Raw genomic sequence first — 57,203 nt, 5'->3', positions numbered from 1 at the left:
CGGGGCGGGGACGAAGTGAGGCCCTTCGGCGTGGGCGAATGCTGGGACGACGCGCGCACCATCGCGGACTGGCTGGACGACGCAAACGCCTTCAGCGACAACCCGGTCTGCGCCTTCGACTTTCCCCTGCGCTGGGAGCTGAAGGCCCTCTGCGACAGCTTCGGGCACGACCTGCGCGGGCTGTGCAAACCCGAGTTCCTCTACCGCTCGCACCCGGCCAAGGCAGTGACCTTCGTGGACAACCACGACTTCCGGGGCGGCTCCGCCCCGGACCAGATCGTCAACGACAAGCTCCTGGCCTACGCCTTCATCCTGGCCCACGAGGGCTACCCCTGCGTGTTCTGGAAGGACTACTTCAACTACGGGCTGGCCATGCCGGGCAGCCCCAACGGGCTGGACGCGCTGGTTGCGCTGAACGCCAGCCACGCCAACGGGCGCACGCGCGTGCACCAGGCGGACCAGTCGCTCTACGTGATGGAGAGGATGGGCCTGGAGGGCAGGCCCGGGCTCGTTTTCTTGCTGAACAACGACGGCCGCTGGCGCGGCTGCGAGGTGGATACGGGTAGGCCCGGCGGCAGGTATGCGGCGCAGGCCTGGTGGAGCGCCCTGGACATGGCTTCCCCGCGCGACCAGTGGACCGGCGATTCCGGCAGGGCCGTGTTCTACGCGCCCCCGCGCGGCTTCGCGGTCTACGTGCGGCAGTGAGGGGAGGCGGCGGCGCGCCTCACGGCTGGCGCACGCAGGCCACGTGGAGCTCGCCTTCCACGGCCATGGGGCTCACGCCCCAGAGGCTGACCCTGTTCTCGCGCCTGCAGGCGAGCTCAACCCCGGCGACGGCCCGGCGCGAGTTGTACGCCGCGGAGAAGGCCCGCATCGCGGGGCATGCAGGGCACGACGGGCTGGTGCCGCATCCGCTCAGGGATTCCACGGCCGAGGGGCAACACAGCAGGTCGCCTATGCGCAGGCCGAGAACCTCGCCCAGGGTTCTTGAAAAACGCGAGAGGAAAGCGTCGTTGACGTAGACGGTCTGCAGGAATCTGTTGACGACCATCACGGGGCTCGGAACGATGGAAAAAAGGGCGCCCAGGCACTCGTGAACCCTGCCGCTTTCGGCCAAGAGCGCATCCCAGGGGAGCCTCGCTCCCCCACGGCTCAAGTCGCATTCGACCATGACAGTCTCCATGCTTCATTCTCGGCAACCCGCCGGGGGTGTGCATGCCGGAACGAGTCGAACAACTTGATGCGGAACGGGCTGCATCGATGCGAAATGCTCGCCTGCGGAAAAACACGTAGTGAACGCCCTATCCCATTCATCTCCGAATTAATCAAGATTGCGCTTTCATGATTCCCTCCGCCCGCGCGCCTCGTCCTTTCCGCCGGAAACACCGTCGGGCGCGCCGCCCCGAACGGGAAAACAAAAAGGCGCGGCCGAAGCCGCGCCTTAAGCGTCCGAACGGGTCCGCGCCCCTCTAGATGGAGAGGCGCGTCTCGGCCTTCCTGCCGTTCATCCACAGGTCCATGAGCGTGTGGCTGACGAAGATGGCCGTGAACATGGAGGCCACGATGCCGAGCAGCAGCGTGACGGCGAAGCCCCTGATGGGGCCGGTGCCGAACTCGTAGAGCACCACGGCGGCGATGGCCGTGGTCACGTTGGCGTCCAGGATGGTCAGGGTGCCGCGCGAGAAGCCCTCCTTGATGGAAGCTCGCGAAGGCAGGCCCAGGCGTATCTCCTCGCGGATGCGCTCGAAGATGATGATGTTCGCGTCCACCGAGAGGGCCATGGTCAGGATGATGCCCGCGATGCCGGGCAGCGTGAGCGTGGCCCCGAACATGGCCAGGCCGGCCATGATCAGCACGATGTTGAACATCAGGGCGATGTTGGCCACCACGCCCGAGACCCCGTAGTAGACCAGCATGAACAGCGCGATGGCCGCGCAGGCCACGCCCACGCTCACCACGCCGTTGTCGATGGACTCCTGGCCCAGGGAGGGGCCCACGGTGCGCTGCTCGAGCACGTTCACCGGGGCGGGCAGCGCGCCGGCGCGCAGCACGACGGCCAGGTCGCGGGCTTCGGTCTCGGAGTAGCGGCCGGTGATCTGGGCCCTGCCGCCCGCGATCTTGTCCTGGATCACCGGGGCCGAGTAGGCCTTGCCGTCCAGGATGATGGCCATGCGCTTCTTGATGTTCTCGCCGGTGATGCGCTCGAACACCTTGGCCCCGCGCGAGGTGAAGGTCAGGCCCACGTAGGGCTGGTTGTTGTTGTTGTCGAAGCTCACCCGGGCGTCGGCGATGTGTTCGCCGGTCATCACCGCCTGGGACATGACCACCAGGGGCTTTTCGGTGACGTCGGTGGGCTTGGGCCCGGTGGAGACGCGCTCCATTATCAGCTCGCGGCCCGGGGGCAGCACGCCCTTGGCGGCCTTGAGCGGGTCGGCCGACTCGTCCACGATCTTGAACTCGAGGTGCGCGGTCTTGCCCACCAGGGCGATGGCGCGGTCGGGGTCCTGCATGCCGGGCAGCTGGATCTGGATGCGGTCCGAGGACTGCTTGCGGATGTCGGGCTCGGCCACGCCGAACTGGTCGATGCGGTTGCGGATGGTCTTCACGGCCTGGTCCACCGTGAGGTTTTCCAGGTTCTTCAGGTATTCCGGGCTGAAGGACAGCACGTACTTGACCTTGCCGTCGTCCACGGTCTCGGTCTTGTCCACGCGCGTGCCGGTGAACTGCTTCTTGAGGATGTCGTCGAATTCGGCCTTCTTCTCCGGGTTGGCCAGCACGAACTCGATGTGGCGCGAATCCAGCAGGTTCTGCCGGATCACGGCCATGTCCTTCTCCTGGGCGGCCGCCTTGATGTCGATCCCGGTCTGGGAGAGGGAGTTGCTGAGCGCCTTCTCCACGTCGACGCCCAAGGTCAGGTGAATGCCGCCCTTGAGGTCGAGGCCGAGGCTGACCTGTTTGGCGGGCAGTATCCTGCCCAGAGGCGACTCCCGGACGGAATCCACGGACGGCAAGGTGAACATGAGGCCCAGGACGAGGGCCACGGCAACGATGATGAGACGCCAGGACAGGCTGGACATGCACGCTCCTTCACGCGCGAAAAGGGGAAACCCCAGGTTCCCCCTTCGCAAATGGTCAAAAGGTGAGGCAGAACCGGCTTACTTGTTTTCTTCCGGCTTGTCTTCCTTCTTCTCTTCGGGCTTTTCGGCCGCCTCGGGCTTCTTGTCGGCCTTCTTGGCGTCCTTCTTGGGCTGTTGGGCCTGGACCAGGTCGGCCAGTCCGGCCACGTAGCTGCGCATCACGGTGATGACCACCCCGGGGGCGATCTCGACATTCACCTTGTCGTCGGTGATGGATTCGATACGCCCGTAGATGCCCCCGCCGGTGACGATGCGGTCGCCGCGCTTGAGGTTTTTCAGCATCTCGCGCATTTCCTTCTGCTTCTTCTGCTGCGGACGGATGAGCAGGAAGTAGAAGATCACGAACATCAGGATGAGAGGCAGGAAAGACATCAGTCCGCCCTGCGCGCCATCCGCTCCCGCGGGCGGCTGGCCCATGGCGTAGGCCACGCTGGTCAGCAACATTGAATCCTCCAGTGGGTAGGTTACGTGTTTCCCAGGCCCTAGCAGGCGACGTACAGGTTGCCGTAGGGGCGATGGGAGAACGGCTTCACGCGCTGGAAGGGTTCAGCCAAAACGGCCTTCAAGTCAACCCCGAATTCCCCGCAGTACTGTTCGAGGTTGGGGACGATGACCTTCATGTCCTCCTCGTCGCAGGGTTCGGCCTTCAGGTGGGGGCCGAGCTGCTCCAGGGGAACCTCGCCGCGCACGTAGATCGCCCCTCCGTGCATGCCGGTGCCCATGGAGCGCCCGCAGATGGGCGCGTCGGGCTTGCCGGTGGTCATGCCCAGGAGGATGATCGCGCCCCCGGCCATGTATTCGCCCAGGAAGTCGCCGGCCTTGCCGCCGACGACCAGGACCGGGAACTTCTCCTTGTAGGCCTTCATGTGGATGCCCACGCGGTAGCCCACGTCCCCCTTGATGAACACCTTGCCGCCGCGCATGGCGTAGCCGACCACGTCGCCGGCCATGCCGTTTATCACCACCAGGCCGTCGTCCATGGTGTTGGCCACGCCGTCCTGGGCGTTGCCCTCCACGCGGATGTAGGGCCCGCGCATGAAGGCGGCCATGTCCTGGCCGGGCACGCCGTGGATGAGGAACCTGAACTCCCCGTCCAGGCCGTCGGCGATGTAGCGCTGGCCGCGCACGTTGACGATCTCGAACTCGGTCTCGCCCTTGGCCACCAGTTCGCGGATCTGCTTGTTCAATTCACGGTAGTAGATGTTGTCGGCATCGAGCAGCATGTCGCGTCCTCTTAGTCTTCCAGCTTCACGATGACGGGTTCGCCCGCCTTGGGGGCCCAGACGGTGTCCAGTTCGCGGCAGACGTCGCGGATGGAGGACTCCTCGCTGGACATGAACACGTTGGCTCCACGCTCGGCGATGATCAGCGGGCGCAGCTTGATGCGGTCGTTCAGGCCCATCAGGCAGGTGCCGTCGGAAACCAGGATGGCGAAGGGGCCGTTGAGCAGGGCCGAGCCGTAGACCATGCGCAGGGCCTCGAAGGCCTTGCGCTGCTCCTCGGGCATCCGGGCGATCTCGTCCCAGAACGGGGGGGCGAAGACCCAGGAGGCCATGCGCAGCGACAGCCCGTGCTTGCGCACCAGAAGGTCCAGCTCGTAGGCCACCACCTCGGTGTCGGTCATGAGCGTGCACTCGTAGTCGTGCTCGCAGAGGTAGCGGCGGTTGATGCCGTAGGAGCTGATCTCGCCGTTGTGCACGATGGACCAGTCCAGCAGCGTGAACGGGTGCGCCCCGCCCCACCAGCCCGGGGTGTTGGTGGGGAAGCGGTTGTGCCCGGTCCAGATGTAGGCGTTGTATTCGTCCAGGCGGAAGAACTCGGCGATGTCCTCGGGGAAGCCCACGCCCTTGAAGGCGCCCATGTTCTTGCCCGAGGAGAAGACGAAGGCCGGGGTCTTCTTGTTGATGTGCATGATGACGTTGACGATGTAGTCCTTCTCGTCGTTGGAACGCCACATGGGCCTGTCCATGCCCTGCTTGGGAGTCAAAAAGAAGCGCCAGACGATGGGCGGGTTCTTGATGACCGGGGTGGGCCGGGTGGGGATGGGCTGGGACTCGTGGATGGTGAAGAACTGCTTCACCAGCTCCTCGGCGCGGTCGAGCCCTTCCTGGGTGTCGGCCATGATGTGGAAGGCGTACTTGTCGGCGTGCTCGGGGTAGATGCCGTACGCCGCGAAGCCGCCGCCCAGGCCGTTGCCCCGGTCGTGCATGGTGCACATGGCCTGGATGGGCATGGAGCCGTTGATGAGCTCGCGCTTGGTGTTGATGACACCGAAGACGCCGCACCCGGAGATGTCCTTTTCGAAGTCGTAATATCTTTCTGGAGCCTTCATGGCTGTAGCGTCTCCTTAAACGATCTCTTGCGCGCCGACGGGGTTGAACTGCTCGTCGAAGAAGCCTTCCGGCCACTGGAGGATGGAGGGCTGTCCCTTCACGAGCTTGTCCTTGGTAGGCGCGTCCAGGGGGAATTTGAAGCGGATGAAGCCGGTGTAGAGCCCGGCGATGTCGATCTCGCCCAGCAGCACGTAGCCCACCAGCCTGTCGTCCTTGAAGACCAGCTTGCGGTAGGTGCCGTGCTCCTCGTCCAGGTCGTCGGAGACGGTGATCCCGGCCTCGCCCGGGGCGGGATTGACCACGCCCACCGAGACGGTGGGCAGCCCGTAGAACGAGATGGAGTTCATGGCCAGGCCGCCCGTGTAGGGGCTCTGCGCCCCGGCCATGTTCTTGCCCGCGTAGAAGCCCTGGTTGAAGGCGTTGGGCCAGATGGGCACCACGCGGTTCTCGTCCAGGATCAGGTCGCGGGCCTGGGCCACGTCGCCGGCCGCGAAGATGTCCGGGTCGGAGGAGGCCAGCATGTCGTCCACCAGGATGCCCCGGTCCACCTTCACGCCCGCGTCCTTGGCCAGGGCCGAGGCGGGCACCACGCCGATGGCGATGACCACGGCCTGGCAGGGGATGAACGTGCCGTTTTTGAGCATCACGCCCTTGACCTGGCCGTCCTCGCCGCGGGTGATCTCGGTGGCCTGGGTGGAGCAGTGCACGCTGATGCCCACTTCCTCCAGGCGCTTGGCCACCAGGTTCCCGGCCTTGTCGTCGAACGCGGCCGAGAGCACGCGGGGGGCGAGCTCCACTATGGAGATCTTCACGCCCCGGTCATGCAGGGACTCGGCGGCCTTGAGGCCGATGAGGCCTCCGCCGATCACCACCACGTCCTTGCAGTTCTTGGCCACGTCCATGAGCGTCTCGGCGTGGGCCAGGGTGGTGAAGGTGTAGACCCCGGGGCCGTCCTTGCCCGGCAGGGGCGGCACGAAGGGCACGCCGCCGGTGGCCACCAGGAGCTTGTCGTAGAGGTAGTTGTGGCCGTCGGCCGTGGCCACCGTTTTGGCCTTGGCGTCGATGCCGGTCACCTTGGTGCCCAGGATCATCTTCACCTTGTTCTTGTCGTAGAAGGTCACGGGGCGCAGCTGCATGCGCTCGGGCCCGATCTTTCCGGCCAGCAGGTAGGAGATCAGCGGGCGGCCGTAGGTGGGGGTGCTCTCCTCGGAGATGACCATGACCTCGCCGTCGGGGTCCACCCTGCGGATGCCCTCGATGGCGCCCACGCTGGAGACGCCGTTGCCCACGATAACGTATTTCATCGCGCTTCTCCCTTTAGTCCTTGCCGCGGTCTTCGAAGACCAGGGCCGCGTTGGGGCAGGCTTCCACGCAGGCGGGCATGTCGCGTCCGGCGCACATGTCGCACTTGACGATCTTTTCCTTGAAGGGGTGCCTGCGGATGGAGCCGAACGGGCAGGCCATCAGGCAGGACCAGCAGCCCACGCACTGCTCTTCGTTGTACTCGCAGCGTCCGGTCTCGCGGTTTTTCGTCAGCGCGCCGGAGATGCAGGCGGCCACGCACATGGGCTCCTGGCAGTGGCGGCAGGAGAGGGCCACGCACACGGGGCCCTCCTGGGCCACGCTGCGCCGCGCGGACAGGCCGTCCTGGGCCTTCTCCACGGTGTGGGCCAGGATGGTGTCCTTGGTCTTGGAATGGGCGGTGAGGCAGGCCACCTCGCACAGGTGGCAGCCGATGCACACTTCCTTGTTGGGATAGATCTTCTTCATGGCTCGTTACCTCCCGGCGGCCTTGACGCCCAGGGTGTCCAGCTCGACCTGGTTCAGGCCCACGGCGCGCAGCTTGTCGCGGTTGCCGCGCAGGCTCTCGATGGAGTTGAGGCCCATGCCGCCAAGCATCTCCTCGATCTCGTGCGCCCAGGCCTTCATCAGGTTGGCCATCTTCTTGGCGGCGATATCGGGGTTCTGGCGCTTGGCCAGGTAGGGGTCGTTGGTGGCGATGCCCCAGGGGCACTTGCCGGTGTAGCAGCGCGCGCAGAGCGTGCAGCCCACGGAGAGAAGCGCCGCCGTGGCGATGTAGACCGCGTCCGCGCCCAGGGCGATGGCCTTGACCACGTCGGCCGAGCAGCGGGTGCCGCCGGCCACCACCACGGAGGCCTGGCTGCGGATGCCCTCGTCGCGCAGGCGCTGGTCCACGGAGGCCAAGGCCAGCTCGATGGGGATGCCCACGTTGTCGCGGATCATGGCCGGGGCCGCGCCCGTGCCGCCGCGCATGCCGTCGATGGTCACGATGTCCGCGCCGGCGCGCACCACGCCCGAGGCGATGGCGGCCACGTTGTGCACGGCCGCGATCTTCACGGACACGGGGGCCTTGTAGTCGCTGGCCTCCTTGAGGGCGTAGATGAGCTGGTGCAGGTCCTCGATGGAGTAGATGTCGTGGTGCGGCGCGGGGGAGATGGCGTCGGAGCCGATGGGCACCATGCGCGTCTCGGAGACCTTGGCGTTGATCTTCTCGCCCGGGAGGTGGCCGCCGATGCCGGGCTTGGCGCCCTGGCCGATCTTGATCTCGATGGCCGCGCCCGCGTTCAGGTAGTCGCGGTGGACGCCGAAGCGGCCGGAAGCCACCTGCACGATGGTGTTGGCCCCGTACTTGTACAGCGAGGGGTGCAGGCCGCCTTCACCGGTGTTGTAGTAGGTGCCCACTTCGGTGGCGGCGCGGGCCATGGCCACGTGCAGGTTGAAGTTGATGGACCCGAAGCTCATGGCCGAGAACATGATCGGGATGTCGAGCTTGATGTTGGGCTTGAGGTCCGTCTTCAGCCTCGGGCCCTCGGGAGTCTCCTCGAACTGGAGCTCCGTGGGCTTGGAGCCCAGGTAAGTGCGCAGCTCCATGGGCTCGCGCAGCGGGTCGATGGAGGGGTTGGTGACCTGGCTGGCGTCCAGGAGCAGCTTGTCCCAGTACACCGGTATGTCCACCGGCGACCCCATGCCCGCCAGAAGCACGCCCCCGGAATCGGCCTGCTTGTAGATGTTCTTGATGAACACCGGCCGCCACAGGGCGTTGGGTTTGAAGTTCGAGGGCTTCTCCTGGATGAGCAGCGCCTGGGTGGGGCACAGGGCCTCGCAGCGGTGGCAGCCGATGCACTTGGTGTTGTCGTGCCGCACGCACTGGCGGGCCTCATCCCAGAAGTGGACGCCGTAGGAGCACTGACGCACGCAGACCTGGCAGTTGATGCAGGCGTCCTTGTCCCGGACGACGTAGAAGTCGTGGTAGTTCTTGTTTATGGGGGCGAAGGCCAAGACGGTCACCTCTTTGGGTCGTTTTGGAGGGGTACGGCGGGCGCCGCTGGTTCGGTGCCCCGGCCCGCTCCCCCTTCGAACTGCGGGCCGAGTGTGCCCACGCGGCATGGGTGGCCTGGGCAATTTTGAAGCGGGAAGGGGAGAATGTGTATAATCGGAGAATTCGTCAAGAGGGGAAAAATGAAGCAAAGTAGCCGCTAAACCAAGGCCAGTCAACGAAATCCGGCGTTTTTCGCGGCTTCGGAGGAATTTACATTATGGAAACTTTTTTTCACGCCGTTCCGCTGTGCGTACCAATGTTGTCGCGTACGGGAAACTCTCGCCGCAAGCGGGACCCCACGCCAATCGGTGGCCCGTGCGGGTTTCCCAAAGCCCGGTGGCGACGTGGCGGAGCGTTTGTTTCTTTTTTGTCACACACGGCACAATACAATACCCCTACAGTATGAAAAATATCTGCCCTCCCTTCCCTCCGCGCCGCTGGGGACGCAAAAAGGCCCCTCCCCGGCTGACCGGAGAGGGGCCTCGAGTATGTTTCCGGCCCGCGAGGGCCTCACGCCACGGACTTGCCGCCCGCCTTGCCAGCCCTGCCGTGGCCCTCGCCGCCCTGGAGCCTGCCCAGGTGGTCGCGCACCTTGAGCAGCACCCTGTGCGCCAGGCGGATGTCCTCCTCCGGCAGATCGCGCAGGATCTCCTTCTCGATGCCCACGGCCGTGCGCACGAGTTCCTCGATCACCGGGGTGGCCATGTCGGTCAGGATCACGTGCTTCATCCTGCGGTCGCCGGGCACCAGCTCGCGCCTGACCCAGCCCGTGGCCTCCAGCTTGTCCAGAAGCCTGACCAGGGTGGGGCCTTCGACGAAGATGGCCTCGGCCAGCTCGCGCTGGGTCAGGGGCCTGGTGTTGCAGGCCAGGGCGCCGATGACCCTGAGCGTGGCGCGAGAGAGCCCGAGCGGCTTGAAGCGTTCGTCCATGCGCGCCCTGAAGGCCTTGGACACCTCGCTCACCGTGAGCGCGAAGCCCTCGGCCCCGTCCCTGACCACGGGCGGGATCGGCCTCTTGGCGGTCATTGCCGTGCCCTGCCGCTACGCTTGATCATCTGTGCGGCCCCCATGATCAGCTTAAAAAACAGCGGGATGAAGAACGGGGCGAGCAGCGTGGCCCCGAGCATGCCCCCGATGACGCCCGTGCCGATGGCGTGGCGGCTGTTGGCGCCCGCGCCCGTGCTGATGGCCAGGGGCACGCAGCCCAGCACGAAGGCCAGGGAGGTCATGACGATGGGCCGGAAGCGCAGCCTGGCCGCCTCGGCCGCGGCCTCGCCCAGGGAGAGGCCCTCCTTGAAGCGCACGGCAGCGAACTCCACGATGAGGATGGCGTTCTTCGCCGCCAGGCCGATCAGGGTCACCAGCGCCACCTGGAAGTAGATGTCGTTGGAGAGCCCCCTGGCCCACGTGGCCAGGATAGCGCCGAACACGGCGAACGGCACGGAGAGCACCACCGCCACGGGCAGCGACCACTTCTCGTACTGCGCGGCCAGGATCAGAAAGACCATGACGATGCCCAGCGAGAACACCAGCCACGAAGAGCCCCCGGCGGCCTTCTCCTGGTAGGAGGAGCCCGACCAGGCCAGGCTGTACTCCTGGGGCAGCACCTCGGCCGCCACCTGCTCCATGGCCGTCATGGCCTGGCCCGAGCTGTAGCCCGGGGCGGGCGAGCCCATGACCTTGGCCGCCGGGAACACGTTGAAGCGCTCCATGACCTCCGGGCCGCTGGACTGGGCGACTTTGACCAGGGCGGGCAGCGGGATCATCTCGCCGTTGTCCGAGCGCACGTACACGTCGCGCAGGGCCTCGGGCCTGTCGCGGTACTCGGCCTCGGACTGAAGCGTGACCCGGAAGGTGCGGCCGTACTTATTGAAGTCGTTGACGTAGTAGGCCCCGAACGTGGACTGCATCACCTCGAAGACGCTGGAGACGCTCACGCCGTGGGCCTTGGCTTTGTCGCGGTCCAGTTCCACGTGCAGCTGGGGCACGTCCGCGCCGAAGGTGGTGGAGACGCGCGTGAGCTCGGGGCGCTTGGCCGCCGCGGCCAGGAGCTTGGAGGTCATGGCCGCCAGGTCCTTGCTGTCGCCCTCGCCCCGGTTCTGCACGTAGGCCTCGAAGCCGCCGGTGGTGCTCATGCCGCTGATGGGCGGCGGGTTGAAGGCCAGCACGAGCCCGGAAGGCAGGGTCATGCCGAAGCCGAAGATGCGCTTGACCAGGTCGAAGGAGCTAAGCCCCGGCGCGTTGCGCTCGTCCCAGGGCTTGAGCGTGATGAAGGACGTGCCGTAGTTGGAGCGCTGCGCGCCGGTGAGGGCGTCGTAGCCCGCGAAGGTCGCCGCGTCGGCCACGGCCGGGTCCTTGAGCGTCATGGCGTCAACGGCGGCCGTGATCTCCCGGCTGCGCGCCAGCGAGGCGCCGTCGGGCAGGATGGTGGCCGCGATGACGAAGCCCTGGTCCTCGTCCGGGAGCATGGAGGCCGGGACCAGCTTGAAGAACCACAGGGTGGCCAGGCACAAGAGCCCGAAGAGCCCAAGGCCAACCAGCGGCTTGGCCATGAGGAAGCGCACGCCCGAGACGTAGCCGTTGGTCACGCCGTCGAACCAGTCGTTGAAGTGGCGGAAGAAGCCGCGCGGGGCGTGGTGCAGTTCGGGCAGCAGGATGGCGCACAGCGAGGGCGTGAGCGTGAGCGCCACGATGCCCGAGATGACCACCGAGACCGCGATGGTGATGGCGAACTGCTTGTAGAGCTCGCCCGTGAGCCCGCCCATGAACGCCACGGGCACGAACACGGCGCAGAGCACCAGCACGATGGCGATGATCGGCCCGGTCACCTCCTCCATTGCCTTGGCCGTGGCCAGGGGCGGAGGCAGGCCCTCGGAGCGCATTATTCGCTCCACGTTCTCGAGCACCACGATGGCGTCGTCCACCACGATGCCGATGGCCAGGACCATGCCGAAGAGCGTGAGCGTGTTGATCGAGAACCCGAGCGCGTACATGCCCGCGAACGTGCCCACGATGGACACGGGCACTGCGAGGAACGGTATGAGCGTGGCCCGGAAGTTCTGCAGGAACAGGTAGACCACCAGAAACACCAGGAGCATGGCCTCGCCCAGGGTCTTGACGACCTCGTGGATGGAGACGCGCACGAACTTGGTGGTGTCGTAGGGGATGGAGTAGCCGATGCCCGCCGGGAAGCGCACGGAGAGCTCGTCCATCTTGGCCTTCACGGCCTCGGCCGTGGCCAGGGCGTTGGCCCCGGGGGCCAGGAACACGCCCATGGGCACGGTGGGCTTGCCGCTGCGCTTTCCGGAGAAGTTGTAGTCGCGCGCGCCGAGCTCCACGCGGGCCACGTCCTTGAGCCTGAGCGAGGACCCGTCCGGCTCGGAGCGCAGGATGATGTTCTCGAACTCCTCCACCGTGGTCAGCCTGCCCTTGGTGGTGACCATGTAGTTGATGTCCACGCGCTGGGCCGTGGGCTCCTGGCCGATGCGCCCGGCCGCGTACTGGGCGTTCTGCTCGCGCACGGACGCGGCCACGTCGCCGGGGGTCAGCTTGAGCTGGGCCAGCTTGTCGGGCCGAAGCCAGATGCGCATGGAGTAGTCCTGGTTGCCGAAGATCACGGCGTCGCCCACTCCGGGCAGGCGGCGCAGCTCGTCGAGCACGTTCACCAGGGCGTAGTTGCTGATGAACACCGTGTCGTAGCGGCCCTCCTGGGAGTCCATGGTCAGGACCTGCAGGAAGTTCGAGGACTTCTTGCTCACGGTCACGCCCTGGCGGCGCACCTCCTCGGGCAGCATGGTCAGGCCGGACTGCACGCGGTTGTTCACGTTGATGGTGGCCTGGTCCGGGTCGGTGCCCACGGCGAAGACCACGGAGATGGAGATGGAGCCGTCGCCCGCGCTGGTGGAGCGCATGTAGAGCATGCGGTCCACGCCGTTGATCTGCTGCTCCAGGGGGGCGGCCACGGTCTGGGCGATGACCTCGGGGCTCGCGCCCGGGTAGGTGGCGCGCACCTGCACCTCGGGCGGGATGATGTTGGGGTACTGCGAGATGGGCAGCGAGTTCATGGCCACGAGCCCCGCCAGGACGATGACCAGCGAGAGCACCGTGGAGAAGATGGGGCGGTTCAGGAAAAAGCGCGCGAGCATGCTTTCACTCCCCGCCTAGCCGGCCTGGCCGGGAGCGGCCTGGGGCTTGGCCGCCGGGGCGGCGGGCTGTCCGGCGTCGCGCGGGTTCACCGTCGCGCCGGGGCGGACCTTGATCACGCCCTCGACCACCACGCGCTCTCCGGGGGCCACGCCGCCCTCGAGCAGGTAGTCGTTGCCGATCGTGGCGCCAAGCGTCACGGGCCTGGGCTCCACCACGTTCTGGGCGTTGACCACCCAGACCATGGGGCCCTGCTGCGTGCGCAGCACCGAGCCCTGGGGCACGGTCATGGCCTTCTTGAGCACCGCGCCCTCCAGCCTGGCGCGCACGAACTGGCCGGGCAAAAGCCCGCCGTTCGGGTTGGGCACCTCGGCGCGCGCCTTGACCACGCCGGTCTGCGTGTCCACCTGGGTGTCCATGAAGTTCACCCGGCCCGGGTGGGGGTAGCGCGTGCCGTCGGAGAGGATCAGCACGACATCGAAGTCGTCGCCCTTCACGAAGGCCACCCTGCCCTCGGCGCGGTCCTTGCGGAACTTCATGGACTCGGCCCCGGGGATGGAGAAGTTGACGTACACCGGGTCGATGCGGTTGATGGTGGTCAGAAGGCTCGAATCGGCCGTGGCGCTGACCAGGCTGCCCTCGGAGCGGGTCTCCTTGCTGGTGACGCCGGAAATGGGGGCCTCCACGCGTGTGTAGCCCAGGTTGATGCCCGCCTCGCGCACCTTGGCCTGGGCCGTGCGCACCTCGGCCGAGGCGGCCTCGAACTCGGTCTGGGCGTCGTCGATGTCCTTCTGGCTGATCACGTCGGCCTGGCGCAGCTTGCGCATGCGCTCAAGGTCGCGCTTGGCCCGCGCGAGCCTGGCCTCGGACTGGCCCTGGGCTCCCTTGGCCTGCTCCAGGGCGGCCTTGAAGGGCTCGGGGTCGATCTCGAAGAGCAGGTCGCCCTGGCGCACGCGCGCGCCCTCCTCGTAGGCCCGGCGCAGCAGGATGCCGCCCACGCGGGCGCGCACCTGCACCTCGCGCGAGCCGGAAACCTGGGCCACGTACTCCAGGTCCAGGGGCAGGTCCGACGGGTTGAGCGTCTTCACCACCACCTCCGCCGGGGGCATGGCCCCGGGCGTCTGGCCGGAGCTTTCCTTGCCGCACCCGGCGGCGAACGAGACGGACAAAAGGGCCACCAGGGGCAAAAACAGTCGGCGTGCCCGCACGCCAGCGAAACGGGCCATGGTTCACATCCTCCGGAAGGGCTGAGGGAAACTAAGAGTTCAAACCGATAGGCGGCATTCAATTAGCTAGCTATCTATTTTCGGGCAAAGGTCAAGGGGATACGTAGGGAGGCGAAACAAAAAGTTCCGCGGCGCGGAAAAGCCGCGCCCGGCGCACGGACCCGGGAGGGACGCCGGGGACGGGGAAGGGCCTATCTGGCCATCATGGCGCGCAGAACGTCCGCCGCGCCCTCGGCCTCGTGGCTCATGACGTGCAGCTGCTCCACGAACTTCACGAACTGGTAGACGTCGCGGAAGCCGGACTCGGCCTCGAAGGCCTCCTTCACCAGCCTGCGCTTGGCCTTGGTGGCCCGGTGGTGCTGGAGGCGCAGCTCGTGGATGGTCTCCTTCACGGCCGCGCGGTCCTCGCCCTCGCCGTAGATGAGGCCCATGGTCGCCTCCAGGCAGACCTTCAGGAGCTCCACCGTGCGGCAGGCCTCGCGGGCCAGGCCGCGCGCGCCCGTGACCAGCTCCGCCGGAAGCTCGGCCGGGCGCATGCCCAGCCAGTTGAGGGCCTCCTGGGCCGCGTCCAGGATGTTGTCCTGGCTGCGCGTGTAGTTGAGGAAAAGGGTCTTGTCGACCTCCATGAACACGTCGCGCGGCAGGTGGTTGCGGATGCGCCGCTTGATCTTGTCCGCCTGGCCCTCGAGGGTGTCTATCTCCACGTGCAAGGCCTGGAAGGCCGCGCCCACGCCCGAGGCGGCGTATTCCTTGAGGGCCGCCTCCACCACCATGACGCCCTTGGCCACGGGGTCGTAGTGTTCGAGCAGGCCCGGCAGGCATTTGCGGCCGGTAAGGCGGATCATCAGCTTGGGAAGCAACATGCGCGGACTCCTTCGGCGGGGACGGCCCCTTCACAGCCATCATTATTGGATAACAACCGCCTTAGCAAGAAGCCCGCCCTCCCCTTGCCACATGATTGTGATTTTTTTAACGTCGCCTTGCCAAGACCAAGCGGAGAATATAGGAGCAATCCACACCGGTCCGGGCTGATTTTTCGTCCACCGCCCAGGGCCGGAAACGGACCCGCCACATGTACGCCACGCTCCCAGAACCCCAGGCATCCGCGCTGGACGCCCTCTACGGCGGCCTGCCCATGGCCGTGGCCGTGGCCGGGCCGGACCACGCCCTGCTCTACGCCAACGGCGTGTTCTTCACCCTCACGGAGTGCACCCCCGCCGACCTGGCCTTCATGAACTTCGAGGACGTGTGCAGCGTCTTCTGCCTGGGCATCTGCGACTCCGTGGCGGAGTTTCTCGGATCCCCGGGCGTCTGGCGCGACGCGGACAAGCCCGTGGCCATGGCCGACGGCAGCCTGGCCTGGGTGCGCGTGCGCGTGGACGGCGTGGACCTGCCGGGCGTGGGGGCCTGCTTCAGGCTGATGGTGGACAACGTCACGCGCTACAAGGTGGCCATGGAAGGGCTCTTGAACCGCAAGAACCTCTACCAGTCCATCGTGGAGACCAGGCCGGACCTCATCTGCTGCTTTTTGCCCGACTGGAGCCTGACCTACGCCAACGCGGCCAGCGCGCGCTTCTTCGGCCTGGAGCGCGACGCCGTGGTGGGCGAGGATTTCCTCTGGATGCTGCCCCCCGAGGTGCGCGACCGCTTCGCCCAGGCCGTGACCTCCATCACCATGGACCACCCCATGGCGGAACTGGAGTACGAGGCCCCGCGCTCGGACCCGGCCGACCCTCCCCTGTGGATGCGCTGGATCGTCCAGGGGTTCTTCTACAAGACCGGCCACATCAAGGATTACCAGGCGACCGGCCTGGACGTGACCGGCCAGAAGGTCACGGAGTCGCAGGTGATGCACGCCGACCGGCTGGTGTCCCTCGGCACGCTGGTCTCGGAAGTGGCCCACGAGATCAGCAACCCGAACAATTTCATCATGCTGAACGCCCCCCTGGTGCTGGACCTCTGGCGGGCGGTGGTCCCGGGGCTCGAGCGTCTGGCGAAGGAGGAGGGCTCCGAAAGCCTGGGCGGCATCCCCCTGGCGGACGTGACCCTGCACGTGCCCCAACTGCTCACCGGGATCATCGAGGGCTCGGTGCGCATCCGCGACTTCGTGCGCGAGCTCAAGAACTTCGCCCGGCACGACCTGGAGGGCGGCTTCGAGATGCTCTCGGTCAACGACGTGGTCCAGTCCGCGGTGCTGCTCATGAGCAAGACCATCGGCCTGCACACCAGCCGCTTCTCCGTGCGCTACGGCGCGGGCCTGCCCCTGGTGCGCGGACGCAGGCAGCGCCTCGAGCAGATAGTGGTCAACCTGGTGCAGAACTCCTGCCACGCGCTCGAAGGCCCGCACCAGGGCATCGAGATCGAGACCCTGCACGACGCCAAGGACGGCAGCGTGCGCATGGTCGTGCGCGACCAGGGCGTGGGCATCCGCCCCGAGGACCTGGAGCGCGTCACCGAGCCCTTCTACTCCACCAAGCGCGAGCAGGGCGGCACGGGGCTCGGGCTTTCCATCTCGCTCTCCATCGCGCGCGAGCACGGCGGGCGGCTCATCATCGAGTCCGAGCCCGGCAAGGGCGCGACGGCCACCGTGGCCCTGCCCGCCGCCGTGCAGGAGGAGGCCCTGCAATGAGCCGGCTCACCCCCCCGGACCCGATCCTTTTGGTGGACGACGAGGAGCAGGCCCTCCAGAGCTACGACCTGAACCTGCGCTACTCGGGGCTCACCAACACCATCCGCTGCTCCGACCCGCGCGAGGTGAAGGACATCCTGCGCCGCGTGCGCGTCTCGCTGGTCATGCTCGACCTGTGCATGCCGCACATGGGCGGCGAGGACGTGCTCGGCTTCATCAAGAGCGAGCACCCGGACGTGCCCGTGATCGTGGTCACCGGGTTCAACGAGGTGGAGACCGCCGTGCGCTGCATGCGCGCGGGCTCGGTGGACTACCTGGTGAAGCCCGTGGACCGCGCGCACCTGCTCTCGGCCGTGCGCCACGCCCTGGAGGCCGGGCGGCCCAAGTCCCCCGCCTCCCAGCCCGCCGAAACGCAGGCCCCGGCGGCGGAGAGCGCCACGGCGCGCATCGTCACGGGCAACGCGGCCATGAAGTCCGTGCTGGCCTACACGCAGGCCGTGGCGGGCTCCGACGAGCCGGTGCTGGTCTTCGGCGAGACGGGCGTGGGCAAGGAGATGATCGCCAGGGCCATCCACGAGGCCAGCGCCCGCCCGGGCAAGTTCGTGGGCGTGAACGTCGCGGGCCTGGACGACGCCATGTTCTCCGACACCCTCTTCGGCCACAAGAAGGGCGCGTTCACCGGGGCCAACATCGGCAGGCGCGGGCTCATCGAGGAGGCCGCCGGAGGAACCCTGTTCCTGGACGAGATCGGGGATTTGGCCAAGGCCTCGCAGCTCAAGCTCCTGCGCCTGATCCAGGAGCGCGAATACTACCCCCTGGGCTCGGACACGCTCAAGCCCATGGAGGCGCGCGTGGTGGTGGCCACCAACCAGCCGCTGGAGGAGTTGATCGAGGAGGGACGCTTCCGGCGCGACCTGTTCTTCCGCCTGCGCACCCACTACGTGTCCATCCCGCCGCTCAGGGAGCGCAAGGACGACCTGCCCCTGCTCACGCGGCACTTCATATCCAAGGCCGCCGAGCGGCTGGGCAAGCCCGTGCCCGAGGAGCCCGCCGAACTGGCCGGGCTCCTGCACGCCCACGCCTACCCGGGCAACGTGCGCGAGCTCGAGGCCATGCTCTTCAACGCCGTGGCCCTGTGCGAGGGCCACGCGCTGCCCCTGGAGCCGGTGCGGGCGTGGATCGGCTCGGTGCTGGCCCAGGCCGGGCCGGAGCTCTTCCCGGCGGTGCTCACGGGAGCCGGGGACGCGGGCGGGATGCCCACGCTCAAGCAGGCCGAGGAGCGCGTGATCGCCGAGGCGCTCCGGCGCGCGAACGGCAGCCAGAGCGCGGCCGCCAGGATGCTCGGCATCACCCGCCAGGCCTTGAACCGCAGGCTCCTCTCCAAGGAGCGCAAGTCGCGCGGCTGAACGGCTCTCTCCCCTCGCCCGTCCCTTTCCCGCTTGACAGCCCTCCCCTGGCGGCGCTAGCCGTCCATGATCGGAAACCTCCCGCGCGCCCGGGTTGCCTCCGCGAGCCTTCGCGCCCAGGCGTGCGAGCCCCCAAGGAGCCCCCTCCATGGTCAAGAACATTTTCGTGAACCTGCCCGTGAAGGACCTGGAGAAGTCGAAAGCGTTCTTCTCGAGCCTCGGCTTCTCCTTCGACCCGCGCTTCACCGACGAGAACGCCGCCTGCCTGGTGCTGGGCGAGAACATCTACGCCATGCTGCTCACGGAACCGTTCTTCAGGACCTTCACCAGGAAGGATCTCTGCGACGCCGCCCGCTGCACCGAGGTGCTCATCGCCATCGACGCCCAAAGCCGGGCCGAGGTGGACGCCCTGGTGCGCAAGGCCCTCGCGGCCGGGGGCACGCTCTACGTGGACAAGCCCCAGGATTACGGCTGGATGTACGGCCACGGCTTCGCCGACCTGGACGGCCACCAGTGGGAGGTGCTGTACATGGACGAATCCGCCATCCCCGAAAAAACTTCAAGCGAGGCGTGAGGAAACCGCCTTGCGGGAGGACGTGAAAATGAGTGGACTTTCCGTGAAGAAATCGGTCCAGATGCGCGCCTCGGCGCGCAGGGTATGGGAGGTGCTGCTGGGCGAGGACTACACCAGCGTCTGGCTTGGGGAGTTCAGCCCGGGCTCGCGCGCGGTGACGGACTGGCAACCAGGCTCCAAGGCGCACTTCGTGGACGCCGAGGGCTGCGGCTTGGTGAGCGAGATCACGGCCAACGAGCCCTTCATGCGCATATCCATGACCCACAAGGGCGTGCTCGCGGATGGCCGCGAGGAATTCGAGAGCGAGGACGCCAAAAGCTGGAACGGGCGCGTCGAGACCTACGTGCTGACCGAAAACGCGGGCGTGACCACCCTGGACATCGAGCAGGAGTTGCCCGAGGCCTACGAGGAGTCGATCTCCTCCATGTGGGACAAGGCCCTGGCGAAAATCAAGGAGCTCGCCGAGCAAGGGAGCTAGCCGCCCTTAGGCGCGGCCCGTCCAAGGCGGGCGCTGCCGCCGGGAGGACACGGCCTGTTCAGGCCAGACAGGCGGACGCTCCGCTCTCCCGCTACTCCCCGCCCCCGGCGCGTTCGCCGGCCACGGGCAGGCGGATGAAGAAGCTCGCGCCGCCGTCCTCGTTGTTCACAACGTTGATGGTGCCGCCGTACTCCTTGACGATGCCGTAGCTGATGGAGAGCCCGAGCCCGGTGCCCTTGCCCACCTGCTTGGTGGTGAAGAACGGCTCGAAGATGCGGTCCATGACGTGGGCCGGGATGCCCGTGCCCGTGTCGGAGATGCGCACGGTGACGAAGTCGCGGTTGTGCATGGTCTTGATGGTGATGCGCCTCGGCGTGCCCTCGCCTTCCTTGGCCGCGCGGTCCTCGATGGCGTCGCGGGCGTTCAGCAGGAAGTTGATGAACACCTGCTCCATGCGGTTGGGCTCGCAGCGCGCCGGGGGCAGCTTGTCGTCGAGCTCCCAGGCCACCTCGATGCCCCGGAGCGACAGCTGCTGGCTGAAGAAATCCGTGGAGCGCGTGATCACTCCGTTCAAGTCCACGGCTTCGGGGTGGAGTTCAGCCATGCGCCCGAACTCGCGCATGTGCCCGATGATCTTGGTGGCGCGCTCCACCTGCTGGGCCACCAGCTCGGTCACGCGCTTGAGCAGCGCCTCGGGGGGCAGCTCGCCCCGCGAGATGCTTCGCTTGATCAGGTCGATGCTGGTCTGGATCACGGAGAGCGGCTGGTTGATCTCGTGGGCCACGCCCGTGGCCATCTCGCCGAGCGTGGCCATCTTGCTGGCCTGGATGAGCTGCTGCTCGGTCTCCAGGCGCTTGGAGATGTCGCTGACGATGACTAGGTAGACCTTGCGGTTGTTGTATTCCGAGGGCGAAGTGTTGATGGAGACGTAGAACTCGCGCCCGGCGCTGTCGATGTGCCGGGCCTGGTCCACGTCGCGGCCCTCCTCGAGGGCCTGGACGTAGGCGTCCTTGTCCACGTCCGCGAAGAGTTCCAGGAAGCTCATGCCCGTGAGGTCCGCCTTGGCCCGGCCGTAGAGGTCGGCCGCGCCCCGGTTGCAGTCGCGGATGGAGAGGTCGGCCTGGTCCAGCACGAAGACGGCGCTCGGGATGTTGTTGAAGATATCCACGTACTTGCGCTCGGAGCGCTTCAGCTCGCCCTCCAGTTCCTTGCGCTCGGTGATGTCCAGGCACATCTCCATGGCCGCCACCAGCCTGCCCTCGGAGTCGTAGATGGGGGCCGTGTTCACGATCCAGTGCGCGCGCGACCCGTCGCGGTAGCAGCCGCTCTCCTCGGTGGTGTGGAAGCGCCCGGTGTTGAAGGTCTTCTCCACGGGGCAGTCCGGGCACTTGGAGTCACGGTTCTTGTAGGCCTTGAAGCAGTACTCGCCCACGCGAGCGTTGAAGCGCTCCTCGAAGGTGCGGTTGAAGCGCAGGAGCCTGAAGTCGCGGTCCTGCACGGTGATGACGCAGGGCACGCCCTCGAAGAGGTCCTGGTAGAGGTTCTTTTGCAGCGTGAGCTGGGTGTTCTTGGCCGTCAGGTCCACGCCCATCTGCTGGATGGCGTCGGAGAGCTGGCCGATCTCGTCGGAGGAGCCCTTGGGCCGGGGCGCGACGGGCCTGCCCTGGGCGATGTCGCGCGCGTCGCGGATGATCCTGTTGATCGGGCGCTTGACCAGCAGGAAGAAGAGCACGGCCAGGGTGGCGAAGGTCACCACGAACTGGATGAAGGCCAGGTAGAGCGTGTGCTGCCTGCTCTCGCTGATGATCTCCTCGGCCCCCTCCAGCGAGAAGGCCAGGTCCAAAACGCCCAGGATCTTCTCGGACGCCGTGTGGAAGTGGCAGCCCGAGGCCGAGGAGCAGCCCTGCTCGTTCAGGATCGGGCTCACGATCCTGAGCACGCGCTCGCCGTTCTCCTGGGCGTCGCGGTAGATGGCCTCGGAGCGCGCGGGCCGGAGCTTGGGCACAAGGTACTGGTGGCAGACCTGGCAGAGCGGGTCCCCGCGCGAGACGAGCTTCAGGGCGTTGTCCGGGTTGCTGGCGAACATCACCTGGCCGTTCTTGTTCAGGATGCGGATGTCCCGTATTTCCTTGAGCTTGCTGTAGTTGTTGACGATCTGCTGGATGTCCTCGCGGGAGTTGAGCATCATGGCGTAGTGCAGCCCGAGCTTCACGGTGCTGCACACGCGGTCCGCGCCGGTGATCAGGCTCTCGGCCGTGGAGTCCTGCTGGTAGCGCAGGTGGTAGAACGACCAGAGGAAGATGCTGGCGAACAGGATGAAGGCCACCGGAAAGATGATCTTGAGGATCAGCCTGCTGCGAAGCGCCTCGATGAATGCCTTCATGCCTTTTTCCGCCCGCCGCCTACTGGCGCTTCCTGGGGATGCTCACGGTTATCACGGTGCCCTCGCCCGGCTCCGAGGCCACGTCGATGGCCCCGCCGTGGCGCTCCACCACCTGGTTGGAGATGAAGAGCCCCAGGCCCGTGCCGCGCGAGCCCTTGGAGGAGAAGAACAGGGTGAACATCTTCTCGCGCGTCTCCTGGTCCATGCCCATGCCGTCGTCGCGCACCTCGAAGCGCACGGTGGAGACGTCGGCCTCCACCTTGAGGGTCACGGCGTGCGCGGGCTTGTCCGTGTCCTCGGCGCAGGCGTCCACGGCGTTCTCCAGGAAGTTCACCAGCGCGGCGGACATGGCCGTCTCGTCCATGCCCATCTCGCCCAGGTCCGCCTGCGCCTCCAGCTTGAAGGACACGCCGCGCTGCGCAGCCTTGGGCTCGATGATGGCCGCCAGGTCCTGGGCGAAGGCGTTCAGGTCCACCTGGGCGAGCTCGGCCTCGCGGGACTTGGCGTAATAGAGGATGTCCAGGACCATCTTGCGGATGCGCGCGATCTTGTCCTTGACGATGGACCAGCCCTCGCGCAGCCGGTCCGGGTCGTCCTTGCGGAAGCCCGCCTCCACCTTGTAGACGCCGCCGTCCAGCGAGGTGAGCAGCCCCTTCACGCCGTGGGACATGGACCCGAGCATGAGCCCAAGCGAGGCCAGGTGGTCCTGGAGCTCGCGGATCTGGGTGATGTCGGTGGAGATCTCCATGACCTGCTCGATGCGGCCCTCTTCGTCGTGCACGGGCGCGGTCTGGATGAGCACCACGCGGCGCTTGCCGTCCTTGGTGGTCACGGCGGTCTCCCACTGGTGGGACTGGCCGTCCTCGAAGGTCAGCGAGATGGGGCACTCCTGGCAGGGGTCCTCGCGGTGGGCGAAGGCGGCGTAGCACTTGCCGCCCCGGCACTCGCCGAAGTCCTGGCGGAAGCGGCGGTTGGCCTCCACGATGGTGTGGTCCGCGTCCACCACCTCGATGTAGCAGGGCACGGCGTCGAAGAGGCGGTGGTACTTCTCGCGCGCCGAGCGCAGCTCCTCCTGGAGCCTCTGCACCTCGGTGACGTCCACGCTCATCTCGATGACCAGCTCCACCTGGCCGTCCTTGGAGAAGATGGGCGCGGTGTGCACGATCACGGGCACCTCGCGGCCGTCCTTGTCCACCAGGGTCTCGCGGCTGCGCTGGCCCTTGCCGTACTCGATGGTCTTGGCCACGGGGCAGGCGTTGCCGCTGCCGTGGCGGCCGGAATAGACCTCCCAGGAGTTCTTGCCCACCATGAGCCCCAGGCGCTCGCCGTAGAGCTGGTTCACGGCCACCACTTCCAGGTAGCGGTTGTGGATGGAGATGAAGCACGGCAGCTCGTTGAAGTAGCCCATGCCCTCGTCGCAGGCCTCGGCCAGGCAGCGCATGGCCGTGGAGAGCCCCTCCACCACCTGGCCCACGGCCAGCTGGCGCTCCAGCTCCACGAGCTTGGCGGACTTCTCCTTGACGATGCGCTCCAGATTCTGGGTGTGCTCGCGCAGTTGGCGGCGCATGGAGACCTTCTCGGCAGCGCGCTTGAGCGCGTTGACCAGAAGCTCGTCGCGGATGGGCTTGGTGATGAAGTCCATGGCCTCGAACTGGAGGCTCTTCACGGCCAGGTCCATGTCCCCGTGGCCGGAGATCATGATCACCTCCACGTCCGGGGCGGCCTGCTTGATGCGCCTGAGCAGTTCGATGCCGTCCATGCCGGGCATCTTGATGTCGGTGAGCACGATGGAGGGTTTGAAGACCTCAAGCGCCTCCAGGGCCTCCTCGCCGTTGGCGGCGGCGTGCACGTCGTAGCCCAGGTCCGCTATGGAAAGCCCGAGGATCTCGCGGATGGCGTCCTCGTCGTCAACCAAAAGCACCTTCTCGGCCATTCGTCGCTCCTTTCACGGACGCGGCCCCCCCGGGCCGCACCCCCCACACGCCCGGACCATACCCCGAGGGGAGCGAAGCGGCAACCATGCTTTCGGAAAGCCGAGCGTGGCGGTCGTGAAAGCGCGAAAACGCGGTTTTCCCGAAGGAAAACCGCGTTTTGGGACGCATTGCCCCGGGTTCGGGACGCCCGGACCGCCTCCGGCGAGCCCGCGCGGCCCACCGAAGAAGCGCGCCCGGCCCCGCCCGGCGGGCCGGAGGGCTCCAGACCACGGCGGCCGCCGTAGAGGTGGCGCAGGCTTTTGATCTCGATGACGTTTTCTTGCATTCGGCGTCCCTTGGGGAGGATAATGAGCGCGCCCGGCGGGCGGCCCAGTGATGCCGACAATCGATTTCAAAAGACTGGGCAACGCGGGTGTGACTGGATGAGAAGGACAGAGTTGAAGTCCAAGAAGAAATTTACAATGCCGAATCAAAATCCAAGCGAAGAAAAACCTTATTCAACGGCCCTTGGCAACAGCACAACGGCCGATGGAAGCGAGACTTCGATCTGGTTGACAATAGCGCCGAGAAAATGGCTCAGTCCTCGCACATCAGCGCCAGACAATATGACCTCGTCACCATCTATGCTTTTTCCCGCACGATGCACAATATCGTTTCTAACTTCTACGTAGCCATCCATAATATTTTTATCGTATTTAACGCAAATATTACAGTATCTTTCAAACTTTTGAAACGCACGATCTGAACGGTGCCAAACTTCTTTACCCAAAATGTCCTGTACAGCCTCGACCTCCTGCTCAAGCGTCACATTCAAATGTGACACATTATTGTGTTCATTTCGCTTAGAAGGTTTTTTCACATATTCAGCAAGGGCAACTCTATCATTAATCACAATATAAGCAAATGACTCGGCAAGATACGCCTCATAAACACTGAATATAAACGCATATAGCATATTATTCAAAACACAACGAGCATTCTCATCAATCTCGAGTGACAGAATCTCATGAACGTCGTTAATTGATGCCGTATAATTCCGAATTTGCCTCATTGGACGAAACAAAGACTTTTCATACCTTGCAGAATAGTCCCCATTGATAATAGAAAAATCACAAAGATGTGACATAGACTCACAAAATGACACTACACAGTTCAAAACATCAGAACCAACACAATTTCCAAACTCTATCTCAATTACATCTCTAATCGAAAACTCCAAACCATCGGGGTCTTCACTTTCACCGCCAGCAGAGAAACCAACTCGAAAGTATCTACTCCCAAACCAGTCCTTTATATATTCAATCTGCTCGTCCTTCCCGAGTCCGTCCAATCTTGGGCACCCATCTGTATTGATTTCCATCGCGCCCTCCGCAGATCAGTGATTCGAGACTTTGCAATAATACCCCAAAACAAACAGCATTAAAAGTCAAACTACGGCCAAAACCCACGACAATAATCGACTTCATATGCCCAATACGCGAAGGCGCGGGCTCCCTTTCGGAAGCCCGCGCCTTGCGTAAACCCCGGCCGGTTTCCCGGCCGGACGTGGAGGGACTTGATCAGCCTTCGATCATTTCCTTGACCATCTTGAGGGTCTTCTCGGTGTCCACGGGCTTGGTCAGCACGGGGACGTTCTTGGTCAGGACCGGCGGGCGGGGGCCGACGCCGGAGATCACGATAACCGGGATCTCGGCCAGCATGGGCTCCTGGCGCAGCTTGACGTAGAACAGGGTGCCGCCGCGGGCGGGCATGTCCATGTCCAGGGTGATGAGGTCCGGCTTGTGGACCTGGGCCATCTCGAGACCTTCGACGCCGTTCTTGGCGCCGACGGTTTCATAGCCCGCCTCTTCAAAGACGTCCTTGAGATACGAGATGATCTCGGGATCGTCGTCGATGATGAGGATCTTCTTGGCCATAATTACCTCGCGTTTTCGCGGCCAGGCCGCATTAGTAGTTACTTAAGCTTGCCCAGCGCCTTGACCATCTGCATGGCCACGCCGATGCCGTCCTTCACCTCGGAGTCGGACAGAGCGCCCACCACGCCGAACATGCCCACGGGCTTGGCGCCTTCGAGGTCGATGTTGGCGGGCAGATCGGTGAGCTTCTCCAGAAGTTCGAGCATCTTGGGATCGCTCATCTTCTTGAGCAGGCCGATCAGGGCCACGAAGCTGTCGCCCATGGCCTCGATGTCCTCGGGGCCGTAGTGCTGGGCGATCTTGCCGCGCACCTCGAGCATGGCCTCGTAGGTGCGGAATACGCCCTTCTGTTCCAGTTCGCCCAGCTTGCGCACGGTCTGGTGCAGGGCGGACTTCATCATCGGCTCCATGGTGTGCCACATGTCGATGATGGTTTCGAGCGACTCCAGGGCCCAGGTCAGGTTCTTCACGTTGGTGAGGAACTTCTTCACCAGGGGGAGCAGGTCCTCCAACTGGAAGTTGTCCTCGACGTCCTTGAATTCCTTGATCAGGGCGTAGAGAGCCTGCTTCATGATCGGGTTCAGATCCCTGACCAGATCATCCATCGGCTCCCTGGCCTCGCGCATCACAGCCAGCTCGGCCTCTATCGCGCCGAGTTTTTCGAGAATGAGGTCCTCTTTGTTCATGTTCACCACTCCTAGAAGCCGCCGGGGCGCTTCTTGCCGGCCATGAACATCTGAGGTTCGAGGGGCAGGTCCTTACCCTTGAGCATGAGGTTGAAGTAGACCCACTTGAACATCATCTTGCCCCAGTAGTTCATGTAGGATTCTTCGAGCAGGGCGAAGGGTCCGATGCCGGGGAACGGATACTTGCCCGGCAGGGGCTCGACCTTGTAGTTGAAGTCGATCAGCGCGGCCTTCTCGTAGCCGGTGACGATGAAGCAGTTGGAGTGGCCGTCGAACTCGGGGCGGGGAGCCAGGCCCTCGATGTCGCGGTGCAGGTTCTCCACCAGCACGTCGGCCTCGAAGTGGGTCACGGACCCGGCCTTGGAGGTCGGCACGTTGGTGGCGTCGCCCAGGATGTACATGTTCTCGTAGTCGGGCGACTTCAGGGTGTAGTGGTCGGTCTTCATGTAGCCCATGGGGTCGCCGATCTCGGAGTCGATGATCACCTGCGCGCCGAAGTTGGGCGGGATGGCCACCAGCAGGTCGAACTCGGTCTCGTCGCCGCGCATGGACTCGAGCACGCCGCGCTCGGCGTCCACGGACGCGATCTCGAAGTTGGGCACGATCTTGATGTTCTTCTCTTCGCAGATCTTGCCCAGGGCGGCGGCGGCCACGGGCTTGGTGAACGCGCCGGTGAGGGGCGTGACCAGCTCGATCTCGATGTTGTGGCGGGTGCCCTCGGTCATGAAGAACCAGTCGGCCAGGAAGAGGAATTCCAGCGGCGCGACCGGGCACTTGATGGGCATCTCGGCGATGTTCAGCACGAGCTTGCCCTTCTCGAAGCGCTGGAGCGTGTGGAAGAGGTCCACCGCGCCGTTGGGGGTGTAGAAGTCGTGGATGTTCTTCTTCCAGCCGTCCATCATGCCTTCGATCTCGTCGGGCACGATGCGGCAGCCGGTGGCGACCACGATCCAGTCGTACTCGTGCTTGCCGTTGGTGGTGGTGACGACCTTGCCCACCGGGTCGATGGCGGTGATCTCTTCGTTCACGAAATCAACACCGCTGGGGATGAAGCTGGACAGAGGGCGGATGCAGTCCTTGATGTCGTAAATGCCGAAGGGAACGAACAGCCAGCCGGGCTGGTAGTGGTTCACCGTACCGCGTTCGATGATGGTGATCTTCCACTCTTTCTCGTCCAGTTTCTGGCGCATCTTGTTGGCGATTATGCAACCGCCGGCGCCGGCGCCAAGGATAAGAAGCTTTTTCATGTCCTGACATCTCCTCTGGGTTAAATAGAAACCTAGGTTCCACGTTCCCCCGAGCGTCCCCGGGGAGTCCCCAATCCACGTGATTTCTCCTTGAGCAGGGGCCGTGCCAAAGTCGATTGTCAGCATCTTATCTTTTTATTTCAGTACATTGGAGACGATAGGAACGAGAGTTGCGCACACCCGCCCCTGCAACGGATGTTGACGACGTGCGCGGGCGCCGCCGGGGAGCGCCCCGGCTGCGGGCGGGCGAACGGACGCGCAACAATTGTTGACGCGGCAACATCTTTTGCTGGACCGGCGGGAGGATGGGCCTGCCGGACGCGGGCGCGGGCGCCCGAAGGCGAGGCGGACCCGTCAAACGGTTCTTTTCCTTTACTCTCTCCGCCCAAATGGGCTATAGGGGTGGCATCCTTGCTTCCACTTTAGGCTTTCACCGCCGGAGCCCGGGCCGTACCCCACAAGGAATGAACAGCATGACGCCCATCGACGCCGCTACCTCAGCCGCCCTCTCCCCGTGGGAGCCGGGCGGGCTGGCACTCACGGTCTTCGCCCTGGTCACGGGGGCGATCATGGTCGTGCTCCTGATCCTCACGCGCCTGGTCAACCCGCCCAGGCGCGGCACGGAAAAGGAGCGCCCCTACGAGTGCGGCGTGATCCCCACGCCCGAGCCCGCCTTCCGCTATCCCGCCCCGTTCGCGCTGGTGGCCATGGCCTTCCTGGTCTTCGACGTGGAGACGGCCTTCATCTACACGTGGGCGGTCTCCTTCGAGAAGCTGACCTGGGCGGGGCTCGCGGGCATCTCGGTGTTCATCGGCGTCCTGCTTCTTAGCCTCTGGTACCTCTGGCTCAAGGGAGGGCTCCAATGGGGCGGGGCCTCGAAATGACGGCGCATCCCGGGGCGCACGGCTCGCCCAACACGGTGGAGCTGGCCGTGGACTGGTGCCGGGCCAACAGCCTGTGGCCCTTCTTCTTCGGCCTCTCCTGCTGCTTCGTGGAGGAGGCCACGGCCTTCACCTCGCGCTACGACATCGCCCGCTTCGGCTCCGAGGTGTTCCGGGGCTCGCCGCGCCAGTCGGACGTGCTCATCGTCTCGGGCACGATATTCAAGAAAGTCGCGCCCGTGGTGCTCAGGCTCTACGAGCAGATGGCCGAGCCCCGCTGGGTTATCTCCATGGGCTCGTGCTCCAACACGGGCGGCATGTACGACGTGTACTCGGTGGTCCAGGGCGTGGACCAGATCCTGCCCGTGGACGTCTACGTCCCGGGCTGCCCGCCCAGGCCCGAGGCGCTTCTGCACGGGCTCATGGAACTGCAGAAGAAGATCAAGACCGAGCGCCCCCTGCGCCCCATCCTGGGCCTGCGCGGCGGCCACCAGGGCGGCAGGACCGACCACCTCGTGGAGGGCGTGAGCAAGACCATGGACACGCGCGGGCCCGGCTTCTCCGGAAGCGCCGTGCGCGGCGCGGCGGCCACGCCCCCGGATTTCGCGGGAAACCGCTCGCGCCTGATGTGGACCCCGCCCGCCGCGCGCATCGAGATCTCGCAAAAGGAGCGCACCCTGGCGGAGGACCTCAGGGAGCGCTTCGGCCCCGAGGTCGAGTCCGTGGAGCCCGCCTCGGACATGCCCACCCTGCGCGTGCCCCGGGAAAAGGCCCGGGAGCTGCTGGCGTACCTGAAAAACAAGCCCCGCTCGCCCTTCAAGCGCCTGGAGGACCTGACCGCCATCGACGAGTCCGCCAGGCAGGCGAAACAGGGCTACCCGGATTTCCACCTGGTCTACACGCTGCTCAGCTTCCGCGACGCCTCCCGCCTGAGAGTTAAAGTTCCGCTCGAAGGAAGCGAGCCCCAGGCCGACAGCGTCACCGGCGTGTGGCCCAGCGCCCAGTGGTACGAGCGCGAGGTGCGCGAGATGTTCGGCGTGGGCTTTGCGGGCCTGGACGATACCCGGCCCCTGATCCTGCCGCCCAATTGGCCGGGGCACCCGCTGCGCAAGTCCCACGTGCGCCGCTCGACCCAGATGCCGCCCTTCACCCCGGGCGACCTGCCCGGCCTGGAGCCCGTGGACGCGGCCCAGATACTCGGCCATCCCCTGGACGAGGAGGAGATGCTCCTCAACTTCGGGCCGCACCACTACGGCACCCACGGCGTGATGCGCTACGTGCTGGCCCTGCACGGCGAGACCATCCGCAAGATGGACATCGAGATCGGCTACCACCACCGTGGCGTGGAGAAGATCGCCGAACATCAAAGCTGGCACCAGTTCATCCCCTACACCGACCGCGTGGACTACCTCTCGGGCGTGGCCAACAACCTCTCCTACGTCACGGCCGTGGAGAAGCTGGCGGGGATTCGCGTGCCGGACAGGGCCTGGTACATCCGGGTGATGCTCTGCGAGTTCTTCAGGCTCTCGAACCACCTGCTCTTCTACGGCACCATGGTCCAGGACCTGGGCCAGATGAGCGCCATCTTCTACAGCTTCCGCGAGCGCGAGATGGTCCTGGACATCATCGAGACCATCACCGGCGGCAGGCTGCACCCCTCCTGGTTCAGGATCGGCGGCGTGGCCCAGGACCTGCCCGAGGGCTGGCTGGAGAAGGTGGAGCACTTCATCAAGGTGTTCCCGGCGCGCATCAAGGAGTACGAGGCGCTTTTCCGGCGAAACCCCATCTTCGAGGCCCGCACCAGGGGCGTGGCCCCGCTCTCGCGCGAGGACGCCATGGAATGGGGCGTCACCGGGGCCAACCTGCGCGCCTGCGGCGTGGACTGGGACCTGCGCAAGAAGATCCCCTACGGCCCCTACGAAACCTTCGACTTCGACGTGCCCACGGGAACGCGCGGCGACTGCCACGACCGCTACACCGTGCGCATGGAGGAGATGCGCCAGAGCCTGCGCATCATCGAGCAGGCCGTGCGCGACATGCCCCCGGGCCCCCACGTCTGCCAGGACTTCCGCTACTGCGTGCCGGACAAGGCGCGCACGCTCAAAGACATCGAGAGCCTGATCCACCACTTCGTGAACACCACGCGCGGCCCCACGGTGCCCAGGGGCGAGGCCTACCACGCCACCGAGGCCCCGCGCGGCGAGCAGGGCTACTACGTGGTCTCGGACGGGCTCTCCTCGCCCTACCGGCTGCACATCCGCTCCCCGGGCTACGCCAACGTGCAGGCCGTGCGGCACTTCGTGCCCGGCCACACCATCCCGGACCTGGTGGCCACCCTGGCCTCGCTCGACTACATCCTGCCGGACATCGACAGGTAAGGAGACACGCCGCCCATGCTTCCGGACGAACTGGACCAGACCCTGCGCGAGATGATCGCCCACACGGACCACCCCAGGGAGATGGCCGTGGACGTTCTCTACGCGCTGCAGAACCACTACGGTTACCTCTGCGAGGCGGCCGTGGAGGAGGCCGCCCGGCGGCTTAACATGACCCCCATGGAGGTGGACGAACTGGCCACCTTCTACGACTTCTTCTACCGCGAGCCCGTGGGCCGCTACGTGATCCACGTCTGCGACGGGGTGGTCTGCTGGATGCACCGCGCCGAGGGCGTGTTCCGCCACCTCCAGGACGTCCTCGGCATCGCCCTGGGCCAGACCACGGCGGACGGCATGTTCTCCATCCTGCCCACGGCCTGCATCGGCGACTGCCAGAACGCCCCGGGCATGCTCGTCAACGGCAAGTATTACGGCAATCTCACCAACGAAAAGATCGACGAGATCCTCGCCCGCCTGCGTGAGCACGGCGAGGAGATCGTGGTGTGCAGGTGAGCCATGGCTGAACTCGTGCTTTTCAAGAACCGCCACCGCAAGCGCTACGTCCACCTGGACGAGTACCGCGAGGAAGGCGGCTACGCCGGACTTCAGAAGGCGCTCTCCTCCATGGCCCCGGAAGAGGTCATCAAGGAGATACTCGATGCGGGCCTGCGCGGCCGGGGCGGGGCGGGCTTCCCCACGGGGCGCAAGTGGGGCGGCGTGCCCAAGGACGGCCCGCACCCGCGCTACGTGCAGTGCAACGCCGACGAGATGGAGCCCGGCACCTTCAAGGACCGGATCATCATCAACGCCGACCCGCACCTCTTGATCGAGGGCATGATCCTGGCGGCCTACGCCGTGGGCGGGGACAAGGGCATCATCTTCATCCGCCCCTCCTACGAACTGGAGGCCGAGCTTCTCTCCATGGAACTGGAGGAAGCCCGCGCGGCCGGGCTTCTGGGCGAAAACATCCTGGGCTCGGGCTTCAGCTTCGACATCGTGGTGCACCGCTCCGGCGGGCGCTACATCTGCGGCGAGTCCGGGGCGCAGATCCGCGCGGTCATGGGCGTGCGGCCCAACCCCATCGAGACGGGCTACCGCTCGGCCGTGCGCGGCGTGTGGGAGAAGCCCACCATCGTCAACAACGTGGAGACCCTGGCCCACGTGCCGGGCATCGTGCGGAACGGCACGGCCTGGTTCAAGTCCCTGGCGGCCACGCCCACGGGCGACGGCACCAAGCTCTTCCCGGTGAGCGGCATGGTGGCCGCCCCGGGCTGCTTCGAGCTGCCCTCGGGCGCGACGCTGCGCGAGATCGTGTTCGAGCACGCGGGCGGGATGCCCCCGGGGATCACGTTCAAGGCGGCCCAGCCGGGCGGAACCTCCACGGCGTTCATGGGCGCGAAGTACCTGGACACGCCCATGGACTTCGACTCGCTTCGCGCCCACGGGCTGCGCCTGGGCACGGGCGCGGTGATCGTCTACGGCAGCGAGACCTGCCTCACGGCGGCCACGCTGAACATGATGCACTACTTCGCGCGCGAGTCCTGCGGCTGGTGCACCCCCTGCCGCGACGGACTGCCCCTGGTGCTCGACCTCATGGGCCGCATCGAGTCGGGCCGCGGCACCAGGGAGGACGTGGCCTGGCTCAAGAGCACGGCCGAGGCCATGGAGTACGCCAACTGCGCCTTCGCGCCCGGAGCGGCCGCGCCGATCCTGAGCCTGCTCGATCAGTTCATGGACGAGGTCATGGCCCACGTGGAGGGCGGCAAGTGCCCCTTCGGCGCGCCCGATCCCCTGCCCTGGCGCGGGGACAGGTCGGCCGTGGTAACCGACTGGCCCGGGGCGCCCGAAGCGGGCTTCGCCGTCGCCCGGCCCAGGCCCAAACCCAGGCGGATCATCTCATGCCCGATCTGATCATAGACGGACTTCGCGTCACGGTCCCCGAGGGGACCACGGTCATCGAGGCCGCCGAGGAAGTGGGGATCATGATCCCGCGTTTCTGCTTCCATCCGGCGCTGGGGCCGGCCGGGTCTTGCCGGATGTGCGCGGTGATGTTCACGGACGGGCCGGTGAAGGGCTTGCAGATGAGCTGCATGGTCAAGGCCCGCGACGCCATGGTGGTGGACACGGGCCACCCGGAGGCCGTCGAGTTCAGGCGGCACGTGGCGGAGCTGCTCATGCTCCACCACCCGCACGACTGCCCGGTATGCGACGAGGGCGGGCACTGCCTGCTCCAGGACACCACGATTTCCTGCGGGCACGGCGTGCGCCGCTTCCAGGGGAAAAAGCGCACCTACCGCAACCAGGACCTGGGGCCGCTCGTGGCCCAGGAGATGAACCGCTGCATCCACTGCTACCGCTGCGCGCGCTACTACAAGGAGTTCGCGGGCGGGCGCGACTTCGGCCCCATGCGCATCTCCGGCGACGTGGTCTACGGCCGGAGCATCCCCGGCCCCCTGGAGAGCCCCTTCGCGGGCAACCTCACCGAGATCTGCCCCACGGGCGTGTTCACGGACAAACCCTCGCGCCACAAGGCCCGCCACTGGGACCTGGAGCGCGCGCCCTCGGTGTGCCTGTCGTGCAGCCTGGGCTGCAACGTCACCCCGGCCGCGCGCTACCGCGCGGTGATCAAGGTGGACGCGCGCCACAACCCCGAGGTCAACGGCCACTTCATCTGCGACCGGGGCCGCCACGGCTACGAGTACGCGAGCCTGCCGGACAGGCCGCGCTCGGCCCGCGTGGACGGCCGCGAAACGCCCGTGCAGGAGGCCATGGCCGAGGCCGCCGCCAGGCTCAAGGCCGTGGTGGCCGCCCACGGGCCGGACGCCGTGGCGTGCCTGGGCTCCTCGCGCCAGTCCCTGGAGAGCCAGGGGGCGCTCAAGCTTTTGGCCAAAGCCTGCGGTTGGCCCGAGCCCGAGTACACCACGGGCTCGCACCGCAAGAAGAACATGCTCTCGGCCGTGGCGGGGTTGAGCGAGGACCTGCGCGTGTCCCAGGCCGGGCTGTCCGGTTCGGACTGCATCCTGGTGGTGGGCACGGCCCCGCTGTCCGAAGCGCCCATGGCCGCCCTGGCCATCCGTCAGGCAGCGCGCAAGGGCGCGGCCGTGGCCGTGATCGACCCCAGGCCCGTGCAGCTGCCGCTCGATTTCCTGCACGTCCCGGCGCGCCGCCACGACATGGAGGCCGCGCTCGGAGCCATCCTGAACAAGGCCTTCCCGGACCCGGGCCCGGGCGAAAAGGACTTCCTCCAAGCCCTCGGCGCCGAGATGCCCGAATCGGCCGCCGCCCCCGGCTGGGAGGATTTCGCGCTCAGGCTCGCCGGAAGCTCCTACCCCGTGGTGGTCTGCGGCTCGGACATCGTGCGCCTGAGCACCCCGGCCCTGGCGGCCGGGGCGGCCGAACTCCTCAAGGCGCGCCGGGGCCGGGCCGGGTTCTTCCCGGTGCTGGCCGGGGCCAACGCCTTCGGGGCCGCGCTCTTCAACCAGGACCCGCTCGTGAGCTTCGACGACGTGCTGGAAGGCATCGACGCCGGGCGCGTCAAGGCCCTGGTGTGCGTGGAGTCCGACCCGGTGTCGCGCTTCGCGGACCACGCGCACATCGACTCCAGGCTCGGCGGGCTGGAGTTGCTCCTCGGCATCGACTACCTGCCCTCGGCCACCAGTTGGCAGGCCGGCATCTTCCTGCCCGCCCAGACCGTTTTCGAGGCCGGAGGCACCTTCGTGAACAACGAGGGCCGCGCACAGCGCGCCCGGCCCGTGCACGCCTGCGGCGAACCCGTCTCCCGGACCCTCTCCGGGGGCGACCCGCCCAGGACCTACAGCCCCCATGCCCCGGGCAGCGACCCCCTGCCCGCCTGGGAAGTGCTTTCCGGACTGGCCGGGCACCTGGGCTGCGCGGCCTGCTGGCCTGCCCGGCCCTGGGAGGCGGCCGTGGCCGCCCTGCCCCGGCTGGCGGGCCTCGACCCCGAGGCCCCGGAGGGCGCGCTCCTCCCGCTCGGCCAGCAGCCCGCGGACCCTCTGTCCGCCAGGCCCTCGGCCATCCCGCCGGACATCGAGGCGGACCTCATCATCACCGAGCAGGCCTTCGGCACCGAGGAGCTCTCCAGCTACGGGACCATCCTCAAGAGCCTGGCCCCGGTGCCCCAGGTGGTGCTCAATACCCTGGACGCCGGGACCATCGAGTTGCGCGACGAGGACTACGTGTTCATGGCCTGCCCCATCGGGGAAGTGACCTGCCACCTGCGCCTGGAGGACAACATGGCCAGGGGAACCGTGGTGCTGCCCAGGCGGCACGACAGCGGCTGGCGGCACGCCGTGGCCCACGGGTACATCGTGGAGCTTGGGCTCCTGGGCAAGCATGAACATGAGCATGGGCACGCGGGCGGGGCAAAGGCCGGGGAGGAACGCTCATGACGCTGTGGCTCGCCGGTTTCGCCGTGCTTCTGGTGAAGATACTGCTCGTGGTGGCCGTGGCCATGCTGGGCGCGGCGTACCTGGTGCTGGTGGAGCGCAAGCTTTTGGGCAGGCTCCAGCAGCGCTTCGGCCCCAACCGCGTGGGCCCCTTCGGGCTTCTCCAGCCCGTGGCCGACGGCGTGAAGGCCCTGCTCAAGGAAGACCTGGTGCCCACGGGCGCGGACCGCATCCTCTTCTTCGTGGTCCCGGCGGTGCTGCCCCTGGCAACGCTTTTGGCCTTCGCCGTGGTGCCCTTCGGGGAGGACCTGACCGTCATGGGCCAGAAGGTGCCCATGGTCATAGCCGACCTGGATGTGGGCGTTCTTTACGTGCTGGCCCTCTCCTCCGTGGGCGTCTACGCCATGGCGCTTGGCGGCTGGGCCTCCAACAGCAAGTACGGCGTGCTCGGCGCGGTGCGCGGCGTGGGCCAGATGATCAGCTACGAGCTGCCCATGGGCCTGACCCTGGTGCCCGTGGTCATGCTGGCCGGGTCCATGAGCCTGACCGACATCGTGGGCGCCCAGGCGGACGTGCCCTTCGTCGTCTACCAGCCCGTGGCCTTCGCGCTCTTCCTCATAAGCGCCCTGGCCGAGATAAAGCGCACGCCCTTCGACCTGGCCGAGGCCGAGAACGAGCTCCAGGCGGGCTACCACATGGAATACAGCGGCATGCGCTTCGCCCTGTTCTTCCTGGGCGAGTACGTGAACATGATCTTCCTGGGCCTGCTAGCCGCCGTGTTCTTTTTGGGCGGCTGGCACGGGCCGTGGCTGCCGCCCATCGTCTGGCTGATGCTCAAGACCGCCGTCATCCCGGTCTTCTTCATCTGGACGCGCAACACCCTGCCCAGGCTCCGCCCGGACCAGCTCATGCGCCTGTGCTGGGTCTGGCTCGCGCCCCTGGCGCTCGTGAACATCGTGGCCACCGGAGCGGTGATGCTCCTCAAGGGATAAGCCATGCAGGACCGGGACAACATCGTGGTCAAGGCCGCCAGGGGGACGCTCGGCATCGCGGAGCCCTTCTGGGTGACGCTCAAGCACCTCTTCCGCAGGCCCATCACCGAAGAGTATCCGGAGTACAAAAGGCCCCTGCCCGCCCGCGCCAGGGGGCGCATCGTGCTCACCCGGAGCCCGGACGGCGAGGAGCGCTGCGTGGCCTGCCAGCTCTGCTCCGGGGCCTGCCCGGTGAGCTGCATCTCCATGCAGTCCGCCGTGCGCGAGGACGGCAGGCGCTACGCCGAGTGGTTCCGGATCAACTTCGGGCGCTGCATCTTCTGCGGCCTGTGCGAGGAGGCCTGCCCCACCCTGGCCATCCAGCTCACCCCGGACTTCGAGATGAGCGTGGACGACCCCCTGAAGCTCGTCCACGAGAAGCACGACCTGCTGGTCGGCCACGGCGGCAAGGACCCGGACTACGACTTCTACAGGCACGCGGGCGTGGCCGTTAACCGCGAGCCCGGATCGCACCCGGACGAGGACGCCCCCGTGAACCCCAGGAGCAACTTCCCGTGAGGACCGTCAACAGGCTGGATGGAGCCGCCCAATGAGCGCGACCCAATTGATCTTCTACGTTCTGGCCGGGGTGATCGCCCTGTCCACCGGGCTCGCCGTCACGCGCCGCCAGCCCGTGCACGCGGTGGTCTACCTGGTGGTGTCCTTCTTCGCCACGGCGGTGCTCTTCGCGCTTCTTGGCGCGCCGCTGCCCGCCGTGCTCCAGATCATCATCCCGGCCGGAGCCGTGATGGTGCTCTTCCTCTTCATCATCATGCTGCTCGGGCGCGAGGAGCCCCGCCCGCAGGAGCCGGGCCTGGGGCGCTGGGTGCTGCCCGGGCTTTTGGCCCTGGCCACCTTCGGCTGCGGCCTGGCGCTCCTGGCCGCGTCCCCCGGGATGGCGGCCCCCATGGCCATGGCCAAGGCCTCGGCCAGGGAGCTGGGCACGTTCGTCTACACCAACTACTGGCCCGCGGTGGAGGCCGTGTCCGTACTTTTCTTCGTGGCCCTGGCCGGGGCCATGCTCCTGGTGCGCGAGCGCAAGACCGGCGAAAACGGGGAGGGCAGGCCATGACAGCGCCACTCGAGCACGTCCTGGCCCTGGCGCTCGTCCTCTTCGCCATGGGCGCTGCCTGCGCCCTGGCCAGGAAGAACCTGATCATGATCCTCCTCGGCGTGGAGGTGATGCTGAACGCCTGCGGCGTGGCCCTGGTGGGCGCGTCGCTCAAGTGGCAGGCCCTGGAGGGCCAGGCCTTCGCGCTCTTCATCATGGCCCTGGGCGCGGCCGAGGCCGCGGTGGGGCTCGCGCTCTTCGTGTACGCCCGCAAGCACGCGGGCACGCTGAACGCCGACCGCTTCACCGGCATGAGGGGGTGACGCAGTGAAGACGCTCGCCTTCCTCATGCTCGCCTTCCCGCTCTGCGGCGGGCTGACCCTGGCAATCGCGGGCAGAGCCCTGCCCAGGCGCACCTGCGAGGTATTGGCCTGCGCGTCCATCCTGGGCTCGTTTCTGGCGGCCCTCGCCGCCTGGACCACCTTCCCGGGCGGGCGCGAGGTGCTCACGCTGGCGGGATGGTTCTCCTCGGGCGAGGTGCACGCCTCGCTGGACGTTCTCCTCGACCCCCTCGCGCTGATCATGGCGCTCATGGTCACGTTCGTGTCCTTCGTCATCCACGTGCACTCTGCCTTCTACATGCGCGGCGAGGAAGGCTACGTGCGCTTCTTCTGCTACATGAACCTCTTCGTGTTCAGCATGCTGGTGATCGTGCTGGCGGACAACCTGCTGTTCCTCTTCCTGGGCTGGGAGGGCGTGGGCTTCTGCTCCTTCGCGCTCATCGGCCACTGGTACCACGAGGAGTTCAGGGGGCTCGCCGGGCAGAAGGCCTTCATCATGACGCGCATCGGCGACGTGGCCTTCGTCGCCGCCATGGCCGTGCTGGCCTCGCAGGCCGGAACGCTCTCCATCAGCGAGATCGGCTCCCTGGCCCCGCAGCTGGCTGCCGGAACCGCGCTTACGCTCGGCCTGCTCTTTCTCTTCGCGGCCACGGGCAAGTCCGCCCAGTTGCCCCTGCTGGTCTGGCTGCCCGACGCCATGGCCGGGCCCACGCCCGTGTCCGCGCTCATCCACGCGGCCACCATGGTCACGGCCGGGGTGTACCTCGTCATGCGCCTGTTCCCGGTCTACGCGGCCTCGCCCGAGGCCATGCTCGCCGTGGCCGTGGTGGGCGGGCTCACGGCCCTGTGGGGGTGCCTCGCGGCCATGGGTCAGCGCGACATCAAGCGCATCCTGGCCTGGTCCACCATCAGCCAGGTGGGCTACATGCTCCTGGCGCTGGGCGTGGGCGACGTGAGCGGGTCCATGTTCCACCTGCTCTGCCATGCGTTCTTCAAGTCGCTGCTGTTCCTGGGAGCGGGCTGCGTAATCCAGGTGCTGCACGAGGAGCAGGACGTGCTCAACATGGGTTCCTTCCTGCGCAGGGCAACCCCCGAGATCTTCTGGCTCTTCCTGGTGGGGGCCTTGGGCCTGGCCTCCATCCCGCCCACGGCCGGGTTCTTCAGCAAGGGCCGCGTGCTGGAGGCCGTGATGGCCCAGCCCGGGGCCGTCCACCAGGCGCTCTTCTACATGGCCGCCCTTGGCGCGGTGCTCACGGCCTTCTACACCTTCAGGATGGTGCTCCTGGCCTTCGGCGGCCTGCCAGTGAAACCCATGCACCACGAGCCCGCCACCCTGCCAACGGGCATGTACCGCGTGCTCTGGCCGTTGGCCCTGCTGGCCTTGTGCGCCGGCGCGCTCAACCTGCCGGGGGCCGGGCTTTTGGACTCGCTGCTGGCCGGGCTGCCCGGGGTGAGCCCACCGGGCCACGGAAACGGGCACGGCTCCCTGGCCGAGGTGATCGACGTGGGCGCGGGCCTGGCGGGCTTCGCCCTGGCCTGGGCGCTCTACGCCCCAAAAAGGCGTCCCGCCCCGCAAGCGCTCTCGGAGCGCGAGGACGCGGCGCTCGGCAGGCTGCGCTCCGGCTTCGGCCTGGACTGCCTCTACTCCGCGCTCTTCGTCAGGCCCTTCCAGGCGCTCTCCGGCGCGCTCTGGCAGGGCGTGGACAACGGGCTGATCGACGGCTCGGCCATGGGCTCGGGCCGGATGTTCGCCTGGATGTCGCTTCGCGTGCGGCCCTTCGCCACGGGCAGGCTGACCCTCTACCTGACCATGCTCGTGGCCGGGCTGGCCCTGCTGGTTGCCGTCCTGGCCGGGGGGATGCGCTGATGTTCCGCCTGTCCGCCACTTTCGAGGAGACCACGGCATGAACGATTTCCCCGTGCTCACGGCCATAACCTTCCTGCCCATGGCCTTCGCCCTGGGCGCGCTGGCCCTGGGCTCGCGCCCGGAGGCGTGCAGGCGCTTCTCCCTGGCGGCCGCGCTCGTCCACCTCGCGGTGACGGCCGCCGCCATGACCAGGCTGCCGCTGTTGCGCGAGGACTTCGCCTGGATTCCCGCCCTGGGCGCGCGTTACACCCTGGAGATGGACGGCGTGAGCGGACTTCTGGCGCTCATGACCTCGTTTCTCACGGTGCTGGCCGTGCTGGTCTCCTGGAAGGAGATCGGCAGGCTCGTGGGCGTGTACCACGCGCTCGTGTTCAGCGTGGCCACCACGGCCATGGGCGTGTTCCTGGCCCGGGACATGCTCCTCTTCCTGGTGTTCTGGGAGGCGCAGCTGGTGCCCATGTTCTTCCTCATCGGCGTGTGGGGCCACGAGGACAAGCGCCGCGCCGCGTTCAAGTTCTTCCTCTATTCCATCGCGGGCGGGCTGGTGATGCTCCTCGGCGCGGTGTGGCTCTACGTGGCCCACGGCATGGCCACGGACGTCTACACCTTCTCGCTGGCCGCGCTCACGGCCTCGCCAGTGGGCCCGGGCGCGCAGGCCTGGCTGCTGGCCGCCTTCGTGCTGGCCTTCGCCATCAAGACCCCCATCGTGCCCCTGCACACCTGGCTGCCCGACGCCCACACCCAGGCCCCCACGGCCGGAAGCCTGCTGCTGGCCGGGGTGCTCCTGAAGACCGGCTCCTACGCCCTGGCCCGCTGGGGCATCGCGCTCTTCCCGCAGGCGGCGGCCGAATACTGGTGGACGCTCGCCGGGCTGGGCGCGGGCGGGCTCGTGTACTCCTCCTGGGTGGCCTTCGCCCAGACAGACGCCAAGCGGCTCGTGGCCTACTCGTCCGTGGGGCACATGGGGCTCGTGGTGCTGGGGCTGGCCGTGTGGCGCGACGCCGCGCTCGAGGGCGCGGTGCTGCTCATGCTCAACCACGCCCTGACCACGGGCGCGCTCTTCATCATGGTCGGCATGCTGGGCGAGCGCGCGGGCACGCGCGAGCTGGCCCGCTTCGGCGGCCTGTGGCGCACCATGCCGGTGTTCAGCGGGTTCTTCCTGCTCTTCGCCATGGCCTCGGCGGGCCTGCCGGGGCTCGGCAACTTCGCCAGCGAGATGCTCATTCTGCTCGGCTCGTTCAAGACCGCCCCGGCCCAGGCGTCCATCGCCTTTTTGGGGCTCGTGCTCACGCTGGCCTACGTGCTGCGGCTCACGCAGCGCACCATCTTCGGCCAGAGCGCCACGGGCCGGGACTACCCGGACCTGAGCGTGCGCGAGGCCCTGATCCTGGCCCCGCTGGCCGCCTGCGTGGTGGTTCTGGGCGTCGCGCCCTGGGCCGTGCTGGACGTCATCCGCATACCGCTCAAGGCGCTCACGGCCTGAGGGAAAGACCATGAACTTCCAGATCGCCACCTACCTCCCCATGATCGTCCTGTGCGCCGGGGCTCTTCTCGTCTTCACCTTCGGGGCTTTGCGCCCGGGCTGGCCCCGGCTCTTCAGGGGCCTCGCTCTGGCCGCCTCGGGCGCGGCCTGCCTGGCCTCGCTTTGCCTGGTTCCGGACCCCGCGCATCCGCTGGTGGACTCCGGAGGATACGCCCGCTTCTTCAGCTTCCTCCTCTGCGCCCTGACCTTCGTCACCGTGCTCTTCTCCGGCGAGTACGCCAGGCGCAGGGGCTTCGAGCGCGACGAATTCCACGCCCTGGTGCTGCTCGGGGCGCTGGGCATGGTGCTCCTGGCCGTCTCGCGCGACTGGGTCATGTTCTGCGTGGCCCTGGAGATCCTCTCGCTCTCGCTCTACGTGCTCATCGCCTCCAGACGCGGCATGGAGAGGCCGCTCGAAGCGGCGGTGAAGTATTTCGTGCTCGGGGCCGTGGCCAGCGCCATGGTCTTTTTGGGCGCGGCCTTCCTCTACGCGGCCTCGGGCAGGATCGGCATCGAGGAAAGCCTGACGGCCTCGGGCACCGACCCCGTGGCGCTTTTGGGCCTGGCCTTCGTGATCATCGGCCTCGGCTTCAAGCTCTCGCTCGCGCCCCTGCACCTCTGGACGCCCGACGTCTACCAGGGCGCGCCCGCGCCAGTGGCCGCGTTCCTCTCCGGCGGGGCCAAGGTGGCCGTGTTCGCGGCGCTTCTGCGCCTGGCCATGACCGGCGCGCCCGCTTGGAAGGCCATGGAGCCCGCGCTCTGGACGCTCACCGCGCTCTCGGTGCTCGGCGGGACGCTCGGCGCGCTGACCCAGGAGCGCGCCAAACGCATGCTGGCCTACTCCTCGGTGACCCACGTGGGCTTCATGGTCCTGGCGCTCCTGGCCGTGGACGCGGCCGGGCCCGCCCCGGCCATGTTCGCGGCCGCGGCGCTCGGGATCATGGACGTGGCGGTGTTCGGCTGCCTTGGGCTCCTCTCGCCCCTGGAGGACGACGCGGACCTCGTGGAATCGCTTCGCGGGGCCGGGCGGGCCAATCCGGCCCTTGGCGCGGCCCTGGCCGTGGCGCTCTTCACCCTGGCCGGGCTTCCGCCCACAGTGGGCTTCATGAGCAAGCTGGTGGTGTTCAAGGCCGCGCTCTCGGGCGGGTACTTCTGGCTCTCGCTCATCGCCGTGGTGTCGGCAGTGGCCAGTGTCTACTATGTGCTCAGGGTGCTGGCCGCGCTCTACGCCAAGCCAAAGGGAGAACCGGCGGCCGTTGTGTCCCCCGGCGCGGGGGGCATGATCGCGGCCGTGCTCTCGGCGCTTCTCATGCTCGCCCTGGGAGTCGCCCCCATGCCCGTGCTGGATGCGGCCGCCTGGGCAGCCAGGCTCGTCCAGTAGCGTTTCATGAGGCAAGGCCCGGAACGCAACCCGGGCAATAACAGCGGGTTGACGTCTCGCGGGCGAATCCAGTCCGATCTTTTCAGACTCTTTTCCTCTGTTTTTTCCTTTCCCGGCCACGTCGGGAAAGCGCGACCAGGGATTATTTTCCGACGTAGCTCCTCTTATCGCTTGACATTATCGCCTCCTCCAAAGAATCTGTATTTACCGGATTATGGGTGGGGCCATGTCCGCATTTCGCATTGCGCTGGATGGAGCACGCCATTGAAGACTTCACGCTTTTTCAGCCTGAGGGTTCGGCTGGCTTTTCTCGTCGTACTGGCAGTTCTCCCTGGTCTCTTCCTGATCCTTTACATGAGCCGCGAAGGTCATCGCCTGGCCCGCGTGGAGGCCTTCGAGCAGGCCCGGCGCGTGGCCCTGCTCATCTCCAGCAACGGCAGGACCCTCATCGAAAGCGGACGCAGGGTGCTTTTGACCATGGCCCAGTCCCCGGCGGTGAAGCAGAAGGACGGCCGGACCAGCAGCACCTTTTTCACCCAGGTGCTCACCGGCAATCCGGAATTCGAGAACATCATGGCCGTGGACGGCCAGGGACGCATCTTCGCCAGCGCCCTCGAAAACGGGCGCGGCATAAGCGTCTCGGACCGGATATGGTTCAAGCGCGTGCTGGACCGGCAGGCCTTCACCGTGGGCGAGCCCGTGGTCACCCGGGTCACGGGGCGCGAGTGCATGGTGCTGGCCTATCCGGTGACGAGCGGCGACGCCCTGGCCGCCGTGACCGCCGTGACCCTGGACATGGCCTGGATCAAGTCCCTGGCGGAATCGCTGCCCCTGCCCGCCGGGGCCACCGTCTCCATCGTGGACAGGGCGGGCACGTTCCTCACCCGCTACCCCGAAGGCGGCGACTGGTTCGAAAAATCAATCCCCCGCGCCGACTCCGTGCTCCCGGCGCTTTTGGAGAAGGGCGTGGACACCGTGGAGGCCGACGGCATCGACGGCCAGCTCCGGCTCTACGCCCTGGCCCCGCTCATCTCCGAGCCGGGCAACGAGTTCTTCGTGCGCATCGGCATCCCCGCCTCCGAGGCCTATGCCAGGGTCTGGACGGACATGGTGCGCAACATGGCCCTCCTGGCCGGGGTGGGGCTGCTCATCCTGCTGGCCACGTCCGCCTTCGCCAAGCGGTTCATCCTGAGCCCGGCCCGCCGGTTGAGCGATGCGGCCAGACGCCTCTCCGACGGAGACCTCGCCTTCCGCATCGGCGTTTCCGGCGGGCACGACGAGCTCTCTCGGGTGGCCTCGGCCTTCGACACCATGGCCGAGTCGCTGCAAAGCGCCATGGAACGCCTGAGCAAGGCCGAGGCGCGCTATCGCGGGCTCTTCGAGCGCTCCGTGCAGGGCATCGTCTCCTCCACGCCCGACGGGCGCGTCATCGAGGCCAACCCGGCCATGGCGGCCATGCTCGGCTTCTCCTCCATCGAAGAGGCCCGGCAGCGCGTGCAGAACCTGGCCACCGACGCCTACGTCGACCCGCGCCGCAGGGGCGAGCTGCTGGCCGTGCTCGACCAGGCGGACGAGGCCGTGGGCTTCGTGATCGAGGCGCGCAAGCGCGACGGATCGAGGCTGTGGCTGTCCTTGAACACGCGCTGCGTGCGCGACGAGACGGGCGCGGTGACCTCCTTCGAGACCTTCGTCACGGACGTCACCCGCCAGAAGGTGCTCGAGGACAACCTGCGCCGCTCCAAGGAGCAGGCCGAGGAGGCCAGCCGCTCCAAGAGCGACTTCCTGGCGCTCATGAGCCACGAGATCCGCACGCCCATGAACTCCGTCATCGGCCTGACCCAGATCACCCTCCAGACGCGCCTCAGGCAGGAGCAGCGCGACTACCTGGAGAACGTGCTCATGAGCGCGCGCTCGCTTTTGGGGCTCATCAACGACATCCTGGACATCTCCAAGATCGAGGCCCAGGCCATGGACCTCGAAAACGTGGACTTCTGCCTGCCGCGCGCCGTGAGCACCACCATCAAGACCATGCGCGTGCAGTCCCAGGCCAAGGGCCTGGAGCTCGACGTCTCCATCGGCCGTGGCGTGCCGCGCCACGTCAAGGGCGACCCGGGGCGCGTGCGGCAGATACTGGTCAACCTGGTGGGCAACGCGATCAAGTTCACGGAAACCGGGTCCATCACCGTGAGCGCCGAGCCCCTGCCGCCCGACATGGAGCGGCGCGTGGCCAGGCACGACGGCGTGCCGGTGCTCTTCTGCGTGCGCGACACGGGCGTGGGCATCCCCACGGCCAAGCTCCCCCACGTCTTCGAGCCCTTCCGCCAGGGCGACCGCAGGCCCGGCAAGCGCCGCCAGGGCACGGGGCTCGGGCTCTCCATCTGCCGCAGGCTGGTGGAGATGATGGGCGGAGAGCTCTGGGTGGAGAGCGAGGAAGGCCGGGGCAGCGCGTTCTTCTTCACCGTCTGCTTCGCCCCGGGCGACCCCCTGCGCGTCTACGACCCGGCCAGGGGGAGCGAAGCCTTGCCGAGGACGGGCGTCGCCCCCTTGCGCGTGCTGCTGGCCGAGGACGACTCCACCAACGCCAAGGTTGCCACGAGCTTCTTGCGCAGGCTCGGCCATTTCACCGTGACCGCGCGAGACGGCCTGGAGGCCCTGGCCATGCTCGCCCGCGACGACTTCGACGTGGTGCTCATGGACCTGGAAATGCCCGAACTGGACGGCCTGGAAGCCACCCAGGCCCTGCGCGCGGGCCAGGCCGGGGAGCTCAACCGCAACGTGCCCGTGGTCGCCCTGACCGCCCACGCCCTGGCGGGCATCCGGGAGAGCTGCCTGGAGGCGGGCATGACCGGGTACCTCGCCAAGCCCTTCGACCTGGACGCCATGGCGGGCGTGCTGGAGGGAATCCAGGCCCGGCGCGCGGCCCAGCGCCTCCCCGCCCCGGCGGGGCTGTCCGCCGCTTCCCCCCGTCCGGGAGAGGCCGAGGAAGGCCGCCAGCCCGAGGCCGTTCCTGCCCGGCGCAAGGTCATGATCGTGGAGGACGACCCCGCCTACCGCATGGTGCTCGAAAAGACCGTGACCGCGCTCGGCCACGACGCCACGGTCGCCGCCAGCGGCGCCCAGGCGCTGGAGCTCCTGCCCGGCGGGTTCGACCTGCTGCTCGTGGACGTGCTGCTGCCCGACGCCAACGGCCTGGACCTCGTGGCCAGTATCAGGGCCATAGACCAGCACCAGGATTTGCCCATCATCGTGGTCACGTCGCTCTCCGACGTGGAGGAGCGCGCCAAGGCCTGCGACGCCGGGGCCAACGACTTCATCGTCAAGCCCGTGGACGCGGCCGAGCTCCAGATCAGGATGCGCTCGCTCCTTCGCATGTGGGACGCCTCCAACCTGGCGCGCTTCCACCAGGCCAACCTGGAGGAGCAGGTGCGCAGGCGCACCGAGGACCTGAGCCGGGCCGTGGAGCACCTGACCGAGCAGCAGCAGTGCACGCGCAAAGCCAACATGGAGACCATCCTCTGCCTGGCCTCGGCCGCCGAGTTCAAGGACGAGATGACCTCCAGCCACTTGAACCGCATGAGCGAGTACTGCGCGCTCCTGGCCACGAGGCTCGGTCTGCCGGAGACGGACGTGGAACTGGTCCGGCAGGCGAGCCCCATGCACGACGTGGGCAAGATCGGCATCCCGGACTCGATACTCTTCAAGCCCGGCAAGCTCGACGCGGACGAATGGGAGATCATGCGCCGCCACACCATCTACGGCGCGCGCATTCTCGAATCGGCCACGTCCGAGCTGATCCAGACCGCGCGGGTCATCGCCCTCTCCCACCACGAGCGCTGGGACGGCTCGGGCTACCCCCTGGGCCTGAAAAGCGAGGAGATCCCCCTGCTGGGGCGCATCTGCGCCGTGGCCGACGTCTTCGACGCCCTGACCAGCAGCAGGCCCTACAAGAAGGCCTTCAGCGTGGAACGCTCAGTGGAGATCATGGAACAAAGCGGCGGCGAGCACTTCGACCCGCGCGTGCTCAAGGTCTTCCTGGACCACAGGCACGAGTTCGTGGCCATCATGGAGCGCTTTTCCTCGCCCCCGGAGGGGGCGGCCTAGAGGCCGCGCGCCTCCAGCCCGGCAAAACGCAGGGAAAGGCCGGCCCTCGCGGATGCGCATCCGCGAGGGCCGGCCTTTTTCATGCAGCGCGGCCTGTGAAGGCCGCAGGGCGCCACTGTCGCGACCTTGAAAAACATGAATATGTTTTTCAAGATTTAAATAAATTGTTTTGGCCTGTTAGGACTCCCATTCGCATAAATGAATCCCGCGGACGCGACACTACGCGGCGGCTTCGCGCGCGAGCTTCGCCCCCATCTCCCGGGCCTTGGCGCAGTCCTGGGGGAAGACCTCCTCGCGCCGCCTGGCCTTGGCCGCCGCGTCCCACCTGGTGGAGAGGTACTTCGAGTAGTCTTCGAACTGGCAGGTGTCCGTGCAGACCAGAAGCTCGCAGCCGCCGAAGACGCGGCTCATCACGCCACGCGCGCCCGACAGGAGCCGCTCGTAGCCGAAGGCCGGGATGTCCTTCTCCGGAATGTTCATGGTGTAGACCAGCGCAGCGCGCAGCTTGCCGGGGAAGATCACGGAGTAGTCCGGCGTGTAGGTCACGTAGGGGAAGAGCAGGCGCTCCAGCAGCGAGCGCAGCTCTCCGGTCTCGCCGCCGAAGTACACGGGCGTGCCGAGGATGAGCACGTCGGCCTCGGCGATGCGTTCGAGCAGCGGCTTGAGGTCGTCCTTCACCGCGCAGCGGCCGTAGCTCTTGCCGCCGATCTTCTTGCAGGCGAAGCAGCTTATGCAGCCCTTGAAGTCCAGGTCGTAGAGGTGGACGAGTTCGGTCTGCGCGCCCTCGGAGGCCGCGCCGTCCAGGGCGTGCTGCAACAGGGTCGCGGTGTTCCAGGTCTTGCGCGGGCTTGCGTTGACGGCGATGGCTTTCATGGGGGCTCCTCGTGGGATGGGTGTTTTCACCGTGGTCATGAACCATGCAGGCGAAGCGGGCAAGTACTGTCCAAAAAGACATATACTTACAAATAGGATAGCCCCTCACGCCATGGCAGCCGAAGGCCGCCACCTGGGTTTGGCCACAAAAAAAACCGGAGGGCCTCCCCTCCGGCTTCCGGATTGTCCGAATTCGGCGCCTCGGCCTACTCCTGCTTGGACATCCTCCTGCGGCGCACATAAGCAGCCCCAGCGGCTCCCAAGCCCACGAGAAGCATGGAAGAAGGTTCGGGAGTGGTGGAGACCGGCGGAGCGAAGCCGTCTGGCGAGTGGACAGCCAGGGCCGTCATGTAGGCCTGGTTTCCATACCCGGAGAAAGCTTCCATATATGTGCCAAGGGAGTACATCGGATATGCCCACACATTGGGGTTCGTTGCCGAAACCTGGGTTTGAGTCCACAAGATATCAGGCCACACATCGTAATAAACCCCGGGGAAATACGAGTTGACGTTCGCACCTCCCCCTATCTCCGCGAGCATTTTTTCTATCTCTCCGTCAAACAGAAAGCTCCCACCAACCGGAGTGGCGTCGACCACTGGCAGCCTCCAGTCACTGAGAGCCACTCCATCGACTACAACGGACAAATCCCTGGCCCACACGTAAGCGCCGAATTCGTACGGTGTCGGCACATAGTAATTCCGTGAGTACATAATATCAGCAGGCACGTGCGAATACCACAACAAATTCGTGGCCTCCGAATAATAAACCCCACCTCCGACGCTAACAAGACTGGCATTTGAAATCCCAGCACACAGAAAAACCAACACAGAAAAAAGAAGTGCACATATTGACCTTCTCATCTAACACCTCCTTTCCATGCAATTTGCCGTCAAATCATGCAAAAATCATGCATAAAAAAATCACTATACATCATCAATAATTAACAAAACAACCATACTAAAACATGTATGAAACAAACGAAAGATGTTGTGATTATTTACACAACAGAATCGAGCCGGCCACGACCGCACGGCATTGAGCAACCGATATCCGGGAAAGAAGACGAAAAGGGACAATAGACAAACGCTGGAGGATCACGGCAATGGACAAAGAAAAAGAGGTTACGACCTGAGTCGTAACCTCTTATCATTTCTGGTGGGCCATGTAGGACTCGAACCTACAACCAACGGATTAAGAGTCCGCTGCTCTACCAATTGAGCTAATGACCCGTTCAGCGCTTCAGAAGTTGCCCCCCGTCGCGGAAGGCGGTATTTACGCGCCTGCCACCGTGTTGTCAACACGGCTCGCGGATTTTTTTGAACAAACCCGGTAGCACCTCGAATCACCTGAATTTATTTCTTTAAATTTCCGCGTGTCGATTTCACGGGGGCGCTCGTCCGCCGCGCAGCCGATGAGGCCCTCCTCTTCCGGCCCTTCCGCGTCCCTAAGCATTTGAAGTTCCGGGCGGCTTAGGCTAGAATGGCTTGTTTACGACATCATCAACCGCCCGGCTTCCGGGCTCTTCGGATACGACAATGAGCACCACTCTGGGACTGAGGTTCCGGGAAAACGGCCAGATATACTATTTCGACGCCGCGTCCCACCAGGTAGAGCCGGGGCAGTACGTCCTGGTCAAGACCGACCAGGGCACGGCCATGGCCCGCGTGGCAAGCGTCCTGGACGCCCCGCCCTCGGACATGGACCCCGCCGAGATCAAGCCCGTCCTGCGCACGGCCACCCTGGACGACATGGCGCAGCACGCCGAGAATCGCCTGCTCGCCAGGGACGCCATCCGCCACTGCCGCAAGTGCATCAACGACCGCAATCTGGACATGAAGCTCGTGGACGTGGAGATCCTCCAGGACCGCTCCAAGATGGTCTTCTACTTCACGGCCCCGGGGCGCATCGACTTCCGCGAACTGGTGAAGGACTTGGTCAAGGCCTACCGCACGCGCATCGAACTGCGCCAGATCGGCGTGCGCCACGAGACCCAGATGCTGGGCGCCATCGGCAACTGCGGCCAGATGTGCTGCTGCGCGCGCTTCATCCGCAAGTTCCAGCCCGTGACCATCAAGATGGCCAAGGAGCAGAACCTTTTCCTGAACCCCTCCAAGATCTCCGGCATGTGCGGCAGGCTTCTGTGCTGCCTGGCCTACGAGCAGGGAGCCTACGAGGAGTTCCAACGCCGCTGCCCCAAGATCGGCAAGAAGTTCATGACCAGCCAGGGCCCCATGAAGGTGCTGCGCTCCAACCTGTTCCGCGAGACGCTGTCGGTCTTCACGGACACCGGAGAGGAGAAGGAGCTGACCCTGGACGAATGGCGCGCCATCGCCGGCGAGACGCCGACGCCCTACGTGCCCCCGCAGCAGCAGCCCCAGCAGGGCGGCAGGCCGCGCCATCAAAGCCAGCCACAGCAGGCGGCCCCCGAATCCGACGAGCCCTCCACCGACGGCGACGACGGCGAGGTGGTGGCCGAAGGCCAGCCCGACGGCTCCGGCCAGAACCGGCCAAAGCGCAAGCGCAAGAGAAAACCCAAGCCCCGCCGGCCCGAAGGCGGCCCGGCCCCAACGAACGATTCCGGAGAATGACCGTGGAGCGCTTCTACATCACCACGCCCATCTACTACGTCAACGCGCGCCCGCACCTGGGGCACGCGCACACCACCATCCTGGCCGACGCCATGGCCCGGTTCAACCGGCTCATGGGCCGCGAGGTCCACTTCCTCACCGGCACCGACGAACACGGCGACAAGATCGTCAAGGCGGCCCAGGCCGCGGGCAAGTCTCCGCAGGAGTATTGCGACGAGATCAGCGGGATCTTCAAGGCGCTCTGGCCGGAACTGGACATCAGCAACAACCAGTTCATCCGCACCACGGACCCCGAGCACAAGCGCCTGGTGCAGAAGGCCCTGCAACAGGTGTACGACTCCGGGGACATCTACTTCGGCGAGTACGGCGGACACTACTGCTTCGGCTGCGAACGCTTCTACACCGAAAAGGAACTCGTGGACGGCCTCTGCCCGGACCACAAGACCAAGCCCGAGTACATCGCGGAGAAGAACTACTTCTTCCGCATGAAGAAATACCAGGCCTGGCTGCTCGAGCACATCAAGGCCAACCCCGAGTTCATCCGCCCCGAGCAGTACCGCGCCGAGGTGGTGGCCCTGCTCGAGTCGGGCGAACTCGAAGACCTCTGCATCTCCCGGCCCAAGTCCCGCCTGGACTGGGGCGTGGAGCTGCCCTTCGACACCGATTACGTGGCCTACGTCTGGTTCGACGCCCTGCTCAACTATCTGACGGCCCTGGGCTGGCCCGACGACCAGAAGATGCGCGACTTCTGGCCCGGCGCCAACCACCTGATCGCCAAGGATATTCTCAAGCCCCACGCCGTGTTCTGGCCCACCATGCTCAAGGCCATGGGGCTCGAGCCCTTCCAGCACCTGAACGTGCACGGCTACTGGCTGGTGAAGGACACCAAGATGTCCAAGTCCCTGGGCAACGTGGTGGAGCCGCTCTCGCTCAAGGACAAGTACGGGCTCTCGGGCTTCCGCTATTTCCTGCTGCGCGAGATGACCTTCGGCTACGACTCCTCCTTCTCCGAGGAGTCCTTCTGCGGCCGGTTCAACTCCGACCTGGCCAACGACCTGGGCAACCTCTTCAGCCGCTCCCTGGCCATGACCCACAAGTACTTCGGCGGGAGCATCCCCCAGGCCGGGCTCGGCGGCCCGGACGAGGAGGAGCTGCAGCTCATGGCCCGCGAGGCCTGCCTCAACTACCAACGCCTCTTCGGGCGCTTCCAGACCGCCAAGGCCCTGGACGCCCTGTGGGAGCTGGTGCGCGGGCTCAACAAGTACATCGACACCCAGGCCCCCTGGAGCCTCCACAAGGAGAACAACGGCTCGCGCCTGGCCACGGTGATGTATTCGGTGCTCGAATGCATGCGCAAGGTGGCCGCGCACCTGTGGCCCGTGATGCCCGAGGCGGCCTCGGCCATGCTCGCGCAATTGGGCCAGACCCAGGACCCGGCCACCCTGAACCTGCCCGCCGAGGCCGAGACCTGGGGAGGCCTCTCGGCCGGAACCGTGGTGGCCAAGGCCTCCAACCTCTTCCCGCGCGTGGAGCCCCCCGCGCCCGCCCCGGCGGCCGAGCCCGCGCCCAAGGCCAAGGCCAAGAAAGAGGCCCAGGCCCCTGCCGCCCCCGCTCCGCAAGGCCCCAAGGAGCCCATCGACTTCGAGGACTTCCAGAAGATCGACCTGCGCGTGGCCACGGTCGTCTCCGCCGAGCCGGTGCCCAAGGCGGACAAGCTCCTGCTCGTGAAGCTGGACGCCGGAGACGGCGAGCCCAGGCAGGTGGTGGCCGGCATCGCCGAGTTCTGGAAGCCGGAGGACCTGGTGGGCAGGCAGGTGGTGGTCGTGGCCAACCTCAAGCCCCGCAAGCTGCGCGGCGTGGAGTCGCAGGGGATGATCCTCGCGGTGAAGCGCGAAGGCGGCCTCGAGCTCCTGGCCCCGTCCGCACAGGTGACGCCGGGAAGCGCGGTTTCCTGAGCGAAGAGCGCGGCAAGGCGCGGGGCAGCGCCCCGCTCTTGCCTTGTTTACGCCTTATCAGGGGAGCCTTTCATGGACGCCGCCGACCGGCGCTCGCTGGCCGCCCAGTTCGCCGTGGGCCTGGCCTCCTTCCTGACTCCGTTCATCTACGGGGCCCTCTCGGTGGCCATGCCGACCATCGGGCGCGAGTTCGGCTTTTCCGCGCGCGAGATGGCCATGGTGATGATGGTCCACCTGCTGTTCTCCACGGCGTTCATGCTGCCCGTGGGCCGCGCATCCGACTTCATCGGCCGCAAGGGCCTGTTCATGGCCGGGAGCGTGCTCTTCACCCTGAGCTCGCTCACGGCCGCGCTGGCCGATGGCCCGGCCACGCTCATGGCCGCACGTGCGCTTCAGGGCCTGGGCGACGCCATGACCTTCGGCGTGAGCGGCGCGATCCTGGTTTCCATCGTGCCCCAGGAGCGCACGGGCCAGGCCATCGGCTTCAACCTGACCTTCATCTTCGCGGGGCTGGCGCTCGGGCCCCTGGTGGGCGGCGCGCTCACCGCGTGGATGTCCTGGCGGGTGATCTTCTTCGTGTCGGCCGCGGCCGGTGTGGCCGCGCTCGCGCTCATCAGGCGCAGCTACGACGACGAGCCGCAGACGCGCGAGGGGCTCCAGTACCGCGACGCCGCGCTCTTCATTCCGGCCATGTTGGGGCTGGTGCTGGGCATCTCCGTTCAGCCCTCGCTCTGGGGCTTCCTGCTGGCCGCCGGGTCGGCATGGCTTCTCAGGGTCTTCGTCCTCGCCCAGGAAAAGGCCCCGAGCCCGCTGGTGGACACGCGCTACATCCGCTCCAACCGGCCCTTCGCCCTGGCGAACCTGGCCTCGGTGCTGGGCTACGCGGCGGCCTTCTCCACGAGCTTCCTCCTGAGCCTCCTGTTGCAGAGCGTCATGGGGCTCAGCCCCGAGGCGGCCGGATACCTGCTGCTCATCCAGCCCACGGTGCAGGCCCTGGCCTCGCCGCTGGCCGGGCGGCTCTCGGACGTGATCGCCCCGGCCAAGGTCAGCGCCGCGGGCCTGGCGCTCCTGGGCGCGGGCCTGCTGGCCCTGGCCGCCGGGGAGGCCACTGGCGCGGACGGGGTTCAGCGCGTGGCCGGGCTCCAGGTGCTTTTGGGCTTCGGGTTCTCGCTCTTCGTCTCGCCCAACTTCAACGCGATCATGTCCAGCGCCGACCCCTCCCACAAGGGCATGGCCTCCGGGTTCATGTCCACCATGCGCGGGCTCGGCATGTGCATGTCGCTCTCGGTCACGGGGCTGGTGCTCGCGCTGGCCCTGGGCGCGCAGCACGCGGCGAACGCCGGGGCCGAGGCCCTCGGGGCGCTCAGGGTCTGCTTCCTGATCTTCGGCGCCAGCGCGCTTGCGGCCGCCCTGGTCTCCTGGAGGATCACCACCCGGCCCGGCCCCTGAAGGGAAGCCGAGGTTCCCGAAACGCGAAAGGCCCGCTCGAACGGGCCTTGGCGAAACGAGAGAGGGGCCGGACTTAGCCGTCCGATTTCTGGCGCGAGCCTCTGAAGAGGAGCTTCACGGGCGCGTGGCGGATGCCGAAGAGCTTTCTAAGCTGGTTCTCCAAAAAGCGCGCGTAGCTCGACTTGATGCGCTCGGGGTCGTTGACGAAAAAGACGAACGTGGCGGGCACGGTGTCGGTCTGGGTGAGGTAGTAGAACTTGGGCCGCTTGCCCTTGACCAGGGGGGGCTGGTGGCGCTCCACGGCCTCGCGCAAAAGCCTGTTCAGCTCGCCCGTGCCCACGCGGATGCGGCACTCGGTGCGGATGGCCCGGGCCGTGGGCAGGATGTCGCGCAGCCCCTTGCGCGTGACGGCGGAGACGTAGAGCACGGGCACGTGCGGGCAGATGCGCAGCTCCTCGCTCATGGCCTGCTTGAGCGCGGAGAGCCCCTTGGCGTCCACCATGTCGATCTTGTTCACCGCGATGAGGAAGGGGGCCTTCTCCTTGTCGAGATACGCGATGAGTCGCTTGTCCTGCATGGCGATGCCGCCGGGGCCGTCGATCACCAGGATGGTCACGTCCGCGCGCTTGCCGCTGCCAAGGGCCGTGAGGCTCGCGATGCGCTCCAGGGTGTCGTCGATCTTGGCCTTGCGGCGCACGCCCGCCGTGTCCACGAACACGTAGCGCTTGCCGTCCTGCTCGAAGCTCACGTCCACGGCGTCCCGGGTGGTTCCGGCCACGTCGCTGACGATCAGGCGCGAATCCCCCACCAGGGCGTTGATGATGGAGCTCTTGCCCGCGTTGGGGCGGCCGAGCAGCGAAAACTTGAGGTCCGTCTCCGGGGCGTCCTCGGGCTCCTCGATCTCGGGCAGGCGCTCGATGACGTCGTCCACCAGGGTGCGGAAGCCGAAGCCGTGCTCGGCCGACACCGGGGCCAGGTCCAGGCCCAGCGAGTGGAAGTCGGCCATGTACAGGGCCTCCTTCTCGCCGCCGTCCACCTTGTTCACGGCCACGAGCACCGGCTTGCCGGACTGGCGCAGAAGCTGGGCCACGCGCTCGTCCTCGGCGGTGATGCCCTCGCGGCCGTCCACCACCAGGAGCACCAGGTGCGCGGCCTCCACGGCGCGGCGGGCCTGCTCCAGCACGTCGAGTTCCAGGCCCTGGGGGTCGTCCAGGGTCAGCCCGCCCGTGTCGATCAGGTTCACGGGCACGCCCGCGAGGACGGCGCGGCCCTCCAGGCGGTCGCGGGTGACGCCGGGGCGGTCGTGGGTGATGGCCTTGCGCCTGCGCAGCAGGCGGTTGAAAAGCGTGGACTTGCCCACGTTGGGGCGCCCGATGATGGCGACTGTGGCTGGCATGTGGCTGGCCTCTGGCTGCGGTGGAGCCGGAGTTTCTGGTGCTGGGGCTGGCTTTTCCCGGCTAGCCCCGGGGTTCTGGCGCGTGCTCCCTCCCCGGCCGGGCGACCGGCGGGAAGGGAGGGGTTCTTTGCACCAGAGCGCGGTCCGCGTCAACCGCTTTTTCGAGGGCTTACGCCCGGGGAGCCTCCAAGAGCGACGCGCCCATGTCCTTGACGCCGGTCACGTCGGCGTACACCTGGCCGAGCGCGGCCAGGAACGCCGCGTGCACCTGAGCGGCCGGAACCTTCACGTGCCCGAACTCCAGCTCGCGCGTGGCGCAGGCGTCTCCCAGCACCACGCACTGGTAGCCCAGGTCGAAGGCGGCGCGCACGGTGGCGTCCACGCACATGTGGGTCATCATCCCGGCGAAGGTCAGGCGCTTCACGTCCAGCTCGTCCAGGTGGTCCTGCAGGGCGGTGCCGCGAAACGAGTTGGGGAAGTGCTTCTCGATGACCGCCTCGCCGGGTGCGGGCTCCACGAAGGGGTGGAACTCGACCCCCGGAGTGCCGGGCACGAAGAACGCCGCGCCCGGGCGCACCGAGAGGTGCTTCACGTGGATGACCGGCCAGCCGCGCTCGCGGAACCACGAAACGGCTCGCCCGGCCTTGGCCGCGGCGGCCTCGGAGCCGGAGAGCTCCATGGCCCCGCCCGGGAAATAGTCCTTCTGGATGTCGATGACGACCAGTGCGGTGTTCATGGCCGCCAGACCCTACATCTCGGGCGCGCCCGAAGGCACGAGGCAGACCACCACGAGGGCGGAGTCGCCGGTGTTCTTGATCTGGTGCTCCTCGCCGCCGGGAACGAAGGTGGCGCTGCCGGGCTTCACGGGGTTCCAGACGCCGTTGCCGAAGATCTCGCCCTGGCCCGCGTGCACGAACATCTCGTGCTCCCAGGCGTGGGTGTGCCTGGGGGTGTGCCCGCCCGGGGCGATCTCGAAGACGCGCATGCAGAAGTTGGGCGCGCCGTCGGCCTTGCCCACGAGCACGCGCCCGGCGACGCCCTTGGCAACCTCGTTGTCGAAATGGACCGCCGAAACCTCGGGATACCGCTTGAGTTCCACGTCTTGCCTCCGGATATGGTTTCGCGCGGCTTATTCGCCGCGCATGATCGCAGTGAGCTGGGCCACTTTCGCGCCGATGTCCCCGGCCCCGACTATCTCGGTGACCAGGCAGGCCATCCTGGCCCCGCGCGAGGCCACCTGGGCCAGGTTGTGCTCCTTGAGCCCGCCGATGGCCACGAAGGGCATGGGGATGTGCTCCACCACGTAGTCCAGGTATTCCAGGCCCACGGGGTCGCACACGTCCTTCTTGGTCTTGGTGGAGAAGATGGGGCCGACGCCGATGTAGTCCACCACTCCGGCGGTCTGGGCGGCGCGGGCCTGGCCCGGGCCGTGGGTGGAGAGCCCGATGATCCTGTCCTTGCCTATGAGCTTGCGCACCGCCGCCGGGGGCAGGTCCTCCTGGCCGACATGCACGCCGTCTGCGTCCACCAGCAGGGCCAGGTCGATGTGGTCGTTGACTATGAAGGTCGCGCCCGCCTTGCGGGTCATCTCGCGAAGCGCCAGGCACTCATCGAACATGGCCCCGGCCTTCTTGTCCTTCTCGCGGTACTGCACCACGCGCACGCCCGCGTTCAGCACCTCGCGGGCCACGTCCAGGTTGGAGCGGCCCTGGGAATGCTCCTCGGAGAGGATGGCGTAGATGCCCCCGGCCAGAAAATTCACCATGGATTTCTTCACGGCTTTCTCCCGATGGCCCAACTGAGCACGAGGTCGGCCTGCTTGGCCGCCGCCAGGGTCACGCACGGGGCCAGGGGCGGGCAGTCCGGCCCGGCCTGGGTGACCATGTCCCCGACCAGATGAAAGTTGTCCTTCACCCTGCGCGTGACGATGCGGTCCGAGTCGCCGCAGCCGGCCAGGCCCGAGGCCGCCACCAGAAACACGCCCGCGCCCAGGAAGGCCTCCACCACCATGCGCTTGGCCGGGGCCTGGTCGAAGGCTTCCACCATCACGGCGCACCCGGCGAAGATATCAAGCACGTTTTCCTGCGTGACCTCGGCAGCCACGGCCCGGACCGTGACGTCCGGGTTGATGGCCAGCAGGTTCTCGCGCAGGGCCTCCACCTTGGGCATGCCCACCTGGCGGAGGAAGTAGAACTGCCGGTTCAGGTTGCTTGCGTCCACCACGTCGTGGTCCGCGACCACGAAATCGGTGAACCCGCTGCGCGCGAGCATCCACGCGCAGTTGGACCCGAGCCCGCCCGCGCCCGCGATGCCCACGCGCACCTTGCGGAGCTTCTCGAGCTCGCCCCGGCCCAGGTAGCGGCACACGCCCTGCTCGAACGGATTCACGCCCCCATCCTACAGGTACTGCCAATCCTTGTACACAGGCTGGTAGCCCTTGGCGTAGAGCATCCTGGCCATTTCCTCCACGCTTCGCCCGTCGGAGATCTCGAACTGGCCCGGGTCGTCCTGGCCCGACGCCCGGCCGCCTACCTGGGTGCAGACCCCGGCGCTG

The 57,203-nt window shown here is 66.7% G+C and carries 47 protein-coding genes and 1 tRNA gene (2 of these 48 running past the window's edge); 21 read left to right on the top strand and 27 right to left on the bottom strand.

Going from position 1 to position 57,203, the window contains the following annotated elements:
- Positions 1-705, top strand: the 3' portion of a protein-coding gene (locus ACZ5V4_RS16035) for an alpha-amylase family glycosyl hydrolase (protein ID WP_464317844.1). 624 nt of this gene lie to the left of the window's left edge; 705 of the gene's 1,329 nt are visible here — the last part of the coding sequence; the start codon falls outside the window, past its left edge; it ends in the stop codon at positions 703-705.
- 19 nt (positions 706-724) lie between these two features.
- Here the strand turns inward: ACZ5V4_RS16035 and ACZ5V4_RS16030 are convergent, their stop codons facing one another.
- From ACZ5V4_RS16030 to ACZ5V4_RS15975, 12 genes are all read right to left on the bottom strand, one after another.
- Entirely contained in the window at positions 725-1,171 is a 447-nt protein-coding gene (locus ACZ5V4_RS16030) for a PAS domain-containing protein (protein ID WP_464315875.1), read from the bottom strand.
- Between the two features lie 298 nt (positions 1,172-1,469).
- Positions 1,470-3,077, bottom strand: a complete 1,608-nt coding sequence (gene secD, locus ACZ5V4_RS16025; RefSeq protein ID WP_464315874.1) for a protein translocase subunit SecD — start codon at positions 3,075-3,077, stop codon at positions 1,470-1,472.
- A 78-nt stretch (positions 3,078-3,155) separates the two neighbouring features.
- Positions 3,156-3,581, bottom strand: coding sequence for a preprotein translocase subunit YajC (gene yajC / locus ACZ5V4_RS16020; RefSeq protein WP_464315873.1), 426 nt, complete (start codon positions 3,579-3,581; stop codon positions 3,156-3,158).
- 38 nt (positions 3,582-3,619) lie between these two features.
- Entirely contained in the window at positions 3,620-4,360 is a 741-nt protein-coding gene (locus tag ACZ5V4_RS16015; RefSeq protein WP_464315872.1) for a GltB/FmdC/FwdC-like GXGXG domain-containing protein, read from the bottom strand.
- A gap of 11 nt (positions 4,361-4,371) precedes the next feature.
- A complete protein-coding gene (locus ACZ5V4_RS16010; protein WP_464315871.1) occupies positions 4,372-5,469 on the bottom strand; it encodes a class II glutamine amidotransferase in 1,098 nt (365 codons plus the stop codon).
- 15 nt (positions 5,470-5,484) lie between these two features.
- The gene (locus ACZ5V4_RS16005; RefSeq protein ID WP_464315870.1) at positions 5,485-6,774 is read right to left on the bottom strand and encodes an NAD(P)/FAD-dependent oxidoreductase; all 1,290 of its coding nucleotides are present in this window, start codon (positions 6,772-6,774) and stop codon (positions 5,485-5,487) included.
- 13 nt (positions 6,775-6,787) lie between these two features.
- Positions 6,788-7,240 carry a 4Fe-4S dicluster domain-containing protein gene (locus ACZ5V4_RS16000; protein WP_464315869.1) on the bottom strand — a complete coding sequence of 151 codons (453 nt, stop codon included), beginning with the start codon at positions 7,238-7,240 and terminating at the stop codon, positions 6,788-6,790.
- 6 nt (positions 7,241-7,246) lie between these two features.
- Positions 7,247-8,770, bottom strand: coding sequence for a glutamate synthase-related protein (locus tag ACZ5V4_RS15995; RefSeq protein ID WP_464317843.1), 1,524 nt, complete (start codon positions 8,768-8,770; stop codon positions 7,247-7,249).
- Positions 8,771-9,320: 550 nt separating this feature from the next.
- The gene (locus tag ACZ5V4_RS15990; RefSeq protein WP_464315868.1) at positions 9,321-9,836 is read right to left on the bottom strand and encodes a MarR family winged helix-turn-helix transcriptional regulator; all 516 of its coding nucleotides are present in this window, start codon (positions 9,834-9,836) and stop codon (positions 9,321-9,323) included.
- Positions 9,833-12,955: an efflux RND transporter permease subunit gene (locus ACZ5V4_RS15985; RefSeq protein ID WP_464315867.1), complete on the bottom strand. Its 3,123-nt coding sequence runs from the start codon at positions 12,953-12,955 to the stop codon at positions 9,833-9,835. Before ACZ5V4_RS15985 ends, ACZ5V4_RS15990 begins: the two co-directional genes overlap by 4 nt.
- A gap of 15 nt (positions 12,956-12,970) precedes the next feature.
- Complete coding sequence (locus ACZ5V4_RS15980; RefSeq protein ID WP_464315866.1) at positions 12,971-14,179, bottom strand: efflux RND transporter periplasmic adaptor subunit; 1,209 nt, start codon at positions 14,177-14,179, stop codon at positions 12,971-12,973.
- A gap of 191 nt (positions 14,180-14,370) precedes the next feature.
- On the bottom strand, positions 14,371-15,042 hold the full coding sequence (locus ACZ5V4_RS15975) for a DUF47 domain-containing protein (protein ID WP_464315865.1): 672 nt from the start codon (positions 15,040-15,042) through the stop codon (positions 14,371-14,373).
- A 209-nt stretch (positions 15,043-15,251) separates the two neighbouring features.
- Between ACZ5V4_RS15975 and ACZ5V4_RS15970 the strand changes: the two genes are divergently transcribed.
- The 4 genes from ACZ5V4_RS15970 to ACZ5V4_RS15955 all read left to right on the top strand — a co-directional run bounded on the left by ACZ5V4_RS15970 (position 15,252) and on the right by ACZ5V4_RS15955 (position 19,266).
- The gene (locus ACZ5V4_RS15970) at positions 15,252-16,808 is read left to right on the top strand and encodes a PAS domain-containing sensor histidine kinase (RefSeq protein WP_464315864.1); all 1,557 of its coding nucleotides are present in this window, start codon (positions 15,252-15,254) and stop codon (positions 16,806-16,808) included.
- A complete protein-coding gene (locus tag ACZ5V4_RS15965) occupies positions 16,805-18,214 on the top strand; it encodes a sigma-54-dependent transcriptional regulator (RefSeq protein WP_464315863.1) in 1,410 nt (469 codons plus the stop codon). The genes ACZ5V4_RS15970 and ACZ5V4_RS15965 overlap by 4 nt, the downstream gene beginning before the upstream one ends.
- A gap of 148 nt (positions 18,215-18,362) precedes the next feature.
- Positions 18,363-18,788, top strand: a complete 426-nt coding sequence (locus ACZ5V4_RS15960) for a VOC family protein (protein ID WP_464315862.1) — start codon at positions 18,363-18,365, stop codon at positions 18,786-18,788.
- Positions 18,789-18,816: 28 nt separating this feature from the next.
- Positions 18,817-19,266: an SRPBCC family protein gene (locus tag ACZ5V4_RS15955; protein WP_464315861.1), complete on the top strand. Its 450-nt coding sequence runs from the start codon at positions 18,817-18,819 to the stop codon at positions 19,264-19,266.
- Positions 19,267-19,357: 91 nt separating this feature from the next.
- Here ACZ5V4_RS15955 and ACZ5V4_RS15950 read toward each other — a convergent pair whose 3' ends face one another.
- The 6 genes from ACZ5V4_RS15950 to sqr form a co-directional block, all read right to left on the bottom strand.
- The gene (locus ACZ5V4_RS15950) at positions 19,358-21,649 is read right to left on the bottom strand and encodes a PAS domain-containing sensor histidine kinase (protein ID WP_464315860.1); all 2,292 of its coding nucleotides are present in this window, start codon (positions 21,647-21,649) and stop codon (positions 19,358-19,360) included.
- Between the two features lie 19 nt (positions 21,650-21,668).
- A complete protein-coding gene (locus tag ACZ5V4_RS15945; RefSeq protein ID WP_464315859.1) occupies positions 21,669-23,582 on the bottom strand; it encodes an ATP-binding response regulator in 1,914 nt (637 codons plus the stop codon).
- 494 nt (positions 23,583-24,076) lie between these two features.
- On the bottom strand, positions 24,077-24,943 hold the full coding sequence (locus tag ACZ5V4_RS15940; protein ID WP_464315858.1) for a hypothetical protein: 867 nt from the start codon (positions 24,941-24,943) through the stop codon (positions 24,077-24,079).
- 199 nt (positions 24,944-25,142) lie between these two features.
- Positions 25,143-25,499, bottom strand: a complete 357-nt coding sequence (locus tag ACZ5V4_RS15935; protein ID WP_464315857.1) for a response regulator — start codon at positions 25,497-25,499, stop codon at positions 25,143-25,145.
- A 38-nt stretch (positions 25,500-25,537) separates the two neighbouring features.
- Positions 25,538-26,185, bottom strand: coding sequence for a helical membrane plugin domain-containing protein (locus ACZ5V4_RS15930; protein WP_464315856.1), 648 nt, complete (start codon positions 26,183-26,185; stop codon positions 25,538-25,540).
- Positions 26,186-26,196: 11 nt separating this feature from the next.
- On the bottom strand, positions 26,197-27,432 hold the full coding sequence (gene sqr / locus ACZ5V4_RS15925) for a type III sulfide quinone reductase, selenoprotein subtype (RefSeq protein WP_464315855.1): 1,236 nt from the start codon (positions 27,430-27,432) through the stop codon (positions 26,197-26,199).
- Positions 27,433-27,905: 473 nt separating this feature from the next.
- Between sqr and ACZ5V4_RS15920 the strand changes: the two genes are divergently transcribed.
- From ACZ5V4_RS15920 to ACZ5V4_RS15860, 13 genes are all read left to right on the top strand, one after another.
- Positions 27,906-28,316 carry an NADH-quinone oxidoreductase subunit A gene (locus ACZ5V4_RS15920; protein WP_464315854.1) on the top strand — a complete coding sequence of 137 codons (411 nt, stop codon included), beginning with the start codon at positions 27,906-27,908 and terminating at the stop codon, positions 28,314-28,316.
- Positions 28,313-30,691 carry an NADH-quinone oxidoreductase subunit B/C/D gene (locus ACZ5V4_RS15915; RefSeq protein ID WP_464315853.1) on the top strand — a complete coding sequence of 793 codons (2,379 nt, stop codon included), beginning with the start codon at positions 28,313-28,315 and terminating at the stop codon, positions 30,689-30,691. Before ACZ5V4_RS15920 ends, ACZ5V4_RS15915 begins: the two co-directional genes overlap by 4 nt.
- A gap of 15 nt (positions 30,692-30,706) precedes the next feature.
- Positions 30,707-31,201: an NADH-quinone oxidoreductase subunit NuoE gene (gene nuoE / locus ACZ5V4_RS15910; RefSeq protein ID WP_464315852.1), complete on the top strand. Its 495-nt coding sequence runs from the start codon at positions 30,707-30,709 to the stop codon at positions 31,199-31,201.
- A gap of 3 nt (positions 31,202-31,204) precedes the next feature.
- On the top strand, positions 31,205-32,599 hold the full coding sequence (locus tag ACZ5V4_RS15905; RefSeq protein ID WP_464315851.1) for a complex I 51 kDa subunit family protein: 1,395 nt from the start codon (positions 31,205-31,207) through the stop codon (positions 32,597-32,599).
- Entirely contained in the window at positions 32,587-35,097 is a 2,511-nt protein-coding gene (locus ACZ5V4_RS15900) for a molybdopterin-dependent oxidoreductase (RefSeq protein WP_464315850.1), read from the top strand. The genes ACZ5V4_RS15905 and ACZ5V4_RS15900 overlap by 13 nt, the downstream gene beginning before the upstream one ends.
- A complete protein-coding gene (gene nuoH / locus ACZ5V4_RS15895) occupies positions 35,094-36,086 on the top strand; it encodes an NADH-quinone oxidoreductase subunit NuoH (protein WP_464315849.1) in 993 nt (330 codons plus the stop codon). The genes ACZ5V4_RS15900 and nuoH overlap by 4 nt, the downstream gene beginning before the upstream one ends.
- 3 nt (positions 36,087-36,089) lie before the next feature.
- Positions 36,090-36,644 carry an NADH-quinone oxidoreductase subunit NuoI gene (gene nuoI, locus ACZ5V4_RS15890; RefSeq protein WP_464315848.1) on the top strand — a complete coding sequence of 185 codons (555 nt, stop codon included), beginning with the start codon at positions 36,090-36,092 and terminating at the stop codon, positions 36,642-36,644.
- Between the two features lie 31 nt (positions 36,645-36,675).
- Positions 36,676-37,197 (top strand): NADH-quinone oxidoreductase subunit J family protein, encoded by a 522-nt coding sequence (locus ACZ5V4_RS15885; protein WP_464315847.1) that lies wholly within the window; start codon positions 36,676-36,678, stop codon positions 37,195-37,197.
- Entirely contained in the window at positions 37,194-37,499 is a 306-nt protein-coding gene (nuoK, locus tag ACZ5V4_RS15880) for an NADH-quinone oxidoreductase subunit NuoK (RefSeq protein ID WP_464315846.1), read from the top strand. Before ACZ5V4_RS15885 ends, nuoK begins: the two co-directional genes overlap by 4 nt.
- Positions 37,500-37,503: 4 nt before the next feature.
- Positions 37,504-39,384: an NADH-quinone oxidoreductase subunit L gene (nuoL, locus tag ACZ5V4_RS15875; RefSeq protein WP_464315845.1), complete on the top strand. Its 1,881-nt coding sequence runs from the start codon at positions 37,504-37,506 to the stop codon at positions 39,382-39,384.
- A 37-nt stretch (positions 39,385-39,421) separates the two neighbouring features.
- Entirely contained in the window at positions 39,422-40,867 is a 1,446-nt protein-coding gene (locus ACZ5V4_RS15870) for a complex I subunit 4 family protein (protein ID WP_464315844.1), read from the top strand.
- 10 nt (positions 40,868-40,877) lie between these two features.
- Complete coding sequence (locus tag ACZ5V4_RS15865) at positions 40,878-42,287, top strand: NADH-quinone oxidoreductase subunit N (RefSeq protein ID WP_464315843.1); 1,410 nt, start codon at positions 40,878-40,880, stop codon at positions 42,285-42,287.
- 354 nt (positions 42,288-42,641) lie between these two features.
- Positions 42,642-46,388, top strand: a complete 3,747-nt coding sequence (locus tag ACZ5V4_RS15860) for a response regulator (protein ID WP_464315842.1) — start codon at positions 42,642-42,644, stop codon at positions 46,386-46,388.
- A 219-nt stretch (positions 46,389-46,607) separates the two neighbouring features.
- On the opposite strand, the gene ACZ5V4_RS15855 is transcribed toward ACZ5V4_RS15860, so the two are convergent.
- From ACZ5V4_RS15855 to ACZ5V4_RS15845, 3 genes are all read right to left on the bottom strand, one after another.
- On the bottom strand, positions 46,608-47,261 hold the full coding sequence (locus ACZ5V4_RS15855; protein ID WP_464315841.1) for a flavodoxin family protein: 654 nt from the start codon (positions 47,259-47,261) through the stop codon (positions 46,608-46,610).
- A gap of 206 nt (positions 47,262-47,467) precedes the next feature.
- On the bottom strand, positions 47,468-48,121 hold the full coding sequence (locus tag ACZ5V4_RS15850) for a PEP-CTERM sorting domain-containing protein (RefSeq protein ID WP_464315840.1): 654 nt from the start codon (positions 48,119-48,121) through the stop codon (positions 47,468-47,470).
- Between the two features lie 293 nt (positions 48,122-48,414).
- Positions 48,415-48,490: transfer RNA gene (locus ACZ5V4_RS15845), tRNA-Lys, on the bottom strand.
- A gap of 306 nt (positions 48,491-48,796) precedes the next feature.
- Here ACZ5V4_RS15845 and ACZ5V4_RS15840 point away from each other — a divergent pair.
- From ACZ5V4_RS15840 to ACZ5V4_RS15830, 3 genes are all read left to right on the top strand, one after another.
- The gene (locus tag ACZ5V4_RS15840; RefSeq protein WP_464315839.1) at positions 48,797-49,849 is read left to right on the top strand and encodes a PSP1 domain-containing protein; all 1,053 of its coding nucleotides are present in this window, start codon (positions 48,797-48,799) and stop codon (positions 49,847-49,849) included.
- A gap of 2 nt (positions 49,850-49,851) precedes the next feature.
- Positions 49,852-51,804, top strand: a complete 1,953-nt coding sequence (metG, locus tag ACZ5V4_RS15835; protein ID WP_464317842.1) for a methionine--tRNA ligase — start codon at positions 49,852-49,854, stop codon at positions 51,802-51,804.
- A 72-nt stretch (positions 51,805-51,876) separates the two neighbouring features.
- Complete coding sequence (locus ACZ5V4_RS15830) at positions 51,877-53,253, top strand: MFS transporter (RefSeq protein ID WP_464315838.1); 1,377 nt, start codon at positions 51,877-51,879, stop codon at positions 53,251-53,253.
- 73 nt (positions 53,254-53,326) lie between these two features.
- Here ACZ5V4_RS15830 and der read toward each other — a convergent pair whose 3' ends face one another.
- The 6 genes from der to thiH all read right to left on the bottom strand — a co-directional run.
- Positions 53,327-54,649 carry a ribosome biogenesis GTPase Der gene (der, locus tag ACZ5V4_RS15825; RefSeq protein WP_464315837.1) on the bottom strand — a complete coding sequence of 441 codons (1,323 nt, stop codon included), beginning with the start codon at positions 54,647-54,649 and terminating at the stop codon, positions 53,327-53,329.
- Positions 54,650-54,818: 169 nt separating this feature from the next.
- Complete coding sequence (locus tag ACZ5V4_RS15820; RefSeq protein WP_464315836.1) at positions 54,819-55,385, bottom strand: cysteine hydrolase family protein; 567 nt, start codon at positions 55,383-55,385, stop codon at positions 54,819-54,821.
- 12 nt (positions 55,386-55,397) lie between these two features.
- Positions 55,398-55,748, bottom strand: coding sequence for a cupin domain-containing protein (locus ACZ5V4_RS15815; RefSeq protein ID WP_464315835.1), 351 nt, complete (start codon positions 55,746-55,748; stop codon positions 55,398-55,400).
- A 30-nt stretch (positions 55,749-55,778) separates the two neighbouring features.
- Positions 55,779-56,414 carry a thiamine phosphate synthase gene (thiE, locus tag ACZ5V4_RS15810; RefSeq protein WP_464317841.1) on the bottom strand — a complete coding sequence of 212 codons (636 nt, stop codon included), beginning with the start codon at positions 56,412-56,414 and terminating at the stop codon, positions 55,779-55,781.
- A gap of 8 nt (positions 56,415-56,422) precedes the next feature.
- On the bottom strand, positions 56,423-57,037 hold the full coding sequence (thiF, locus tag ACZ5V4_RS15805; protein WP_464315834.1) for a sulfur carrier protein ThiS adenylyltransferase ThiF: 615 nt from the start codon (positions 57,035-57,037) through the stop codon (positions 56,423-56,425).
- Positions 57,038-57,046: 9 nt separating this feature from the next.
- Positions 57,047-57,203, bottom strand: the final stretch of a protein-coding gene (gene thiH / locus ACZ5V4_RS15800) for a 2-iminoacetate synthase ThiH (protein ID WP_464315833.1). 947 nt of this gene lie beyond the right edge of the window; only the last 157 of its 1,104 coding nucleotides appear in the window; the start codon falls outside the window, past its right edge; its stop codon occupies positions 57,047-57,049.

The sequence above is a fragment of the Fundidesulfovibrio sp. YSD1 genome (genome assembly GCF_055397115.1).
Note: the sequence above shows the minus strand (reverse complement) of the source record. Positions and strands in the feature narration are given on the sequence as shown.

What these genes read in the sequence shown, in the direction of transcription:
- ACZ5V4_RS15860 (WP_464315842.1), top strand. Translation starts at nt 42,642, where the DNA reads ATGAGCCGCGAAGGTCATCGCCTGGCCCGCGTGGAGGCCTTCGAGCAG.
- ACZ5V4_RS15855 (WP_464315841.1), bottom strand. Translation starts at nt 47,261, where the DNA reads ATGAAAGCCATCGCCGTCAACGCAAGCCCGCGCAAGACCTGGAACACC.
- ACZ5V4_RS15865 (WP_464315843.1), top strand. Translation starts at nt 40,878, where the DNA reads ATGAACTTCCAGATCGCCACCTACCTCCCCATGATCGTCCTGTGCGCC.
- ACZ5V4_RS15830 (WP_464315838.1), top strand. Translation starts at nt 51,877, where the DNA reads ATGGACGCCGCCGACCGGCGCTCGCTGGCCGCCCAGTTCGCCGTGGGC.
- ACZ5V4_RS15870 (WP_464315844.1), top strand. Translation starts at nt 39,422, where the DNA reads ATGAACGATTTCCCCGTGCTCACGGCCATAACCTTCCTGCCCATGGCC.
- ACZ5V4_RS15950 (WP_464315860.1), bottom strand. Translation starts at nt 21,649, where the DNA reads ATGAAGGCATTCATCGAGGCGCTTCGCAGCAGGCTGATCCTCAAGATC.
- ACZ5V4_RS15885 (WP_464315847.1), top strand. Translation starts at nt 36,676, where the DNA reads ATGAGCGCGACCCAATTGATCTTCTACGTTCTGGCCGGGGTGATCGCC.
- ACZ5V4_RS16015 (WP_464315872.1), bottom strand. Translation starts at nt 4,360, where the DNA reads ATGCTGCTCGATGCCGACAACATCTACTACCGTGAATTGAACAAGCAG.
- ACZ5V4_RS15955 (WP_464315861.1), top strand. Translation starts at nt 18,817, where the DNA reads ATGAGTGGACTTTCCGTGAAGAAATCGGTCCAGATGCGCGCCTCGGCG.
- sqr (WP_464315855.1), bottom strand. Translation starts at nt 27,432, where the DNA reads ATGAAAAAGCTTCTTATCCTTGGCGCCGGCGCCGGCGGTTGCATAATC.
- nuoH (WP_464315849.1), top strand. Translation starts at nt 35,094, where the DNA reads ATGACGCTGTGGCTCGCCGGTTTCGCCGTGCTTCTGGTGAAGATACTG.
- ACZ5V4_RS16005 (WP_464315870.1), bottom strand. Translation starts at nt 6,774, where the DNA reads ATGAAATACGTTATCGTGGGCAACGGCGTCTCCAGCGTGGGCGCCATC.
- nuoI (WP_464315848.1), top strand. Translation starts at nt 36,090, where the DNA reads ATGCAGGACCGGGACAACATCGTGGTCAAGGCCGCCAGGGGGACGCTC.
- ACZ5V4_RS15850 (WP_464315840.1), bottom strand. Translation starts at nt 48,121, where the DNA reads ATGAGAAGGTCAATATGTGCACTTCTTTTTTCTGTGTTGGTTTTTCTG.
- ACZ5V4_RS15900 (WP_464315850.1), top strand. Translation starts at nt 32,587, where the DNA reads ATGCCCGATCTGATCATAGACGGACTTCGCGTCACGGTCCCCGAGGGG.
- ACZ5V4_RS16030 (WP_464315875.1), bottom strand. Translation starts at nt 1,171, where the DNA reads ATGGTCGAATGCGACTTGAGCCGTGGGGGAGCGAGGCTCCCCTGGGAT.
- ACZ5V4_RS15970 (WP_464315864.1), top strand. Translation starts at nt 15,252, where the DNA reads ATGTACGCCACGCTCCCAGAACCCCAGGCATCCGCGCTGGACGCCCTC.
- ACZ5V4_RS15915 (WP_464315853.1), top strand. Translation starts at nt 28,313, where the DNA reads ATGACGGCGCATCCCGGGGCGCACGGCTCGCCCAACACGGTGGAGCTG.
- ACZ5V4_RS15945 (WP_464315859.1), bottom strand. Translation starts at nt 23,582, where the DNA reads ATGGCCGAGAAGGTGCTTTTGGTTGACGACGAGGACGCCATCCGCGAG.
- ACZ5V4_RS15905 (WP_464315851.1), top strand. Translation starts at nt 31,205, where the DNA reads ATGGCTGAACTCGTGCTTTTCAAGAACCGCCACCGCAAGCGCTACGTC.
- nuoK (WP_464315846.1), top strand. Translation starts at nt 37,194, where the DNA reads ATGACAGCGCCACTCGAGCACGTCCTGGCCCTGGCGCTCGTCCTCTTC.
- ACZ5V4_RS15985 (WP_464315867.1), bottom strand. Translation starts at nt 12,955, where the DNA reads ATGCTCGCGCGCTTTTTCCTGAACCGCCCCATCTTCTCCACGGTGCTC.
- yajC (WP_464315873.1), bottom strand. Translation starts at nt 3,581, where the DNA reads ATGTTGCTGACCAGCGTGGCCTACGCCATGGGCCAGCCGCCCGCGGGA.
- nuoE (WP_464315852.1), top strand. Translation starts at nt 30,707, where the DNA reads ATGCTTCCGGACGAACTGGACCAGACCCTGCGCGAGATGATCGCCCAC.
- ACZ5V4_RS15965 (WP_464315863.1), top strand. Translation starts at nt 16,805, where the DNA reads ATGAGCCGGCTCACCCCCCCGGACCCGATCCTTTTGGTGGACGACGAG.
- ACZ5V4_RS15940 (WP_464315858.1), bottom strand. Translation starts at nt 24,943, where the DNA reads ATGGAAATCAATACAGATGGGTGCCCAAGATTGGACGGACTCGGGAAG.
- ACZ5V4_RS16010 (WP_464315871.1), bottom strand. Translation starts at nt 5,469, where the DNA reads ATGAAGGCTCCAGAAAGATATTACGACTTCGAAAAGGACATCTCCGGG.
- ACZ5V4_RS16000 (WP_464315869.1), bottom strand. Translation starts at nt 7,240, where the DNA reads ATGAAGAAGATCTATCCCAACAAGGAAGTGTGCATCGGCTGCCACCTG.
- ACZ5V4_RS15840 (WP_464315839.1), top strand. Translation starts at nt 48,797, where the DNA reads ATGAGCACCACTCTGGGACTGAGGTTCCGGGAAAACGGCCAGATATAC.
- ACZ5V4_RS15975 (WP_464315865.1), bottom strand. Translation starts at nt 15,042, where the DNA reads ATGTTGCTTCCCAAGCTGATGATCCGCCTTACCGGCCGCAAATGCCTG.
- ACZ5V4_RS15920 (WP_464315854.1), top strand. Translation starts at nt 27,906, where the DNA reads ATGACGCCCATCGACGCCGCTACCTCAGCCGCCCTCTCCCCGTGGGAG.
- ACZ5V4_RS15820 (WP_464315836.1), bottom strand. Translation starts at nt 55,385, where the DNA reads ATGAACACCGCACTGGTCGTCATCGACATCCAGAAGGACTATTTCCCG.
- thiE (WP_464317841.1), bottom strand. Translation starts at nt 56,414, where the DNA reads ATGGTGAATTTTCTGGCCGGGGGCATCTACGCCATCCTCTCCGAGGAG.
- ACZ5V4_RS15990 (WP_464315868.1), bottom strand. Translation starts at nt 9,836, where the DNA reads ATGACCGCCAAGAGGCCGATCCCGCCCGTGGTCAGGGACGGGGCCGAG.
- ACZ5V4_RS15960 (WP_464315862.1), top strand. Translation starts at nt 18,363, where the DNA reads ATGGTCAAGAACATTTTCGTGAACCTGCCCGTGAAGGACCTGGAGAAG.
- ACZ5V4_RS15935 (WP_464315857.1), bottom strand. Translation starts at nt 25,499, where the DNA reads ATGGCCAAGAAGATCCTCATCATCGACGACGATCCCGAGATCATCTCG.
- ACZ5V4_RS15930 (WP_464315856.1), bottom strand. Translation starts at nt 26,185, where the DNA reads ATGAACAAAGAGGACCTCATTCTCGAAAAACTCGGCGCGATAGAGGCC.
- ACZ5V4_RS15980 (WP_464315866.1), bottom strand. Translation starts at nt 14,179, where the DNA reads ATGGCCCGTTTCGCTGGCGTGCGGGCACGCCGACTGTTTTTGCCCCTG.
- secD (WP_464315874.1), bottom strand. Translation starts at nt 3,077, where the DNA reads ATGTCCAGCCTGTCCTGGCGTCTCATCATCGTTGCCGTGGCCCTCGTC.
- der (WP_464315837.1), bottom strand. Translation starts at nt 54,649, where the DNA reads ATGCCAGCCACAGTCGCCATCATCGGGCGCCCCAACGTGGGCAAGTCC.